The sequence below is a fragment of the Acidovorax sp. genome (assembly GCF_027492855.1).
Lineage (GTDB): Bacteria > Pseudomonadota > Gammaproteobacteria > Burkholderiales > Burkholderiaceae_C > Acidovorax.
On sequence record NZ_JAPUDY010000050.1, the window covers coordinates 1 to 57,671 of the forward strand.

The following is a 57,671-nucleotide window of genomic DNA, read 5'->3' on the forward strand; positions in this document are numbered from 1 at the left end:
TGCGCGGCGCCGACCCGGCCGCCTTCCCGGACCGCCAGAATTTCGCCAACCTCAAGACGGGTGGCCAGCTCACATCGCCTGCCGAAGCCGCCACCCGCGTGCTCGACTGGCTGGAGCGGGCGGACTTCGGCACCAACCCGGTGGCCGATGTGCGGGACGCCTGAACCCGAGTTACTCCTATTTTCATAGCTATTAGCGCTTGATGGATAAGCGCTAGCAGCCAATTTTATTCAAACCTCTTCCGAAAGGACCTCCCCATGACCCGTGAAGTCGTCGTCGTCAGCGCAGTGCGCACCGCCATTGGCACCTTTGGCGGCAGCCTGAAGGATGTTCCGCCCACCGAGCTGGGCGCGCTTGTGGTGCGCGAATCGCTCGCGCGTGCCAACGTGGAAGGCAAGGACGTGGGCCACGTGGTGTTCGGCCACGTGGTGAACACCGAGCCCAAGGATATGTACCTCTCGCGCGTGGCCGCCATCAACGGCGGCTGCGCCGAAGGCACGCCTGCGTTCAATGTGAACCGCCTGTGCGGCTCGGGCCTGCAAGCCATCGTGTCGGCGGCGCAGGCCATCCAGCTGGGCGACACCGACGTGACCATCGGCGCGGGTGCTGAGGTGATGAGCCGCGCGCCTTTTGCCAGCCTGAACATGCGCTGGGGCGCCCGCATGGGTGACACCAAGATGGTGGACATGATGATCGGCGCGCTGCACGACCCCTTCCACAACATCCACATGGGTGTGACGGCCGAGAACATTGCCGCCAAGTGGGGCATCAGCCGCGAAGACCAGGACAAGCTGGCGGTAGAAAGCCACAACCGCGCCGAACGCGCCACGCAGACCGGTGTGTTCAAGGACCAGATCGTGCCCGTCACCTTGAAGAGCAAAAAGGGCGACGTCCTGTACGCCACTGACGAGCACTTCCGCCCCGGCGCCACGATGGCGGACATGGCCAAGCTCAAGCCTGTGTTCATCAAAGAAAATGGCACAGTGACCGCAGGCAACGCCTCGGGCATCAACGACGCAGCTGCCGCCGTGGTGCTGATGGAAGCCGGTGCCGCCAAGGCCCGTGGCGCCAAGCCCCTGGCGCGCCTGGTGGCCTACGCCCACGCAGGCGTGGACCCCAAATACATGGGCATCGGCCCCGTGCCCGCCACGCAACTGGCGCTGAAAAAAGCGGGTCTCACGGTCAACGACCTGGACGTGATCGAGGCCAACGAGGCCTTTGCCGCCCAGGCCTGCGCGGTGACCAAGGACCTGGGCCTGGACCCAGCCAAGGTCAACCCCAACGGCTCGGGCATTTCGTTGGGCCACCCCATCGGCGCCACGGGCGCGCTGATCACCGTGAAGGCGCTGCACGAGCTGCAACGCGTGCAGGGCCGCTATGCGCTGGTGACCATGTGCATCGGCGGTGGCCAGGGCATTGCAGCGATTTTCGAGCGCATCTGACCTGACGCGCTGCCAGCGGGTGTGCAGGCCGCCATCGCCACCCGCGATGCTGCCACCCGCTATTGGCAAGGCGGGTGCCGCAGGGGATCAGCGATCATTGGTGCCCGCTGACCCAGATCAGCCGAGCAGCGCCAGCCACCTGGCGGCTGCCCGCACCCCCCTGAACCGACGGAGACATCTCTCACCATGATTCGCACCCTGCTTTCGTTCACCGCCCTCGCCTTCGCTTTGGGCGCCACGGCCCATGCCCAAGCGCCCGCACCAGCGGCGGCCTACCCCAACAAGCCCATCCGCCTGATCGTGCCCTTCCCGCCCGGTGGCGGCACCGATATCCTCTCGCGCCTGGTGGCCGCCAAGCTCACCGACAGCGCCAAATGGACCGTGGTGGCCGACAACAAGGCCGGTGCCGGTGGCACCATCGGCATCGGCGAGGCCGCAAAGGCCGCGCCCACGGGCTACGACATCGTGATGGGCCAGAAGGACAACCTGGTGATCGGCCCCTGGCTCTACAAGAACCTGCCCTGGGACCCCACCAAAGACCTGACCGCCGTGGCCCACGTGGCCTGGACGCCCGTGGTCATCGCCACCAGCGCCAATTCCAAGTTCAAGACCCTGGCCGACGTGGTAACCGCCGCCAAGGCCGCGCCCGGCACCATCACCTATGGCTCGCCCGGCAACGGCACGTCCATCCACCTGGCAGGCCATCTGTTCGAGCAAGCTGCGGGCGTCAAGCTCAGCCACATCCCCTACAAAGGATCGAACCCCGCGCTGATGGATGCGTTGGCTGGCAATGTGGACCTGGTGGTGTCGTCCCTGCCCTCGGCCATGGGCCAGATCAAGTCGGGCAAACTGCGCCCGCTGGCCGTCACCTCGGCCAAGCGCAGCTCGTCCGTGCCCGACGTGCCCACCGTGGCCGAGTCGGGCTTCAAGGACTTTGACGTGAGCACCTGGTATGGCGTGTTCGCCCCCGCTGGTACCCCCGCCAACGTGGTGGCCACGCTGAACACCGAGATCAACAAGCTGCTGGCCACGGCCGACATGAAGGCCGCCATCAACGCCCAGGGCGCCGAGCCCGAGGCCATGTCGTCCGCGCAACTGGGCGCCCTGCTCAAGAAGGAATACACGCAGTGGAAGGGTATCGTCGAGGCATCTGGCGCAAAGATTGAGTGACCCCCTGCTGAGTCGCCTGCGGCGTCATCGAGAACTGAAATAAAAAACGGCTCCTTTCGGAGCCGTTCTTCATGGGGGATGGATGACGCTCAGTCGCGCACCACCAACACGGGAATGTGCACCACACCCAGCACGCGCTGCGTGACGCTGCCCAGCACCAGCTTTTCAAGACCTCGGCGGCCGTGCGAGCCCATCACGATGAGATCGGCGCCCGAGCTTTCGAGCGCGCGCAGGATGCCGTCGTGCACCGCGTGGCCTTCGCCTATCAGGGCGTTCGCCTGCACGCCCGCTTCCGCCATGGCCTTTTTGGTGGCGTCCAGGGCGGCATTGGCTTCTGCGGTGGCGGCGCTGATGTACTGCGCCTGGCCGTAGGCAAAATCGGCGCCCACGCCGGTGAAGGGATAGGGGTCGATCACATACACCGCCGTCACGGCGCTGCCGAAGGTTTTGGCCAGGGCTGCGGCCTTGGATACGGCCAGCATCGAGGTCTTGGAGCCATCGACGGGAACCAGAATGTGCTTGAACATGGTGCTTCTCCTTAAGTGAGGGGTGAGGCCAGGCTTGTGGCCCGGCCATGGGCATCAGTGTGAACTGCCACCATACCGCGCATCTTGATTCGCATCAAATCCCAAGCGCTCAAGCAGCGGATGGCACCTGCCCCACCACGTCGGCGCCCTGGAAGTTGCCACGCCGGCAAGTCACCACCAAAGTATCGCGGTGGCCGTTCTCGGCCAGGGGCTGGATGGGGGTGGATTCGTGGATCATGCGCGCATCGTCCAGCAGCAGCAGTGACCAGGGCTCGGTGAGCGTGAATCGCTGGCCGCTCGGGCCGGTGGCTTCAAACACGCGCGTCTCGCCGCCCTTCACGCCTTCGCGCCCCACCAGAAACACCGCCACCAGGTCCACGCCATCGCGGTGCGCGCCCTCGGGTGTGGGGCGGCCGATGCCGTCGGTGGTGTCAATGCGGAACTGGTGCGCCTCCACAAACCAGGGCGCGGGCGCATCCGGCCCGGCAAACACGGCGTCAGACACACCCGCCAGCGCGGCCAGCAACTGCCGCCACACGGGCTTGGCCACGATGGCGGGCTCCATGGGTGCAAACCAGCGCTCCATGCCGCCGTGCAGCGCGTTGTATTCCACGGGCTGCCAGTGCGCGCGGTGGGGGGCCTGCTGCACCTGCCCGCTTTGCACCACAAAACAGGCATGGCGGCGGCGGCGGTAGCGGCCACCGTCTTTCAAAAAATCATCGGGTGGCAGCGCAGCCCAGTCGCCATTGAGGTCCATCAATGCCGATGCATCGCAGCCCACCCACTCGGCCACCGCCGCCGGGGACAGCACGGCATAACCGCCCTGGCGCAGTTGGCTGGCGACTTCGGAAGGGGTAGTGAACGGAGGGGAAAAGGTGACTTGTGCCATAGAAACCCAAGCTTAACCGCTGGGCCCCCGCCGCGCATGGCGCTACATCAGTCCTTGTGCTTGTGGCCCTTGCCGCGGTCATCGCCTCGGCCATGCCCTCGGTCATGTTTGCCGCCGCCATGGCGGTGGTCGTCGTCCCAGCGGTGGTCGTCACGCCCGCGCGGGGCCTGGTAGGCGTAGCCCCGGCGTGGTGGCGGCTCTTGCAAAAAATACACCGGCTGGTTGCAGGCGTTGTAGCGCACGCAGTGCTTGCCCCAGTGTTTGGCATGGCCCGGAGGCACGTACATGTATATCGGCGAGCGCGGCAGCACCACCGCCGGGCGGTGGATGATGACGGGCTCGCCGTAGATCAGCGGCGGCGGTGGCGCATTGCCGATGTTGATGCGGCCATACACACCGGGGGCCAGCTCGCCCCCCACGGTGGCATTGACGTAGGCCTGCGCGTGGGCGCCGCCTGCGGCTGCCAGCAACAGCGCGGCTGCGGCCCCGGCAGCCAGATGGCGAATGGTGGTGATGGTGTTGTTTTTCATGGGGGACTCCTGAAGACAGGCCTGCGGGGAGCACGCGAGGCGCACAAAACGGTGCGGACGGCGGGTGGCCTGGGTTTGTTACAAGGCTTGGCGTACCTTATCGCGCAGGGCCTGCGGGCCATGTCAGCCAATGGCGATAGATGCGACAGACAAATGCCTACCCAGGCATGAGATGCCGCGAAATTTTACAAGCAAAAATGGCAGCTAGCGCTTATATATCAAGCGCAAACAGCTATCAAAACAGGAGTAATCTGGATACTTTTTGTACCACCCTGCTCACGCGCCAGGCACCGGCACCGCCATGGTCTGCAGGGCCGCCACCGGGCCAGGGCGCCCGAACAAATAGCCTTGCCAGGTGTCGCAGCCCAGGTTGGCCAGCATGTCCCGCTGCTCCTGGGTTTCCACGCCTTCGGCGATCACCCCCAGGTCCATGCTGCGGGCCAGGGTCACGATGGTGCGGGCGATGCTGGCGTCGTCGGGGTCGGTCAGCAAGTCACGCACAAAGCCCTGGTCGATCTTGAGCTGGTCCAGCGGCAGCCGCTTGAGGTAGCTCAGGCTGGAATAGCCCGTGCCGAAGTCGTCGAGCGAAAAACCCACGCCGTGGCGGCGCAGTTGTTCCATGCGCTCGATGGTGTCTTCCACATCGTCGAGCAACACGGTTTCGGTCAGCTCCAGCTTCAGGCGCTGGGGGTTGGCGCCGGTTTCCTCCAGCACGCCCAACACCTCGTCCACGAAATGGCTGTGGCGAAACTGCCGCGCACTCACATTGACGGCCAGCGTCCAGTGCGCGGTGGCCGGGGCGCCCGCCCATTGCACCAGTTGCAGGCAGGCGGTGCGCAAAATCCACGCCCCCAGCGGCACGATGAGGCCCGAGGTCTCGGCCACGGGGATGAACTCGGCCGGTGCAACCAGCCCGCGCACGGGGTGCTGCCAACGTACCAGGGCTTCTGCCCCCAGCACGCCATGTTGCGCACTGATTTGCGCCTGGTAGTACAGCAAGAACTGGCCTTCGCGCAGCGCCTCGCGCAGCCCCGCCTCCAGCAGCGTGCGCGCGGTCACATCGGCCTGGGTGCGCGGATCAAAAAACCGCAGGGTGTTGCGCCCTGCTCCCTTGGCCTGGTACATCGCCATGTCGCCATGCTTGAGCAACTCGTCCACCGAGCCCTCGGCATCGGCATACAGGGCGATGCCGATGCTGCAGGAGCTGTGGTGCTCCATGACGTCAAGCTCATAGCTCTGGCTCAAGGCCTGCAGCACCGTGCGCCCTACCGTTTCGGCTTGTGCAGCGGCTTCGTGTGTGTTCAGGCTGAGCCCCTCCAGCAGCACGATGAATTCGTCGCCCCCCAGGCGCGCCACCGTGTCGCACTGGCGCACACAGCCCGCCAGGCGGTCGGCCGCCTGGCGCAGCAACTGATCACCCAGTCCATGGCCCTGGGTGTCGTTCAAGTCCTTGAAATTGTCCAGATCGACAAACAGCAGCGCCCCCCCGGTGCCCGAGCGGGCACTGGCCTGCATGCTGTGCTGCAGCCGGTCGGTCATGAGGCGGCGGTTGGGCAGCCCCGTGAGCGGGTCGTAAAAGGCCAGTAGGCGGATCTCCTCCTCGGCCGCCTTGCGGCTGGAGATGTCGGTTTGGGTGCCCACGTAGTGCGTGATGTCGCCGCCGGGCGAGCGCACGGTGGTGATGGTGATCCAGGCCGGGTACTCCGTGCCGTCCTTGCGCCGGTTCCACAGCTCTCCCTGCCAGATGCCGGTGGACTGCAGCACGCCGTCCATATTGGCGTAGAACGCGGCATCCTGTCGCCCGGACTGCAACATCCGGGGCGTCTGGCCCACCAGCTCCTCCACCGTGTAGCCGGTCAGGCGCGCGTAGGCCTGGTTGGCTTTGAGGATGCGCTTGTCAGGGCCCGTGACGATCATCCCCTCGAACGACTCGAACACCGTAGCCGAAAGCTGCAGCGACTCCTCAGCCTTGCGGCGCTCGGTGATGTCGGTAGAAATGCCGCACAGCGCATGGATGGCGCCGTCGGCATCGCGCAGCGGGAGCTTGACGGACAAATACACCCGGGTCTCCCCGTTACCCAGTTGGGTGTTGACCTCCACCGCCTCCAACGTCTCGCCGTCCTCCAGCACGCGCCGGTCGTTGGCGTGCAGTTGTGCAGCCGTGGCGGCATCAAACAGGTTGCTGTCGCCAAACCCGACGACCTCGCCGGCCGGTTTGTCAAAAAGCTTGAGCGTATGAAGGTTGGCGTACTGGTAGCGGTAGTCCCGGCCCTTGATGTAGATGAAGGCGCCCACGCTGTCCAATATGGTGGCCAGCTTCTGCTCGCTGTCTTGCAGGTGGCGGGTGCGGTCTTTCACCTGGCGGCGCAGCAGCATCACCACAAGCACCGCCAGCAGACTGAAAATCAACAACCCCGCCAGCCCCCACCACAGCATCAGCGATGCCCCACCATCACCCGGCGCCAAATTATCTGGGCGGCACAACACCACGGCACGGGGCAAATCTGCACCGGCCCGGCCAGCAACGGCCACCCCCACGGCCTGTATCGGCCCAGTGAGCACTGCCGCAGACGCGCCAGCACCGATCCACAGCATGGGCAACAGCACCACACTCCATCGCAGCCAACCGACACATCGGCGCCCCACCCGGTACACGCGTGGACTCACAGTCTGACTCCATCAACGGTAGAAACGTCATGTTACAGAATGCTTGACAAAAGCACCAAAGGGATTCCTCTGATGTGCGGGTGGAGTAGCATGTGCCAACACCACGCTTCGCCCAGGAGACTGCGATGCCCCATGAACGCCGCCACTTCGTTCGCGTCAGTTTTGATGCGCCAGCCCTGCTCACCACCGCCCGTGATGCTTTCAGCGTGCATGTGCTGGACCTGTCCCTCAAAGGCGCGCTGATCACGATACCCGCGCAGGCCGAGCTGGAGCCCGGCATGCTCTGCCAGATCACCATTCCCCTGGCCGAAACCGGCAACCACATCGCCATGTCCACCGAAGTGGCCCACATGCAAGGCCTGCACACCGGCCTGCTGTGCCACGCCATCGACCTGGACAGCGTGACCCATCTGCGCCGCCTGATCGAGCTGCAACTGGGCGACCCCGCCCTGCTGGAGCGAGACCTGGGCGAGCTGACCTCGGCATCGCCCTGAGCCCAGCTGCAAAAAAAGAGGCTGCCGATGGCGACACCGGCAGCCCTTGTTGGCCTCTGGAGATCCTGCGGCCAGCTACGCGGACTGCTCTTGCTCCTGCAGCGCGCGCCACATCACCTTGCCGCTGCCGCTCTTGGGCAATGCATCGACAAACTGCACGATGCGCGGCGCCTTGTACACCGCCATGTTCTCGCGGCACCAGTCGAGGATCTGCTGCTCTGAGACGCTGCCCTTGTGGGCCGCACGCAGCACCACCACGGCCTTCACCGTCTCGCCCCGGTAGCTGTCCTTGGCGGCGATGATGCAGGCCTCCTGGATGGCGGGGTGGCGGAACATCAGCGCCTCGACCTCGGCGGGCCACACCTTGAAGCCACTCGCGTTGATCATGCGCTTCAAGCGGTCGGTGAGGAAGAAGTAGCCGTCCTCGTCCATGCGGCCCAAATCACCCGAACGGAAAAAGCGCTTGCCTTCGAATTCGATGAAGGCTGCGGCTGTGGCATCGGGCCGCTTCCAATAGCCATCGAACACCTCGGGGCCGTGGATGATGATCTCGCCCTGCTCGCCCACGGGCACCTCTTGCAGCGTGTCGGGGTCGACCACGCGCGCATCGGTGCTCATGAACGGAATACCCAGGCACTGCTGCTTGGGGTGATCGGGCGGATTGGAATGCGATGGCGCGGCCGTCTCGGTCAAACCGTAACCTTCGGAGTAGCGCAGGCCGTACTGCTCCAGCAGGCGCTGTGCCACCGCCTGGGGCATGGCCGCGCCGCCACCACCGATGTAGACAAGGCTCGACAGGTCATAGTCTGCAAAGTTCGGACTGCCCAGCAGGTCGATGACCATGGTGGGGATGTTGGTCCAGGTGGTGACCCGATAGCGCGATATGAGGCGCCCGGCCAGGCCGCGGTCCCACCGGGGCATGATGACCAATGTGGCGCCACCATAGATCGCCGTGTGCATCACGCTCACCATGCCGGTAATGTGGAACATTGGCACCACGGCCAGCGTCACATTGTCGACCGAGCCATTGCCCCACAGGCTGCTGGCCGCTGCGTTGTGCATGATACTTTTGTGCAAGTGCATGCAGCCCTTGGGCAGCCCCGTGGTGCCGCTGGTATAGGGCAGCAGCGCCAGGTCCTCCGGCCCCACCGCCAGCGCCGGGGGGGTATCAGTGCAGGCCATCGCATCCACCCAGGCATGGGCCTGGCCACCGTCCAGCACGGGCAGCGGATGCCGGGTGCCCAGCCATTGCGTCCATGCCTCGGGCGGTGCATCGGGGCCCGCCACATCCACATCGAACGCGTCGGTGAACTGCGTCACCACCAGGTGCTCCAGCCGCTCGGACGGGTGCAGCGCATTGCTGGCCTTGGCCAACTCGGGGGCCAGGTCGCCCGTGGTGAAAGCCACCTTGGTGTCAGGGTCGGTGATGTAGTGCTTGAGCTCCTCGGCCCGGTTCATGGGGTTCACCGGCACCACCACCGCATTGGCACGCAGAATGGCAAAGTGCGCCATCACCAGCTGCGGGCAGTTCTGCATGCACAGCACCACCCGGTCGCCCCGCTGCACCCCCAGGGCCACCAGCCGGGCAGCCATGCGCTCGGCGCCGTCCACCAACTGCCGGTAGCTCAGTGAGCGGCCAAAAAAGACCAGCGCCGCCTTGTCCGGGTAGCGGCGGGCGCTGATGGCCAGGTTGTCCCACAGCGAGGTGGATGGCAGGGTGATGGAATGCGGCAGGCGGCGGGGCCAGAACTTGAAATGCGGGCGCATAAGGGTGCAACTCTCCTTGAGCCCGCAAGCCTAGATGCCGAGCGGGGGACGAGCAATGGGAGTGGCCCGGTTCAGCGTCGCCAAAGTGACCATGCCGCCGCACGGAATGGCGCGGAATGGGCGAACGTACGGGCCGCGACGACGCATAGGGTTGTGGAGGGGTTGGATGTCGGATTCAGGCTGATTGCAGACGTCCCTGGTTAAGCTGCTGACTGACCGCACATGAAAAAACCTGTCTACGCAGGAGATACTCGATGGAGAATCCAGACGTATGGGGGCGAGCGAAGCCTTATCTTCGCTGTATCTTCTTTTCTTGATCATCAACCCTGGTTTAGAGCATGGCCCAGCTGGATTCATTGCTTACTCTTCGGCAGCTGCGCTATTTCGTCAGTGTGGTTGAGCACCGTAGCATCAGTGGCGCTGCGCGCGCATTGCATGTAGCGCAGCCCTCGCTCAGCCGCCAGATCACGCTCCTTGAAGAGGCGCTTAATGAACACTTGGTGGTACGGCATGCCGACGGGGTGTCCACGACAGAGTCCGGTGATCGTCTCTATACCCTTGCCCACATGGTTCTCGATCGCATTAATGGTGCGCGCGCAGATATTCGCGGCGAAGCCAGAGCGCCAGAGGGCAAGGTTTCGATGGCCGTGCCTTCAATGGCGGGCAACGACCTGGTGACTGCCGTGGTGCAGACCTGTAAGAGGGATATCCCGCTGGTTGATTTGCAGGTGGTAGACGGCTTCAGCTTTCAAAACTCAAACATGCTGACGACTGGTCTGGTGGATTTCGGTGTTATCTACGACGCTGAACGGATTTCTGGCCTTCACCACGAGGCGCTTTTCATCGAGAACCTGTACCTGGTACGCGCAAGCAAACTGGCGGCCAAAGACAAGCGCAAAACCATTTCCTTTGAAGAGGCTTGTGGCTTTCCCTTGGTGGTTGGTCCCAAGGAAACACATTTGCGCCAATACCTGGACCACATGGCCAGCACACTGGGACATGGCCTGAACCCAACCTACGAGCAGCGCTCCATGGGCGTCATTGCAGCCTTTGTGCGCTCAGGCATGGCCGCCACGATTTCGAACTGGCCCTCCATCAAGGACAACGGAGGTTTGCGCGGTGCCACGGTCCAGGAAATTGTCCAGCCTTCGTTGGGGCGCATGGTCTCGATGGGCTATCCCGAATCGCGGCCACTGAGTCATGCTGGACAAGCAACCTATGACATAGTCAAACGCTTGGTCACGGCGCGTTGGACCAAGGGCCTTTGGCACGGTCGCAAGGTCTGAGCCTTCTGGCGCAAAAAAACCTATTCTGCGCAGCGTCACTTTTCCCGTCACACCTTCTCAGCCCGGCCTGAAACCCGCCCCATGTTTTTCAGGCATAGGGGGGACAGGATTTTGATATTGGTGCTATTTGATCCATCGCCAGATACTTCCTCGCAATTTACAAAGCGTAGGAGACAACGATGGATACACGCAGCAATGCCTACATGGGTTCGCCCGTTGAACTGGGCACCGGTTCACGTGGCGAAGTGGCAAATGCCCGTCTGATAGCGCACGGCAAGACACTCGAGCGCGCACTGCACAAGGTCACTGACCGCATCTACTGCCAGATGGGGTCCAGCCTGGGCAACTCGGCCATGATCCTGGGTGACAGCGGCATGATCGTGGTCGACACTGGCGACTGTGTTGAACAGTCCCAGGAACAGCTGGCTGATTTCCGCACCGTCACCGATCGCCCTGTCAGCGCCCTGGTCTACACCCACGGCCACTATGCGCTGGGTTCCCGCACTTATGTGCCGGCCGGCCAGGATGACCAAGTTCCGATATACGGCCACAAGGACATGCTTCAGGTCATGTCGCGCACCGTGGGTGATTTGGCACCTTTCCTCACCCGGCGCGTGGCCATGCAATTTGGCTTCTTCCTGCCCGCCGACGGGCCCGATGCCATGCCCAACCAGGGCCTGGGTAAGGTGTTCTTTGAGCTGGACCGCTACAAGCCCACCTCCGGCTTCGTGCGCCCCAACCGGCTCATGGCGGACGGCGAAGAAGCGGTCATCGACGGCGTGCGCTTCCAGTTCTGGGATGCGCCTGCCGACAGCGAAGACACCGTGCTGATCTGGCTGCCCGAGCACAAGACTGTCATCAACAACATCGCCTGGCCGGTAATGTTCAACATCTACACCCTGCGTGGCGAGATGTTCCGCAACCCCCTGCGCCTGTTGCCGGGTCTGGACCGCATCCTGGCGCTGGAGCCCGAGCACCTGGTGGGCGTGCATGGTGTACCGATCTCCGGCAAGGAGGCCATTCGTCAGGCTGTGACCGAATACCGCGACTGCATCCAGTTCACCTATGACCAGGTCTGCCGCGGCATCAACATGGGGCTTTCTCCCGATGAGCTGGTGGCCTTTGTGCAATTGCCCGATGCCCTGGCCAATGGACGCCTGACCGGTCAGTTCTATGGCGAGTTGCCCTTTTATGTGCGCCAGATCTACACCGGTCTGGTCGGCTGGTTTGGCACCGACACAGTCGAGCTTCACGCGCTGCCGCGGACCCAGGCCCACGCGCGTTGGACTGAATTGGCTGGCGGCGTAGCCTCGGTGGTGACTCAAGCCCAGGCCGCCATGGCTCGGCGCGAATTTGCCTGGGCCGCCGAGCTGGCCACCGCAGCACTGCACACCGAGCCTGGCTCGACCCTGGCCAGTCAGCTGAAGGCCGATGCCTTGCGCGCTATGGGTCAGGTCACGACGGCGGCCAACACCCGTTCGTGGTTCCTGACGCAGGCCCGCGAACTTGAAGGGGCGGTGGACACCCACAAGCTGCCGGTGCGCTTTGTCAACGCCACCATGGTGGCGCAAATGCCGCCCGGCACCTATGTCAACGCCTTGCGTTTTCGCCTCGACCCGGGTCTGAGCGCTGGTGGCGAGCGTCAACTGGCGCTGCGCATCGGTGCCACCGACTTCGGACTACGACTACGCAATGGCGTAGTCGTGGTGCAGACCGGCGCACCTGCTCAGGCTGACGTCAGTGTGGTGCTGACCTCGCAAGTCTGGGGCGCCCTGGTGGCCGGCGACATCGACGCCGACCAAGCCCTGGCCCAAGGGGTCACGCTGGAAGGCGACGCTGCTTTGGGACGCGCCGTGCTGCAAGCGTGGCGTTAAAGGCTTCCATCGCGTCTGCCATGTCTCACCCATGAACACCACTTTGAGCCGCTACCGCGGCATGGATATTCCGCTCATCGATGGCCCTCGCGGCGCGCGTGTCGCCACCTCCACCCTGAAGGCCATTGGAGCGACATTTTCAATGACACCTCGCATGATCGAGGTCGCCCCCAAGGTCTACAACTTGGTGGGCATCGGCATTTCAAGCCGCGTCATGATCGATGCGCCTGAAGGTTTGGTGATCTTCGACACCGGGGACGATCTGGAGGATGGCGAGCGCGCGCTGGCCGAATTCCGCAAGGTAAGCCAGCGCCCCATCAAGGCCATTGTCTACAGCCACAACCACTATGCGCATGGCACGCGGCCCTTTGTGGAGGACTCACCGGAGGCGATCATCATTGGGCACCATGACGTCAACCGGTATCTGACCGAGATTGCCACCGGCTTTGCCTCAGGAGGTGAATTCCCCGAAGCGGTTCCAGCCCTGACCGCGCGCTACGAGCGGCAGTTTGCTTTGCATCTTCCACCGCAAGGACCGGACACCGGACTGGCCGCCATCATCCCGCCCAACAAGCCCAAGGGCACGGTGCCAGCCACGCACCTGGTCCACGACGGCGAGGAAATGACCGTGGCCGGGCTGAAGATGCAATTCTTCACACGCCATTTCTCGGATTCGGAGGACACGCTGACCACCTGGGTGCCGCAGATGAAGCTGGTCTACAACAATTTCTTGTGGCCCAGTCTGTTCAACTTCTACACCTTGCGCGGTGATGTGTTCCGCGATCCCCGTTCATGGCGGGATGGCTTGCAGCAAATCCGGGATCTGGAGCCGGAGATCCTTGTCAACACGCATGCCTTGCCGGTGGTGGGGCGTGACAAGGTGCGCGACGATTTGAACCTCTACATGGATGCAATCAGCTACCTGATTGACCAGACCCTTCGAGGCATCAACAAAGGCCTGTCTCCCGACCAGCTGAAGGAGTACGTCAGGCTGCCTCGGCATCTGGCACAGTTTTCGAACAACGCAGAGATATACAGCGAGTTTTTCTACTTTCCTCTGCATCTTTACCACCACATCTTCGGGTGGTTTGACGGCGATGCAGCCAGCATCCACCGCATGCCGCAAGACGAAGAAGCACGCCGCATCGTCGCCGGTTTCGGCGGTGCCGAGGTCGTGATGCGGCAATTCCAAAATGCCAGAGACGAGGGCGACCTGGTCTGGGCCAATCGCCTGGCTGGCTGGCTCTGCGCCAGTGAGCCCGACAACCGGGCTTACGCCCAGGCACAGGCAGACATGCTACGGCAAATCGCTTACCGCGCTCCTGGCACCATTGCACGCCATTTCTGCCTCGCTCAGGCACTGGAGCAGGAAGGAAAAATCAAGCCTCCAGCATCGGTGCTGCCTCCGGTAGAAGCCATCCTAGCTTTGGATCCGGGACGTTACATCGACTTTATGCGCGTGCGCCTGGCTGCTGAGCGCGCACTGGACACACGTGCACGCCTGGTGATCGAGTTGAGCGACAAGGGCCAACGCCATGCGCTGGTGGTCCGCTGTGGTGTGTGCGAATTCCAGCGCAACGTGACACCGCAAGCAGGGGAAGCGGTGTTGAAGCTGTCCCTGTCAACCTGGGCACGGCTGTATGTCGGTCAAACCACGCTAGATGAAGCCCTTGAGCGCGGAGAAGCCGTCGCCAATGACACGACCGCCGTTCGCAACTTCATCCACCTGTTTGACACGCCGCAGCAGGCCAGCGGCACCAGTCCCTGAAAACCGCGTCCACGCCGGTCGCGCAAGAGAACCATCTGGAGACATCGAATGAATCAACCCACCCCACCATCCGCCCTGCTGGTGCCCAACCCACCGGGCGGCCCCAGTGCCAGCGGGCTGTTGCAGTCCCTTCAAGCCGTCGGCGTGACCCATGCCGTCACGGTGCCGGATTTTGTGCAGTTCGCCTTGCATGAGCGAATTTTTGAAAAAGCGTCAGGCATCCAGTCGGTGTTGGCGTGCGCCGAAGACCAGGCCCTGACCACCGCGACGGGGCTTTACATCGGGGGAGCCAAGCCTTTCCTCATGGTGCAGAACCAGGGCATGTTCAAAGTGGCCAACACCTTGCGCGCCACGTGCCTGGATGCCGGCATTCCGATGGTGTTCTTCGTCGGCCAGTTTGGCCGAGAGGCCAGCAATGTCGGTCACACCATGGCCGAGTCCGGTCGCAGCATGGTGCGCCTGATGGAGCCCATGCTGCACGGCATGGGCGTGAAGACCTGGGTGGTTGAAGATGACGCTGACCTGCCCCGCGTGGCCGAGGCCTTCGCGCATGCCCGCGATGCCGAGACCGCCGCCGTAGTGCTGATCGGCCGCCACGTCACCTGGAACTGAAGACAACACCGTCAAGAAAGAGTGAGCACCATGCACACTGAACTTCCTGCTTTCACCTTGGGCTCGGCCTGTGCCGCCCTGATCAATGCCCGCCTCGCGCACAGTCCCAAGGCGGTCTTCGTGTCCACCATGTCGGCCATGTTTGCGCTCGATGTGCTGGGCGAAACCACCCGCCGCATCGACTCCGTACCCTTGATGGGCGGTGCCGGCGGCCTGGGCCTGGGCATTGCCCTGGCGCAACCTGCTGTACCCGTGATCGTGCTCGATGGCGATGCCAGCCTGCTCATGGAGCTGGGCACGCTGGCCACCGTGGCGCACAACCACCCGCACCAATACCTGCATGTGGTCGTGAACAACGGCGTGCAGTTCAACGGCGCCACCAACTTCCCCGTGGCGGGCACCGAGCCTCAGGTCGACTTCGCGGCCATGGCCAAAGGCGCCGGCTACACGCGCGCGCGCCGCATCGACAACCACGCCGACTGGTGCGCCGCTCTGCCCGAACTGCTGGCAGCGCAAGGCAGCACCCTCATCGATCTGGAGGTTCAGCCTGACCGCCGCGTGTTTGGCGCCGAGCGCCCGCAGCCCATTCTGGCCGACCTGCAATTCATGCGTATGCGTCTGGGCGCCCGCAAACTCAAAGCCGAACTGGCCACCTGAACAAGTTGGAGTCCCTCATGAACACCGACACCTATGACTACATCGTGGTTGGATCCGGCTCCGGCGGCGCCGCGGCCGCTGCACGTCTGTCCGAATCGGGCCAGCACAGCGTGCTGCTGCTCGAAGCCGGGCCGCGTGACACCAACATATGGACCAAGATTCCGCTTGGGGTGGCCGAGGTGCTGAGCCGCGGCATCTACCTGCGCGACTTCTTCACCGAGCCTGACGCCCAACTGCACAACCGCAAGATCTACTGGCCGCGCGGCTGGGTCACCGGCGGTTCGAGCACCGTCAATGGCATGGTCTGGGTACACGGCACACCCCACCTGTTCGACGAATGGGCGGCCGACGGTTGCCCGGGCTGGTCCTACGATGCGCTGCGCCCTTGGTTCCGCAGGATCGAGAGCTTCAAAGGCGGCGACTCGGCCTACCGCGGCGCCTCGGGCCCGATGACCATCACCGAATTCCAGTCCAACAACCCGCTGGCCGACGACTTCCTCGACGCCATTGTCGAATCCAAGGTCGGCACCCGCGTCAAGGACTACAACGCCGGTGGCTTCGGTGGCTCCAGGATGCAGATGAACACGCGCAACGGCGTGCGCTGCAACACCCGCATGGCGTACCTGGACCCGGCCGAGGGCCGATCCAACCTCACGGTGCTGACCGAGACCCTGGCCACGCGCATCCGTTTTGAAGGCAAGCGCGCAGTGGGCATCGAAGCCCGCTCGGCCGGCCGCGATGTGACGCTGAATGCGCGCAAGGAGATCATCCTGTGCGGTGGCGCATTCAACACCCCGCAGCTGCTTGAGCTCTCGGGTGTGGGCCAGCGCCGCGTGCTCGAAGCCGCTGGCGTGCCGCTGGTGCACGAGCTGTCTATGGTCGGCGAAAACCTCTCCGAGCACGTCTACAGCCCCATGGCCTACCGGACCAAGCCGGGCGTGAGCTGGAACGGTGTTCTGCGCAGCCCGCTGGGCAAGATCGGCTCAGGTCTGCGCTACATCACGCGGCGCGATGGCCCGCTGACCAGCAACTCCCTGACCGCACAGGCTTTCGTGCCCGAGCAAAGTGGCGGCACCCAGGCCGACGTCAAGCTGCAGATCCAGCAGGTCTCCACCTCCAACAATCGCTCCAAGGGCAAGCTGGAAATCGACAGCCATGACGGCGTGACCATCGCCTCTTTCCAGATCCGTCCGCACTCGCGTGGCTCCAGCCACATCACCGGGCGCGATCCGGCCGCCAACCCGCGCATGCTGTCCAACCACTTCACCGACCCGCGCGACATCGATGCTTGCCTGACCGCGCTCAAGCTCTCGCGCCGCATCGCCCAGGCCGGCCCCATGGCCAAGTGGCTGATCGACGAGCAACGGCCTGGCCCCGCCTGCGCCAGTGACGAAGCCCTGGTGGACTACCTGCGCAGCACCGGCGCCACTGCCTGGCACCCGGTGGGCACCTGCCGCATCGGCAGCGACCCCGCCCAATCGGTGGTCGACCCCCAGTTGCGCGTGCATGGCCTCGAAGGGCTGCGCGTTGCCGATGGCTCAGCCATGCCCACCATTGCCTCCACCAACACCAATGCCATCTGCATCGTCATGGGCGAGCGTGTGGCCGACTTCATCCAGCAAGGCGCCTGACACGCAGCGCAGCATCAGAACAAGGAGACCCGACATGTCCAAACCCTGGAACAAGAGCTATCCCGCCCACGTCGCCACCGACATCGATGTGGCACCATTCGCCTCGCTGACGCACATGCTCGACGAAGCGCTGCAACGCCACGCCGCGCGCCCAGCCATCACCAGCCTGGGGCGCACCACCAGCTATGCTGAGCTGGATCTGATGAGCCGTCGCTTTGCGGCCTGGCTGCAAAGCCAGGGCGTGACCAAGGGCGACCGTGTAGCGCTGATGCTGCCCAATGTGCTGCCTTTTGCCGTGGTGGCGCTGGGCACACTGCGTGCCGGTGCCGTAATGGTCACCGTTAACCCGCTCTATACCGCACGCGAGTTGGCCCACCAGCTGCGTGACAGCGGTGCCGAGACGCTGGTCGTGTTCGAGGCCTTCACGCCCACCGTGGCCAAAGCGCTCGAAGAGGTGTCCGTCAAGCGTCTGGTGGTTGCGGGGACGGGCTTGGCGGGCATGCAGCCCGTGTCGTTGCCGGGGCAAATCCCGTTTGGTCAGACTCTTGTGGCAGGAGCCCTGACACCTTTCAAACCGGTGGACATCCATAACGACGATCTGGCGTTTTTGCAGTACACCGGTGGTACCACCGGCGTGAGCAAGGGCGCCATGCTGCGCCACGCCAATGTGCAGGCCAACGTGCTACAGATGAGTGAGTGGCTCAAACCCCGCCTGCCGTTGGAGTGGCTGCCGGGCAAGAGCTTCGCCACCTTCCTGCCGCTGTACCACATCTTCGCGCTGACCTTCTGCCTCTTCTATGGCCTGCGCAACGGCATGCACAACATCTTTGTGGCCAACCCGCGCGACCTGCCCGGCGCAGCGCGCGAGCTCGGTGGTCGGCCGATTCACGTGCTGCCAGGTGTCAACACCCTGTTCGGTGGCCTGGCACAGCACAAGGCCGTGCTGGATGCCATCAACCTCAAGGAATTGCGCATGTGCGTGGGCGGCGGCACCGCCGTGCAGCAGGGCGTGGCCGAGCGCTGGTTGGCCGCCACCGGTGTGCCGATCGCCGAAGGCTACGGCTTGTCGGAAACATCGCCTTGTGCCAGCGTCACCGACCCCACGGCCCAGCAATGGAGCGGCACTATCGGTTTTCCCGTGCCCAACACCGACATGGCCATCCTCGACGACGATGGACAGGAGGTAGCGGTCGGCGAGCGCGGTGAGATCGGCATTCGCGGGCCGCAGGTCATGGCGGGTTACTGGCAGCGGCCCGAGGAGACGGCCAAGGTCATGACCGTCGACGGTTACTTCAAGACCGGCGACGTGGGCGTCATGGACTCCAGCGGTGCATTCAAGATCGTCGACCGCAAGAAGGACATGATCCTGGTCAGCGGCTTCAACGTGTTCCCCAATGAGATCGAGGATGTGGTCTCCACGTTACCCGGCGTTCTGGAAAGTGCTGCGATTGGCGTGCCCGACCAGAAGAGCGGCGAATCGGTCAAGCTTTTCGTGGTCAAGTCCGATCCCGCTCTGACGGTGGAGCGCGTCCTTGAGCATTGCAAGCAGAACCTCACCGCCTACAAGAACCCTCGTCACATCGAGTTCATCGACGCGCTGCCCAAGTCCACTGTGGGCAAGGTGCTGCGCCGCGAACTGCGCGCCTGAGTTCCTTTAATTCAAATCACACTAGGAGACAAGCATGAACAAAACCCAACTTCAGATTTCTCGCCGCCAACTGCTGCAGACCAGCACAGCGCTGCTAGGGCTTTCCGCCACTGGCATGGTCCTGGCGCAGGAGAAATTCCCGTCCCATCCCGTGAGGATCATCGTGCCGTTGCCAGCAGGCGGCGTTGCGGATGCAGCCACCCGCTGGCTCACGCAAACCATGCAGCCTACTTTTGGCCAGCCGCTTATCGTCGACAACAAACCCGGTGGCAGTTTTGTGGTGGGTATGGGTGCACTTTCAAGCGCGCCGGCAGATGGTTACACCGTCATCCATGTCAACTCAGCCTTTCTCTCGGCGCAGGCCCTGTTCAGCAAGTTTGATGTGTTCAAGCAACTCGTGCCGATTGCAGGCCTGGGCGAGACGGACGAGACCATGTGCATGAGTCAGAATCCGAATTTCAAGAATGCCAAAGAGCTGATTGCCTATGGCCGCGCCAACCCCGGCAAGCTGTCTTATGTAACGCCTGGCTATGGCACCCTCGAACATCTGGCCGCCTACAATTTTTGCAAGCTCAATGGCATCAACGCCGTGGCCATTCCCATGAAAGGTGGCCCTGATGCAGCCCGAGCACTGATCCAGGGCGAGGGCGACTTTGGTGTGGTGCCCCTGCCGCTGATCAGTCAATTCGCAAACACCGGTAAGCTCATTCCTTTGTTTGTATTGAACACCAAGCGCAACCCCACCTTGCCTGATCTGCCAACGTATGACGAAGCCGGTGTAAAAGCCACGCGCTGCACCATCTGGGGCGGCCTGTGCGCACCGGCGGGCACCCCTGCTGTAGCTCTGGCCTATCTGCAGAAAACGGTGCTAGAGGCGGCCGGCAACCCGGTCCTGCAACGCAAGATGGTCGGTGCGGGCATGGTGCCTGCAGCCATGGCGCCCGAAGTCTTTGCCAAGATGATGCACGACGACTACGAGTGGATCGCCAAGGCCATCAAAGACGCTGACATTAAGATTTCTTGAGCGTTGGCTGAACACCCTCCCTTTGTGCGAGGAAGGGTGTTCTTGCAATTTAAGAACCATGACAGCCACGGTTCATAAAAATTCATGGCTGCAATCTAGTCGAACCCGTACGTTCAACCGGAAGTTGCTCATGGCTACTCCCGCTGCAAAGCCGCTTGCCACGCCCGCAACCCGGCCCACCCTCCACCCCCCGTCGCATCAGCTATTCACCTGCGCCCACAGCTTATCCAGCCGCTTCACACTCACCGGCTGCGGCGTGCGCAGTTCTTGCGCGAAGAAGCTCACGCGCAGTTCTTCCAGCAGCCAGCGCAGCTCCTGCATGCGTGCGTCCACAGCGCCCTTGCGTTCGGCCACCAGGCGCCAGTAGCGCTGCTCTTGCGGGCGCAGCTCGGCCAGTTTGGCGGCGTCGCGGGCGGGATCGGCGCGGTATTTGTCCAGCCGCAGGGTGATGGCCTTGAGGTAGCGGGCGTAGTGGGCCAGTTGCGTCCACGGGGCGGCAGCAATGAAGTTCTTGGACACCAGGCGTTGCAGTTGCTGTTGCGCATCTTGCGTGGCTTCGGGCGCGTTTTTGGTGTCCTTGATCTTGCGGGCGGCCGCCGCGTATTCGATGAGGATGGTGCCCGCCAGGCGCGCGACCTCGTTGGCGATGAGCGTGAGTCGGCCCCTGCCCTCTTCCACGCGGCGCTTGAAGGCGAACTCGTCGGTGGGCAGCGGGTCGAGCAAAAAGGCACGGTCCAGCGCCACGTCGATGATCTGGGTGCGCAGCTCTTCTTGTGTACCCAGGGGCATGTAGGCCACGGCCATCTTCTGCAGGTCGGGGATGTTCTTTTCGAGGTACCTGAGTGCGTCTTTGATCTGCAACGCAAACAGGCGGCGCAAGCCCGCGCGGTGTTTGGCGACGGCTACCTCGGGCTCGTCGAAAACTTCGATGGTCACGGCGTCGCCGCCGTCGATGAGTGCAGGGAAGCCGATCAGCGTCTGCCCGGCCTTCCTGATTTCCATCAGCTCGGGCAGCTCGCCAAACGTCCAGGTGGTGTAGCGCTGGCCTGCGGGGGCCTGTGGCGTGGTGCTGACCGGTTTAACGGGCTGTGCTGCACCATTTACTCCTGATTTGATAGCTGCTTGCGCTTTACCATCAAGCGCTGGATGCACTTTTGATTCAGATTTTTCACCTTCTGCCGCCGCACCACTGAGTTTGAGGCCCGCCAGCGCCTGGAATGCCCCGCGCGCCTTGGCGCCCCATTCGGCCTTGAGCGCGCCCAGGTTGCGGCCGTGGCCCAGTTGGCGGCCATGTTCATCGACCACGCGGAAGTTCATGAACAGGTGGGGGCTGAGCATGTCGAGCTTGAAGTCAGCGCGTTTCACGTCGAGCGAGGTCTCGTCGCGCACCTGCTTGAGCAACACATCCGTCAGGCTGCCCGTGCCAAAACGCTCGGGTGCGCCCAGCAGCCCCGCCAGGCGCGTGGCCGACTCGGGCAGTGGCACAAAACGGCTGCGCGGGCGCTGGTGCAGGCTTTTGAGCAGGGCCTGGATCTTGTCCTTGAGCATACCGGGCACCAGCCATTCGCAGCGTTCGTCGCTCACCTGATTGAGCACGAAGAGCGGAATGGTCACGGTGATGCCGTCGCGCGCGTCGCCAGGCTCGTGCAGGTAGCTGGCGGCGCAATCCACCCCGCCCAGGCGCACCGTGCGCGGAAACGCGTTGGTGGTGATGCCTGCGGCCTCGTGGCGCATCAGCTCGTCGCGGGTGAGCTTGAGCAGGTCGGGCTGCTTTTTACTTTCATCCCGATACCAGGCCTCAAAGCTGTGGCCGCTGCACACCTCGGGCGGCAGTTGCTGGTCATAAAAAGCATAGATGAGTTCGTCGTCCACCAGCACGTCTTGCCTGCGCGACTTGTGCTCCAGCTCTTCGACCTTGGCAATGAGCTTTTGGTTGGCGGCCAGAAACGGCAGCTTGGTCTCCCAGTTGCCGCCCACCAGCGCTTCGCGGATGAAAATTTCGCGCGCTGAGTGCGGGTCTACCTTGCCGAAGTTCACGCGGCGGTTGTTGTAGACCACGATGCCGTAGAGCGTGGCACGCTCCAGCGCCACCACTTCGGCGGACTTTTTCTCCCAATGCGGGTCCAGCAGTTGCTTCTTGAGCAGGTGCCCGCCCATCTGCTCCAGCCACTGCGGCTCGATGGCCGCAATGCCCCGGCCGAACAGGCGCGTGGTTTCCACGAGTTCCGACGCGATGATCCAGCGCCCGGGCTTTTTGTTCAGGTGGGCGCCGGGGTGTTTGTAGAACTTGATGCCGCGTGCGCCCAGGTACCAGTCTTCTTCATCGCCCTTGGCACCCACATTGCCCAGCAGTCCCGCCAGCATGGCCAGGTGCAACTGTTCGTAGCTGGCGGGCTGGGTGTTGATCTGCCACTTGTGCTCGGTCACCACCGTGAGCAGTTGGGTGTGGATGTCGCGCCACTCGCGCAGGCGGCGGATGCTGATGAAGTTCTGGCGCAGCAATTGCTCGTACTGGCGGTTGCTGAGCTTGTGGGTAGCGGCGGGCACGGCTGCGGGTGCCGATGCAGCCACGGGCGCACCGCCGCGCCGCTCCACCGGCAGATAGGCCTGCGAAGGCGCCTTCTGCGCGGCCATGGCCTTTTGCGCGCGGGCCGACGGCAGGCTGGGCGCGCCACCCCGGGCCTCGTTGATCCACTTCCACAGCTTGAGGTAGCCGCTGAACTCGCTCTTGTCGTCGTCGAACTTGGCGTGGGCCTGGTCGGCCTGCTGCTGGGCCTCCATAGGCCGGTCGCGCACGTCCTGCACACTCAAAGCGCTGGCAATCACCAGCACTTCGTCGAGCGCCTTGCGGTCGCGCGCTTCCAGAATCATGCGGCCCACGCGGGGGTCGAGTGGCAGGCGCGACAGCTCCACGCCCATGGGGGTCAGCTCGTTGGCGTCGTCCACCGCACCCAGCTCGGCCAGCAGTTGGTAGCCATCGGCAATGGCGCGACCCGAGGGCGCTTCGATGAAGGGGAACTGCACCACATCGCCCAGGTGCAGCGACTTCATGCGCAGGATGACGCCTGCGAGCGAGCTGCGCAGAATTTCGGGGTCGGTAAAACGCGAGCGGCTGTTGAAGTCGGCCTCGTCATACAGGCGAATGCAGATGCCATTGGCCACGCGCCCGCAACGGCCCGCGCGCTGGTTGGCGGCGGCCTGGCTGATGGGCTCCACCAGCAGCTGCTCCACCTTGCTACGAAAACTGTAGCGCTTGACGCGCGCCGTACCAGCGTCAACCACATAGCGGATGCCAGGCACGGTGAGCGAGGTTTCGGCCACATTGGTGGCCAGCACAATGCGCCGGCCCGTGTGGCCGTCAAAGATGCGGTCCTGCTCGGCTTGCGACAGGCGCGCAAACAGCGGCAGCACCTCTGCGTTGCGCATCACGGGTTGGTGCGACAGGTGCTTGCGCAGGTGGTCGGCGGCCTCGCGGATCTCGCGCTCGCCGGGCAGAAAGACGAGGATGTCGCCCGCCGCATTGCCTTGCCAGAGTTCATCCACGCCATCGGCAATGGCTTCGTTCAGGCCATAGTCGCGGCTTTCTTCAAACGGGCGGTAGCGCTGCTCCACCGGAAAGGTGCGCCCCGACACCATGATGACGGGCGCTGGGCCTTTGACGCTCTCGAAGTGCTTGGCAAACCGGTCTGCATCGATGGTGGCCGAGGTGACGATGACCTTGAGGTCGGGCCTGCGCGGCAGGATCTGGCGGATGTAGCCCAGCAGAAAATCGATGTTCAGGCTGCGCTCGTGTGCCTCGTCGATGATGATGGTGTCGTAATTCTTGAGCAGCGGGTCGGTCTGCGTCTCGGCCAGCAAGATGCCGTCGGTCATCAGCTTGACGGACGCATCGCGCGAGAGGCGGTCCTGGAACCGTACCTTGAAGCCCACCACATCACCCAGCGGGGTTTTCAGCTCCTCGGCAATGCGCTTGGCCACGCTGCTGGCCGCGATGCGGCGCGGCTGGGTGTGTCCGATCAGTTGCCCTTTTTGGCCGGGCTTGGCATTGCACTTGCCACGGCCCAGTGCCAGCGCAATCTTGGGCAACTGCGTGGTCTTGCCCGACCCCGTTTCACCACACACGATGATGACCTGGTGCTTCTCGATCGCGGCCATGATCTCGTCGCGCTTGCCCGACACAGGCAGGGATTCGGGGAACTCGATGGTGAAAGCGCGGCGGGACGACGGGGAAGGAGAAGGCTCTGGCGGCCGCTGATCGGGAGAAGACATGGGGCGCAATTATCGGGCCGCGCTGTGCGTTTGGCGCGACAGATGGGCGCTTTAACCCTTGTGCGCGCTTGCCATGCGCTGCACACATCGCCAAAATTGCGCCTTCTTCCTTTCGGCACCTAAGCACTGGCCACATTGGCCGCCCCGAAAGAAAGCACTGGAGGTCCATCCCATGTCGGTTTCGTATTTCACACCCGCCTGACCACAGTCCACCGCCCCGGCTGGACTGTGCATTCGCAGCAAGTCCAGCCACGGCAAAAAGCACCCGCGCACCTAACTGACGCGCGCTCCGCAAGCCCTGGCTCCTTCGCCGGGGTTTTTTGTTTGTGGAGTGCACATGAGTGCCAAAAAACTGTCTCGGGCCTACGCCCAGGGTGAAATCAAAAAGCTGCGCCGCATGAAGCAGCCCCTGGTGCTACGGCTCGAAGCCTCGGGCCCGCCCCGAAACCCTGTGGCCGCCGCGCTGGCCCAGCGCAGCCTGTCGAGTGCGGCAGGCAAGCACATCCGAACCCGTGGGGCCCAGCGCCGCGCGGACAACGTCGCCCTGCGCAAGGCGATACAGACATCCCGCTTCACCGAAAACGACTGAAGCCAACGAGTAAAAACCATGGACCTTTCAACCCTTCAAGACAACACGCCGCACGAGCGGCACACGCTGACCATGGCGCACCGCGAGCTGCTGGCCCAGCGCCAGCAGGCACTGGCGCTGGCCGCCACGCAGCTCAAGGCCGAGCTGTTTGGCATTGACGACGTGATCGACCGCGTGATCGATGCCATCCGCGCCTGGTATGTGCTGCCAGAGCTCATTACCCGGCCCGTCATCGTCTGCCTGTGGGGTCTCACCGGCACCGGCAAGACGCAGCTTACGCGGCGCCTGGCGCAGTTGCTGGGCTTTTACGACCGCTTTGTGGAAGTGCAGATGGACGGTTTCAGCCACGGCGCAAGCTACCGCAGCTCGTCCATCTCGGGCATGCTGGGCGACTCCGGCATCCACGAGGGCGCACCGGGCATGCTGGTGCTGGACGAGTTCCAGCGCTTTCGCACCATCGACCGCAAGGGCGAGGACGTGAAAGTCGAGCGCTACCAGGACGTGTGGACGCTGCTCTCCGACGGGCGCTTGCCGCCCGCTTTGAGCGCCCTCACCAACATCGAGCGCAAGCTGGCCGACGCACATTACGAAGCCGAACGGGCCGACGACAACGAGGACGAGCGCGCAGGCAAGAAGCCCTATCGCTTTCAGCTCGACGCCTGGGACGCGCTGGAGCTCAAGCGCATGCTCAAGCTCTCGGAGCCCCTGGCCGAGATCATGCAGTGGCCGCCCGCACAGGTGCAGACGCTGTTCACGCGGTTCCAGCAGTCGCTGTCGTCGTGGGAGACCGACTACAGCAAGCTGCTGGTGTTTGTCTGCGGCAACCTTGACGAGATGTACCACGAGACCGCCCAGCGCGTGGAAGACTGCGACACCGATGCCGACATCTTCCACCGCCTCACACGCAAGCTCTCGCTCATCGATGTGAAGAAGGCACTGGGCGAGCGTTTCAAACCCGAGCAGATCGCCCGCCTGGGCAACGAGCATGTGATCTATCCCTCGTTCAACAAGGCCACGTACGAACAGCTCATCCGCAACTTGTGTGCGCGGTATTGCAACGACATTGCCGCCCAGTGCGGCGTGCAGTTCGCCATCGGGCAGGACGTGCACGATGAGCTGTATGCCAACGCAGTGTTCCCCGCACAGGGCACGCGGCCGCTGTTTTCGTCGGTGCACGCCATCCTGAGCGCCAACCTGGTCAACGCAGCGCTGTGGGTGCTGGAGCAACAGTTGCCGCTGGCGCAGAGCTTTGGCATCACGCTGGCAGCAGACAAGCGCCACCTGCTGGTGCGCGGCACCAACGCCCAGGGCGAGGTACAGCAGGCACAGTTTGCCGTCACGCTGGAGCTCAACCGCATCAAACAGCGCGCCAATGCCGACTTTCGCGCGCTGCTGGCGGTGCACGAAGCGGGCCACGGGCTCGTTTATTGCCTGCTGTTCGGCCAAGCCCCGCAAGAGGTGAAGATCAACATCGCCTCGTTCGAAGGCGGCTACAACAGCTTTGCAGGGCTCAAGGTCACCACCCGGCAGAACGCGCTGGACATGATGTGCGTAGGCCTGGCGGGCCGCGTGGCCGAAGAGCTGGTGTTTGGCGAAATGGCCTGCACCACCGGGGCCGAGCAGGACTACAAGCAGGTCACGGCCGAAGCTGCGCGCTACATCCGCCACCATGGCTTTGGCACACGCCTGTCCCGCACGGACGTGACGGTGGAGCTGGACAACCACCTCAACACCGACGTGGAACCCAGCAACGCTGCCATCGAGCAACTGCTGCAGTCCCAATACCAGCGCGCCAGCGCCCTGCTGCGCCAGCACCGTGGCGCCCTCACCCGCTTGGTGGAGGCTTTGACGGACCACGGCATGATCGCCCAGCCCGAGATGCAGGCGCTGATGGCCCAAAGTGGTGTGGCCATTGCGGTGGCAACCCATGCGGGGCCTGATGAAACCCTGATCCTGGAGCCTTTTGCGGCCCGGCTGGCGGCGTTTCAGCAACAAACCGGGGGCGAACCTGCGCAAGCCCCAGACAGCGAAAGCCCTGCATGCTTATGATGCGCGACTTGGCGGCCCCGCGTAGCCGCCTGCTGTTGACCGTTTTTCCCACGCTCCAAGGCCACTCCACCGCTCTCCACCGCCCATGTCCGCCGTTTTCAATTTCACCTTCGTCCCCTGGTTCCGCTCGGTGGCGCCCTATATCCACAAGTTCCGCAACCAGACCTTTGTGATCGGGCTCACGGGTGAGGGCATTGCGGCGGGCAAGCTGCACCACATTGCGCAGGACTTGGCCATGATCCAGGCCATGGGCGTGAAGATCGTGCTGGTGCACGGCTTTCGCCCACAAGTGAACGAGCAGTTGGCGGCCAAAGGGCATGCAGCAAAGTATTCGCACGGCATCCGCATCACCGACTCGGTAGCGCTTGACTGCGCGCAAGAGGCCGCCGGGCAGTTGCGCTACGAGATCGAGGCCGCCTTCAGCCAGGGCCTGCCCAACACGCCCATGGCGGGCGCCACGGTGCGCGTGATCTCGGGCAACTTCCTCACGGCCCGGCCCGTGGGCATTGTGGATGGCGTGGATTTTCAGCACTCGGGCCTGGTGCGCAAGGTGGACGTGGCGGGTATCCGCCAGACGCTGGACATGGGCGCGCTGGTGCTGCTGTCTCCGTTCGGCTTCTCGCCCACGGGCGAGGCCTTCAACCTCGCCATGGAAGAGGTGGCCACCAGCGTGGCCATTGAGCTGCGCGCCGACAAGCTGATCTTCTTGACCGAGGTGCCCGGCATCCGCATGCAGCCGGGCGAGCCCGATGGTGAGGACAACCCCATCGACACCGAGCTGCCGCTGGCCGCAGCCCAGGCCCTGCTGGCCACGCTGCCCACCGCGCAGCACCCCACCGACACGGGCTTTTACCTGCAGCACTGCGTGAAGGCCTGCAAGGCGGGCGTGGAGCGCAGCCACATCCTGCCGTTTGCGGTGGATGGCTCGCTGCTGCTGGAGGTGTACGTGCACGACGGCATCGGCACCATGGTGATCGACGAAAAGCTCGAAGAGCTGCGCGAGGCCACCATCGACGACGTGGGCGGCATCCTGCAGCTGATTGAGCCGTTCGAGAAGGACGGCACGCTGGTCAAGCGCGACCGCACCGAGATCGAGCGCGACATCGCCACCTACACCATCATCGAACATGACGGCGTGATCTTCGGCTGCGCGGCGCTCTACCCCTACCCCGAGGCCAAGACGGCCGAGATGGCCGCCGTGACCGTGTCGCCGCAAAGCCAGGGCACGGGCGACGGCGAAAAACTGCTCAAGCGCATCGAACAGCGCGCGCGGATTCTGGGGCTCACCAGCATCTTCGTGCTGACCACGCGCACCATGCACTGGTTCATCAAGCGCGGTTTTCAGCCGGTGGACCCGGACTGGCTGCCCGATGCGCGCAAACGCAAGTACAACTGGGACCGGCGCAGCCAGGTGCTGGTCAAGAAGCTCTGAAGAACCGGACTCTGAGACCACACAGCCGTTCGGGCTGAGCCTGTCGAAGCCAGGGCTTGCCGCGTGCGTGCAAGGCTTCGACAGGCTCAGCCCGAACGGTTTGGGGGCGGCCACCAACCAAGGCCCGCACCAGGTCAACACCCCCGCAGGCAGGCTACCCCTGGCGCGCCGCAGCCACAGCCCGCGCCACCTGCGCAATGGCCGCATCGCGCTGCTCCGGCTTGGCAGCAGACCGCGTGAGGTAGCAAGTCACCAGCACCGGGGCGCCACCGGTCGGAGGCCACAGCACCGCCACATCATTGGCCGTGCCGCTGTCGCTGGCCGTGCCTGTCTTGTCCCCCACCTTCCAGCCCGGCACGCCCGCGCGCAGGCGCTTGTCGCCGGTGCTGGTCTCCACCAACCAGCGCTGCAGCCACGCGCGCGAGGTGGCGGTGAGCACATCGCCCAGCACCAGCTTTCGCAGGGTCAACAGCATGGCCAGCGGCGTGGTGGTGTCGCGCGGGTCGCCCACCTTGGCTTGGTTGAGCGCGGGTTCGTTGCGGTCCAGCCGCGTGATGCCGTCGCCCAGTGATCGCACAAAGGCCGTGAACCCGGCCGGGCCGCCGTGGCGCGCCAGCAGCAGGTTGGCGGCGGTGTTGTCGCTCAGGCTCACGGTGGCGGCACACAGCTCGCCCACCGTCAGGCCGCCCCCATCGCCTGCGCGGGGGCCGCTCACGGGCGAATACGCCACCACGTCTGCCGCCGCGTAGTGCACGCGGGCGTCCAGTCGCTCTTTGCCCTGGTCCACCAGCGCCAGCATCCAACCGGCCAACACGGCCTTGAAGGTGCTGGCCATGGCAAAACGCTCGTCCTGGCGCCAGCCCAGCGCCAGGCCCGAGCCGGTGTCCAGCATGGCCACGCCCAGGCGGCCCTGGGCGGTGCGTTCGATACCAGCCAGGGTGTCATTCCACTGGCGAGCCGTTGCGTCCTGGTTTGCTGCCTTGCTGGCAGCCGCACAACCCCAAAGAGGCATGGCGGTGACGGCCATCAAACCCAAGGAAAACTGTCGTCTTTGCATAAGAGATGAAGAGATGAAGGGACAAGTAGAACCAAGGCCCGAACGATACGGAGATCAAGCCCCAAGCACCATCGACAATAATTGCCGCCAGCCCCCAGAAAAACTTATGCATCTACCGCTCAATGCCCTGCGCGCATTCGAAGCCTCGGCACGCCACCTGAACCTCACGCGTGCGGCCGAGGAGTTGCACGTGACCCAGACCGCCGTGAGCCAGCACATCCGCAAGCTTGAAGACCGCCTGGGCAAGCCGCTGTTCCGCCGCCTGCCGCGCGGCCTGGCGTTGACGGACGAGGGGCAAGCGCTGCTGCCGGTGGTGGCGGAGTCGTTCGCCAGCCTGGCACGCGCCCTGGAAAAACTGGGCGACACCCGCCCGCGCGAGGTGCTCACCATAGGCGCCGTGGGCACTTTTACCGTGGGCTGGCTGCTGCCCCGGCTGCGCGGCTTTCAAGAGGCCTGCCCTTTTGTGGACCTGCGCCTCTTCACGCACAACAATCGGGTGGACATGGCGGGCGAAGGGCTGGACTTCGCGATCCGTTTTGGCGATGGCGCCTGGCATGGCACCCATGCCGAGCACGTCATGGACGCACCCATGTCGGTGATGTGCACCCCGGCCTTGGCCCACGGCCTGCACACGGCGGCCGATTTGGCGCGGCAACCGCTGCTGCGCAGCTACCGCACCGATGAATGGGCCGCATGGTTCGAGGCCGCAGGCGCCGCCTGCCCTGTGGTGCGCGGTGCGGTGTTCGACTCATCCCTTACCTTGGCCGAGGCGGCAGCCCAGGGCGCAGGCGTGGCGCTGCTGCCGGTGCGCATGTTCACGCGCGAACTGCGCCAGGGCCGGCTGGTACAGCCTTTCGCGCAAGAGCTGCACCGGGGCGCCTACTGGCTCACGCGGCTGCAGTCGCGGCCCGCCACCGGGGCCATGGCCGCCTTCCGAGACTGGCTCATGGTGCAAGCCAGGGCGGAGGAGAGCACTGGCGGTATTTGATAGAAACTGGGCTCCAGCGCTTATCCATCAAGCGCTAAAAACTATCAAATTAATAGCAAACAAAGATTGCCACTGGTGCCAGCACAAGTCTCTACGCCGTGGGGACGGCCAGCGCTGGATGTTCGGCCTGCGGCTGGTCCAGGTGGTAGCCCTGCACCATGTCCACGCCCAGCGTTTTGAGCATGTCCCAGATCTCCTGGCTCTCGACGAACTCGGCCACCGTGCGCTTGCCCAGGCCACGGGCCACGTCGATGATGGCGCGGACAAACACCTGGTTGTCTTGCTCGCGCGTGAGATTGCGGATGAACATCCCGTCGATCTTCAGCACGTCCACCTTCAAGTGCTTGAGGTAGGCAAAGGACGCGAATCCCGTGCCGAAGTCATCCAGGCACACCTGGCACCCGGTGCGGTGCAGCGCGTCGATGAAGCGCTCCGCATCGCGCAGGTCGGACACGGCCGAGGTTTCTGTCAGCTCCACCAGCAGGCGCTGGGGGTCCACGCCCGCCTCTTGCAATTGCTCGGCGATGTAGGCGGGAAGGCTGGGGTCGTCAAACGAGCGCGCCGAAAGATTGATCGCCAGCGCCGGAAGATGGGGCAGCGCGCCCAGCATGCCAATGCTCTTGCGCACCACCCAGCGGTCGATCTCCAAAATCTTGCCGCTTTTCTCGGCGTAGCCGATGAACTGCCGGGGCGCGATCAACTGGGTCGTATCGGCCTCGTCCAGCATGCGTATCAGCACCTCCAGATGGGCCAGTTTGCCTGATGCTGCGTCATACACACCTTGGCAGTGCAGGCGAAAGAGATCCCGTTCGATGGCCCTGGAGATGCGGTCGTTCCACGTCAGGCGCGTGATCATTTCCTGCGACGCATTGTGATCGGACCGATAAACGGACCAGCAGTTTTTGCCCAGGTGCTTGGCCTGGTACATCGCCGCATCCGCATGGGCCACGAGGTCTTCGGCATTGTCGGCATGCAGCGGCGCCATGGCGATGCCCAGGCTCGTGGTCAGCCTCAGGCTCTGGCCTTCGATGCAGAACGGCTCCTGTGAAATGGCGCGCACGATGCGCTCGGCCAGGTGCTGCGCGTCCTCCACAGAGGCCTCGGGCATGAGCACCGCGAACTCGTCGCCGCCCAACCGGCTCAGGGTTTCCGTCTGGCGCACAAGTGCCTGGACGTTGTCGGCAACACGCACGAGCACCGAGTCGCCCGCACGGTGGCCGAACGTGTCGTTGATGGCCTTGAACTCGTCCAAATCAAAGAACAGCAAGGCACCCGTGCGGGCATGCCGCGCCTGGCCCCTGAAGAAGCGCAGCAGCTCGTCCTCGAACCGTCGCCGGTTGTACAGACCCGTGAGGGAGTCGCGCTCGGCCAGATAGATCAACTGAGCGGCCGTCTGGCGCTCGCGCGTCACGTCCTCGTGAATCCAGAGCCTTCCGATGCAGCGCCTGTCGCTGTCGTGCACGGGATGCGAGGCGAGCAACAGGGTCCGCCCGTCGCTCACCTCCATCTCAAGCCGACTGAACAAATCTGGCTTCAACTGCACCTCGCGCGCATGGCTCGCGATGGCCTTGGAAGACGCGGTCCCATGGCCCACCGCGTCAAAGATTTCGTTGGCCGGGCGACCGACAAACAATGCCCCATCGCCTTGTATGCGCCAGATCTTCAGAAACGCGGGATTGCAGTACGTCACCAGGTTCTCAGCAGTGACGAAGAGGATGCCCATGTTCATGGCGCCAAGCAGCGCAAAAAGGCGGGCGCGCTCTTCTTCCAGGCTCACCATGGTGTGGCGCCGCTCGTCCACCTCAGCCTGCAGGGCCTGTGCATGCGCGGCCGCCATGGCGCGCTTTTGGACAAGCTCGGACACCATCTCGTCAAAAGCCTTGGCCAGGCGGCCCAGTTCGTCCGCAGTGCCCAGGGCCACGGGCTTAGGCGTCTTGCCCTGGCCCAGGGTATCGACGGCCTCCGTCAGGCGCAGCAGCGGGCGGGCCACCAGCCTGTTCACCAGCCGGCGCATCGACCACAACACGGGCACCAAGCCCAGCACGCCGATGGCGCACAGGCCCAACAGCCCCCACATCACCATGCCATGCACCCGCGACTGCGGCAGCAGATAGACGTGGTACCAGCCCGGCCCCCGGATGCGCGACCACGCCACCCACTGCATGCCGTCCGGGCTCAGGCCCGCGCCATGGTCGGTGCCCGCGTCCGTCACCATGCGGTGCACCTGTGCAAGCAAAGGGTCCTTGAGGCTCGCCACCTGAAGCTGGCCGTCCGCAGCAGCAATGCGGTCTCGCAGATCGGGGTGGGAGATCAGGTCGCCGTTGGCGCTCAGAATCAGTTGCACGCCCTCCTTGTCACGGCTGGCCGCCACGGCTTCGATCAGGGTTTCGACGGACAGGTCGTGCCCTATCGTCCCAACCCAGCGCCCCTGCCAGTCCAGCGGCTTGATGACCGACACCATCCAGGCCTTGGCCTGCTGGTCGAAATACACCGGCGTCCAGAACAGGCGCCGCACGGGGTTGCGCAAGGGGTCCGATCCGCGCATGGTGGGGTAGTCGGCATTGCTGGCGTCTGCGGTGGCCCCGCCGCCCCAGTCGATGCCGCGCGCATAAACCATCAGCCCGTCTTCCAGAAAATCCATGTAGGCCGAGAAGAACGGTGGCGCCAGTGCGGGGCCCCGCTCCTTCAGAAGGTCGTAGCTGACGACTGCGCGCAACCGGGTGGATTCATCCGGCCCGTCGGGGCCGTGGTGCAGATACAGCGTAGGCGCATTGACCGGGTCCGTTTTGTCCGGCCGCAGCCGCCACAGCCCGTCCTGACCGCGCGCAAAAAGTACATCAAAGCGCCGCAATGCCGCCTGGGTATCAACGCTGCGCAGCCGCACCAACAGATCCTGCTGCACCTGCCGGACGCTCTGCTCCGCCTGCACGAACAGCCCCTCCACAGCCTGTGCGCGCAGCGCCACCGTTTGGCCCATGACGAGCGGCACGACCCGATCGGCGACCCCCCTCATTGCCACGTAGCCGAGCAGCGAGAGGAGGATCACCAACGCAAGAAACAACCCCCATATGGACAGGGAGAGTCTGTGGATCACTGAAGTGCGAAACCGGGAGGTCAGCAAGCGGGTCCTTCGAGAACGGTCGTGGCACGGGTTTGGCAAATACCCAAAACGTTTCTATATGTTAATTGAGCCAGACAGAGAACGCGCGTCGCCCATGCATCATTCTGTGGTGGCCGGTCTGCAGACCCTCTGGAGCATGCCACCCGCAGCACGTTTACACGAAGCCGAGCGCCCCGATGTCCACCGTATCCACCTGTTCCGCCTCCAGAAACTCCAGCCCGTAGCGCATGTACACCCCTTCACGCACAAACACCTCGAACAGGTCGGGGTCGATGTGCCCGTTGTCCCGCATCCGGCACATGATGGCCAACGCCTGCGACAAAGCCATTCCGCTTTTGTAGGGCCGGTCTGCCGCCGTCAGCGCCTCGAAGATATCGGCAATGCCCATCATGCGCGCCTGCACCGACATCTGTTCGCGCGTGAGGCCACGCGGGTAGCCCTTGCCATCCATGCGCTCATGGTGGCCGCCCGCGTATTCGGGCACGTTCTTCAGGTGCCGGGGCCAGGGCAGTGTCTCCAGCATCTTGATGGTGGCGACGATGTGGTAGTTGATGGTGTCGCGCTCGGCCTGGGTCAGCGTGCCTGCGCGGATGGTGAGGTTCTCCACCTCCTCGGCCGTCAGAAAACTGGTCTGCACGCCTTGGGGGTTGCGCCAGCGCCGCATGGTGGCGATGTCACGCACGCGCTGCTGGTCTTCGGCCCGCATCGCCTCGGTGCCCCCGTTGCAGCGGCGCAGAAAGTCGCGGTCGTCCTCCAGGCCCTGAATCTCTTGCTGCAGGCCCTGCAGCTCTTGCCCCTCAGCGCGCGGACTGACCACCGGGCGCAGCGCCAACTGGCGGCGCAGCGCGGCCAGTTCGGCGTCGCGCTTGAGCACCTCAAAGCGCGTGTCCAGCAAACCGATGCGATCGAAAATCGTCTGCAGCTTGGTGGCCTTGTCCACCACATGCACGGGCGTGGTGATCTTGCCGCAGTCGTGCAGCAGCCCCGCCATTTTCAGCTCATAGTGGTCGCGGTCGCTCATGCTGAACGACGCCAGCGGGCCCTCTGTGGTGGCGTTCACCGCCTCCGCCAACATCATGGTGAGGGCTGGAACGCGCTGGCAGTGGCCACCGGTGTAGGGCGATTTTTCGTCGATGGCCAGGTTGATGAGGTTCACGAACGACTCGAACAGACGCTCCAGTTGCGTAATGAGCAGCCGGTTGGTCAGCGCAATCGCTGCCTGCGAGGCCAGCGACTCCGCCAGGCTCTGGTCCGCCTGCGAGAACGTGGTCACCTCGCCCGTCTCAGGGTCGCGCGCATTGATGAGCTGCAGCACACCGATCAGTTCGCGGTCATGGTTCTTCATCGGCACCGTGAGGAACGACTGCGACCGGTAGCCCGTGCGTGCATCAAAATCGCGCGTGCCCGAAAAATCAAACCCCGCAGCGCCATACGCATCAGCAATGTTCACCGTGCAGTCGTGAATGGCCGCGTGCGCAGCCACCAGCGAGTCGTTGGGCGCGCCATCGGCTGTGCGCAAGGGCAGCAGCGGCAGGTCGATAGGCTTGCCCGTGGTACCCCCCAGGCGAATGCTCAACGAGTCGGTGCGCAGGATCTCGAACTTGAGGGCGGACTGGTCCTCCGTCACGCTGTAGAGCGTGCCGCCATCCGCGCAAGTGATGGTCTTGGCGGCCTCCAGGATGTTCTCCAGCAGTCGGTCGATGTCGCGTTCGCGCGAGAGCGCCGCACCGATGCCATTGAGCTGTTCGAGCCTGCGGAACAGATGGAGAGTGGATTCCTTGCTCATGCGACCACCTTGGATACAGCGTTGGCGACCCCGCATCGTAACGAAAGGCGACGCTTATCATCACTCTTTTCCTTTCAACTCGCCCATTTCGTGGACCCGGTCACCCCCCGCTTTCTCACCGCAGCCCTCTACCAGTTCGTGGATCTGCCAGACTTTGCCGCGTTACAAGGGCCTTTGCAGTCACTGTGCGATGCCCACGGCGTGCGCGGCATGCTGCTGCTGGCGCCCGAAGGCATCAACGGCACCATCGCAGGCGAGCCCAGTGGCGTGTACGCGGTGCTGGCCTGGCTGCGCAGCGATGCCCGTTTTGCTGCCCTGCAGCACAAAGAGGCGCACGCAGAGCGCATGCCGTTTTACCGCATGCGCGTGCGGCTCAAGCGCGAGATCGTCACCCTGGGCGTACCGGGCCTGAACCCCGCGCGCAATGCGGGCACCTATGTGAAGCCCGAAGACTGGAACGCGCTGATTGACGACCCCGGCGTGGTGGTGGTGGACACACGCAACGACTATGAGGTGGGCATCGGTACTTTCGAGCGCGCCATCAACCCGCACACCCAAAGCTTTGCGGAGTTTCCCGCCTGGGTGGCGCAGCAATCGCAACCGGGCGGCGCGCTGGCAGGCAAGCCGCGCGTGGCCATGTTCTGCACCGGCGGCATCCGCTGCGAAAAATCCACCGCCTTCCTCAAGTCACAGGGGTTCGATGAGGTGTACCACCTCGAAGGCGGCATCCTCAAATACCTGGAAACCGTGCCCGAGCAGAACAGCCGCTGGCATGGCGACTGTTTTGTGTTCGACGAGCGCGTGTCTGTCGGCCACGGCCTGGCGCCGGGCCACCACCAACTCTGCCGATCCTGCCGCATGCCGCTGGGCGAGGCGGAACTGGCGTCGCCCCATTACGTGCGGGGTGTGAGCTGCTCGTTTTGCCACGGCACCCGCACGCCTGAGCAGGAGCGCGCCCTGGCGGAGCGTGAACGGCAGATGCAGCTGGCAGCACAGCGTGGCGAAGAACATATCGGGGCACGCCAACCCGGCGCACCGCGCAAGCCATGACCGCCCTGCCCGTTCTCTATTCCTTCCGCCGCTGCCCCTACGCCATGCGCGCCCGACTGGCCCTGGCAGTGAGCGGCCAGGCCTGCGAACTGCGCGAAGTGGTGCTCAAAAACAAGCCGCAGGGGCTCCTGCAGGCCTCGCCCAAGGCCGCAGTGCCCGTGCTGGTGCTGCCAGGCGGTCAGGTGCTGGAGCAAAGCCTGGAGATCATGCTGTGGGCGCTGGCGCAGCGCGACCCGGAAGGCTGGCTCACGCCGAGCCAGGGCAACTTGGAAGAGATGCTGGCATGGATCGCAGAATGCGATGGCCCCTTCAAGCAAGCGCTGGACCGGTGCAAGTACCCGAATCGTTATCCCGATGCAGACATCGACGCAGAACGCGCAAAGGCAGTGGCCTGGCTGAGCGCGTTGGACGAACGGCTATCCATCCAGCCCTATTTGTTCGGCACCCACGCAACGCTGGCCGACATGGCGATTGCGCCCTTTGTGCGCCAGTTTGCGGGCATTGATGCGGGTTGGTGGGCGGCACAGCCGTGGCCTCGTTTGCAGGCCTGGCTGGCGCAATGGGTGGCTGCACCACTGTTTGCCGACGTGATGCACAAGCTGCCTGCGTGGGTTGATGGAACACAAGGGGTGGTATTTCCGTTGCGCGCAGACAATTAGAGCTGCCAACAAAACCCGTCTGACGTCGTGTCCGCGTCTTGCCGTGGCACTCGCACTGCTTGCGGCGTGGCGACCAGGGCGTGACGCGGTGAGAGGCTCATCGCGCCTTTACGCGCTGGCGGCCCGGCTTCCGAATTTGCGCGCCTTGAAAGCCAGCATCACGAGGAGAATGCCGAAGAAGATGGCGTAGGCAGCAATCAACCAAAGCACGGCAAGGGCACCCGCTCCCGGCTGCGCCACGAGGAGAATGCCGAACACGACAGAAGCGAGCCCGCCAAGGATGAGCCACCACTCACCCTCGATCTCTTTGCGCAGGCGTATTGCGGCCACGATCTGGAGCACACCCGTGGCAATCGCCCAGATCGCTATGTAGAACAAAAGCACCAGTGCGGTAACCCCGGGGGCGGCGAAAGTCAGCCCCCCGGCACCGATACCCAGCAGCCCCCACAGAAGCAGCACCCACCAGGACTCATGCTCCTTGCGCCCTGCAATGGCGGCCCAGACACCGAGAATGCCATCCGCCAAGGCATAGACCCCGAAAAGTATCACCAGCGCGCCGAGCGAGATTCCCGGCAGAACCCAGGTAAGAACACCGAATGCGATCGCGGCCAAGCCGCGCAGCAGAAGCACCCACCAGGTGTTATGGAGAATGGCGGCCATTTTGTTCTCGACGAGATTCATGGTTATTCCCTCCTTACGGGTCTATGGTTAACAGTTGATTAACTTCGATGCCATCGGCAATTTACCGGACATGCCATTCTGCCTATTGGGTGGCAAGGCTCATTCACGAAAAAGAAACTATTTGCAATCACCATTGGCTGCAAAGAGCGGTTTTAATGAACTAATCAATATCACACAGTCATCACTGTCCGCCCAAAAACAAAAGGCGCTCCGAAGAGCGCCTTGTATCAGTCCGGGCCAAAAGCATCAAGCCATCGAGTAGCCCGATCCCCCCCGGTTACCACCTTTCAACGCTCGCACCAGCAGCGCCAGCAGCACTACCGCAAACCCCACAAAACAAACAAACGACCAGTTGGCAATCGAGCCGCCCAGAAACGTCCAGTCGATCGCCGTGCAGTCGCCCGAGCCCCGGAAAATCATGGGAATGGCGCGGCTTAGGGAATAGTTTTCGATCATTCCGTAGAAGTCACGGCCACAGGTAGCGATTTCAGGGGGATACCACTGCAGCCAGCTTTGGCGGGCAGCCACGAAGGCGCCGAAGCCCGAGGCGGCCAGGGCCAGCACAGCCCAGCTCATCCACCAACCTTTTTTGGCCCTGACGCTTGCCAGGCCTGTAAAGATCGCTACACCAATGAGAGCATAGCGCTGCACGATGCACATGGGGCATGGCTCCAAGCCCACCGCGTACTGCAGGTACATGCCAAACGCCAGCATGGCCACGCAGGCTGCGCTGATGAGCGCGAGGGTGCGGCGGGGCGCCGCAGTCAACCAATTCATTCCTTCTTCCTCATTCTCAATAGCCATGGCCCACAAAACCGCCACGCCCTATGCCAGTCCACCGAGTATGTCCCCCTCAGTGGGGAAGACGCACAGCGGCTCAGGGGGAGTCAAATTCCAGCGGCGTGATCCAGAAAAACGCGAGCGCGGCGTGGTGTGACCACCAGCGTTTCGCCCTCTTTGAAGCCCATTTCCTTGAACTGCTGCGCAGGGATCTGCGCTTCGATCAAGGGGTCTGGGGACGCATTGTCCGCTGGTTTGTGATCCTGGGTCGGAATAAGTTCCAGGCGCGCAATCGGCCCCACCACGATGGCACGGCTCAGTTGGGCAACGATGCCACGGGGGCGGCCTTCGGCGTCCAGGCCCGCACCGGGGGAGTAGCGCTCCACGTCCAGGTCGTGCGGGCGCACGTAGGCAAAGGCCTTGGCGTTTTGCGCCTGGCTGTGCTCGGGCGAGTCAAGCTGCATGCCCTCCAAATGCACCAGGCCTTCGTGGGCGCGGCCGTGGAACAGGTTCACGTCGCCCAAAAAGCCATAGACAAACGGGCTGGCGGGCTGGTCCCACACCTGCTGGGGCGAGCCGCTTTGCTCGATGCGGCCCTGGTTGATCACCACCACGCGGTCGGCCACTTCCAGCGCTTCTTCCTGGTCGTGGGTCACGAAGATGCTGGTCACATGCAGCTCGTCGTGCAGGCGGCGCAGCCAGCGGCGCAGTTCCTTGCGCACCTTGGCATCGAGCGCGCCGAAGGGCTCGTCCAGCAGCAGCACCTTGGGCTCCACCGCCAGGGCGCGGGCCAGGGCAATGCGCTGGCGCTGGCCCCCCGAAAGCTGCGAGGGGTAGCGGTCGGCCAGCCAATCGAGCTGCACGAGCTTGAGCAGGTCCATCACCTTCTGTTTGATCTGCGCCTCGCTCGGGCGCTCGCTACGAGGCTTCACGCGCAGGCCGAAGGCGACGTTCTCGAACACCGTCATGTGGCGAAACAGCGCGTAGTGCTGGAACACAAAGCCCACGTTGCGCTCGCGCACGTGCACGTCGGTGGTGTCTTCGCCGCTGAAGTGGATGGTGCCCACGTCGGCGGTTTCCAGCCCCGCGATGATGCGCAAGAGCGTGGTCTTGCCGCAGCCCGAGGGGCCGAGCAGCGCGATGAGTTCACCCGATGCGATGTCCAGGCTCACGTCGCGCAGGGCCTGGAAGTCGCCGAACTGCTTGCTGACGTTACGGATTTCAATGCTCATGTTCTTTTTTCCTTCACACGCCAGCGGGCGCGGGGCGTTCTGGCGGCAATTCGGCGGCAGCCTTCTGCGCCTGCTCGTTGCGGTGTTCGGCTATGGTCTTGATGACCAGCGTGACCAAGGCCAACAAGGCCAGCAGCGATGCCGCCGCGAACGCCGCCACCGACTGGTATTCGTTGTAGAGAATCTCGACGTGCAGCGGGATGGTGTTGGTCTGGCCCCGGATGTGGCCCGACACCACCGACACCGCGCCGAACTCACCCATGGCCCGCGCGTTGCACAGGATCACGCCGTACAGCAAACCCCACTTGATGTTGGGCAAGGTCACATACCAAAAGGTCTGCCAGCCGGTAGCGCCCAGCACGATGGCGGCCTGCTCCTCGTCATTGCCCTGGGCTTGCATCAGCGGGATCAGTTCGCGGGCGATGAAGGGGAAGGTCACGAACACCGTGGCCAGCACGATGCCGGGGATGGCAAAGATGATCTTGATGTCGTGCTCGGCCAGCCAGGGGCCGAACCAGCCCTGCGCGCCAAACATCAACACATAAATCAGGCCCGCCACCACGGGCGATACCGAGAACGGCAGGTCCACCAGCGTGGTCAAAAACGCCTTGCCCCTGAACTCGTATTTGGCGATGCACCAGGCGGCCGCTACGCCGAACACCAGGTTCAGCGGCACGGCGATGAGTGCGGTGATCAGCGTGAGCTTGATGGCCGACCAGGCATCGGGCTCGCGCAGGCCTTCCAGATACGCGCCAAAGCCCTTGCGCAGCGCCTCTGCAAACACAGCGGCCAGCGGCAGCACCAAAAACAGCAGCATGAAGGCCAGCGCAACGCCGATAAGCGTGTAGCGCACCCAGGGTGCCTCGGTGGTGCCTGCTCGCGCGCGGCGCACGGTGCGGGAATTGGCGCCGCTCATGCTGGCGCCCCCGCGTGGCGTCGCTGCCAGGCCTGCAGCGCGTTGATGATGAGCAGCAGGATGAAGGAGATGATCAGCATCACCACCGCCACGGCCGTGGCGCCCGCGTAGTCGTATTGCTCGAGCTTGCCAATGATGATGAGCGGCGTGATTTCAGAAACCATGGGCATGTTGCCAGCGATGAAGATGACCGAACCGTATTCACCCACCGCACGCGCGAACGCCATGGCAAAGCCGGTGAGCAGCGCGGGGGTGATGGAGGGCAGGATGACCTTGGTAAAGGTTTGCAGGCGCGTGGCGCCCAGGCAGGTGGCGGCTTCTTCGAGCTCTTTTTCGGCGTCTTCCAGCACGGGCTGCACAGTGCGCACCACAAACGGCAGGCCGATGAAGATGAGCGCAATCACAATGCCCGCAGGCTTGAACGCCAACTGGATGCCCATGGGCTCCAGGATGCTGCCGACCCAGCCATTGCCGGCCAGCAGCGCAGTGAGCGAGATGCCCGCCACCGCGGTAGGCAGTGCAAATGGCAGGTCCACCAGCGCATCGACGATCTTCTTGCCGGGGAACTTGTAGCGCACCAGCACCCAGGCGATCAGCAGGCCAAACACCAGGTTGACCAGCGCCGCCAGAAACGAGGCCCCAAAGGTAAGCCGGTACGAGGCCAACACACGTGGTGCGCTGATGGCGGCCCAGAACTGCTCCCAGGTGAGAGTAAAGGTTTTGAAGATCAGTGCCGACAACGGGATCAGCACGATGATGCTCAGGTAGAACAGCGTGTAGCCCAGCGTGAGGCCAAAGCCGGGCAGCACCCGTTTAGGGCCCCGGCGGGCACCTTGGTTGTTATTCATAGGAAGCTATTTATTGCACACCGCCGACAGAAACTGGCGCGCCCCAAGCAAAGACCGCCGCGCTGGCGGTGTCCCCCTTCCCGAATTGCGCAGTCATTCGAGAGAAGGGGGAAGGCGCGCAGCGCCTCAGGGGGTTGTTCACTTCGCGTAGAGCTTGTCGAACTGGCCACCGTCATTGAAGTGCACCTTCTGCGCTTCGGTCAGCGAACCGAAATACTTGGCCACCGTGAACTGCTTGAGTGGCTTGAAGGTGTCGGCATGCTTCTTGAGCACGGCCTCCGAGCGGGGGCGGATGGCGTGCTTGGCGGCGATCTCCTGCGCTTCGTCCGAGTACAGGTAGTCCAGATAGGCCTTGGCCAACTGGGCCGTGCCCTTCTTGGCTACAGTGCGCTCAACCACGGCCACGGGGTTCTCGGCCACCACGCTCACCGACGGATAGATCGGATCGACCTTGCCCGCGCCGAACTCGCGGTCGATGGAGACCACTTCGGACTCGAAGGTGATCAGCACGTCGCCCTGGTTGCGCTGCAAGAAGGTAGCAGTGGCGTCGCGCCCGCCCTTGGCCAGGATAGGCACGTTCTTGTAGAGCTTGCCCACGAACTCGGCAGCCTGGGCGTCGGTGCCACCCTTTTCACGCACGGCGCCCCAGGCGGCCAGGTAGGCATAGCGGCCGTTGCCGCCCGTCTTGGGGTTGACCACGATCACCTGCACGCCGGGCTTGATGAGGTCGTCCCAGTCCTTGATGTTCTTGGGGTTGCCATTGCGCACCAAAAACAGCATGGTCGATGCGGTGGGCGATGCGTCGTGGGGGAACTTCTGCCGCCAGTCCTTGGCCACCACGCCGTTGTCGGCCAAAAACTGCACGTCGGTGGTGGTATTCATGGTCACCACGTCCGCCGCCAGGCCGTCGTTCACGGCGCGTGCCTGGGCGCTGGAGCCCGCGTGCGACTGGTCGATCTTCACGTCCTGGCCGGTGGTCTTCTTGTAGTGCGCGGCGAAGGCTGCGTTGTAGTCCTTGTAGAACTCGCGGGCCACGTCATACGACACGTTGAGCAGCGAGTTCTGGGCGGTGGCCATGCCGCTGGCGGCCAGGGCCACGGAGGCCAGAAGGGTCTTGATTTTCAAAGAAGTCATGGTGTTGTCGCCCAAAAAAATGCTGGAGATAGCGCATTGTGCGCAGCCTCTCTTAAAACTCAAAAGAATATATTTTTGTTAAATAATCAGTTTTTGGAATATAGAACAAAATAGGCCGTAGCGCTTGATGAATAAGCGCAAGCAGCTATAAAAAATATAGCGATCAGGGAATCGCGAGGGCGGAGGACGTTTGCACAGCGGCTTGTGGCCGCGCCCCAGGTTCGCCCTGCAGCGACTGCAGCAGCGCCCAGCCCAGGGGCCACTCGCCATGGCCCGAGTCGATGTTGATGTGCCCTGCGTTCTGCATGCGCACAAACTCGCTGCCCCAGGCCCGCGCATAGGCACCCGCCAGGCGGATGGGGCAAAAGGGGTCGTTGCTGCTGGCCACCACGATGCTGCGGTAGGGCAGCGCCGCGTAGGGCACGGGCGCAAAGTCGCTGAGCACGGCGCGGCGCTCCGGATCAGCCGGGGCCACCAGCAGCGCACCGCACACCCGGCCCGCTGCCTCAGCGCCCATGTGTGTGGTGGCAATGCAGCCCAGGCTGTGGGCCACGATCACCACCGGGTGCGGGGCTGCCAGCACCGTTTTTTCAAGCTGCCCGACCCAGGCTGAGCGGATGGGCGTGATCCAGTCGTCTTGCACCACGCGGCGGGCATGCGGCAAGCGCTCGGCCCACAGGCTTTGCCAGTGTCCGGGGCCCGAGTCGCGCCAGCCGGGGACGATGATGATGGAGGGGGTGGAAGTCACAGTGCTGGCATTCTGCGAGCCCCGCTTTAAAACCCAAACGACTTAATTCTTGTTATTTAATCGCCAAATCATCTAAAAACCACCAATTTCCAGCCATTGGTGGGTCGCGGGCAAAAAATTTCGCCCGATTTAACCCCATCCGCCCGCCCCGTTCGTTTCACCCAGCACCACCACTTTTTTTGATGGAGCTGCCATGAAACCCCGTTTTCCCCTCACCCTCCCCGCCCTGACTGCGCTGGCTGCATTGCTGGGCCTGGCCTGCCTACCCGCCCAGGCCATTGGCAACCTGGCCGATGTCACCATCGTGGACCGCGACACCGGCGCCGCGCTGCAGGTTCACTATGCCAAGGGCGAATACTGGGTGGCTGGCCGGCCTGGCGCGCGTTATGCCATCACCGTGCGCAACCGCATGGGGGAGCGGGTGCTGGCCGTGCCCTCCGTGGACGGCGTGAACGTGCTCAGCGGCGAAACCGCCGCCTGGGACCAGCGCGGCTATGTGTTCTCGGCCTACGAGCGCTATCAGATCACCGGCTGGCGCAAAAGCCAAAGTGAAGTCGCGGCTTTCGAGTTCGCGAGCATTGCCAACTCTTACGCAAGCCGCACCGGTCGGCCCGCGAACGTGGGGGTGATTGGGGTGGCGCTGTTCCGCGAGCAACAGCCCCTGCCAGCGCCCTCCGTCACGCTTGAGTCAGATCGCCAGCTCCGTGAGAGCAACAATGGCCTCGGGCGCCTGCGCGGAGAGCCCGCATCGCCCGCCGCAGCGGCACCCGCACCGTCTTCAGAGTCAGATGCGTCCGAACGGTCGGCGGCGGCGGACAGCGTGGCGAAGGCAGCCCCCATGCCGTCTGCCCGGCTGGGCACGGCGCACGGTCAGCGCGAAACCTCCGTTGTCTCGCACACCACCTTCACGCGCCTGCAAGACCGCCCCAACGAAGTGATCAGCATCCGCTACGACAGCCGCGTGAACCTGATCGCCGCCGGAGTGATCCGCGAGCCTGTGGCGCGACTGCCGGTGCCCCGCGCGTTTCCGCAGTCGGACAACCTGTCTTATGTGCCTGATCCAAGGTAGATGTTGCAGGCCCCGGTTCTTTGGGAACCGTTGGTGAGCAATGGGGGCCTCGCATAATGCCCAGGTGCCTGCCGCCCCCACCCCCGAAAACGCCGACGACACCGACGAAGCGCTGATGCAACGCTACGCCGGGGGCGACCTGGGCGCGTTCGATGTGCTGTACGGGCGGCACGAGCTGGCGGTGTGGCGGTTCGTGTTCCGCAGCGTGAAGGTGCAGGCCGTGGCGGACGATTTGCTGCAGGACGTGTGGTTTGCCGTGGCGCGCCATGCGGGCCGCTACGAGGCCAAAGCCAAATTCCGCACCTGGTTGTTCACCCTGGCGCACAACCGGCTGGTGGACCATTTGCGCACCGCCAAACACCACACCAGCCTGGACGCGAGCGACGATGACGCCCGCAGCCTGGCGGACACGCTGGTGGCTGACTCCGGGTTCGGGCCGGTGCGGCAGTTGCAGTCACGCGAACAGGCTGCAGCCCTGATCGCCGCCGTGGAACAGTTGCCCCAGGAGCAGCGCGATGCGTTTTTGCTGCAGGCCGAGGGCGACCTCAGCGTGCAGGACATTGCCGAAGCCACCGGCGTAAATTTTGAAACCGCCAAGAGCCGCCTGCGTTATGCGCGGGCCAGCCTTCGCCAACAGCTACAGGAGTTCGTACCATGAGCGCGCAGGACGACGAACTGGTCCGGCGATACCACGAAGCCAGCGAACTGGAAGGCGCCCGCCCCGGCGCACAGGTGAAGGACGCCGTGCGCGCGCATGCGCGGATGCTGGCGGCAGCGGCTGCAACCTCCGCCCCGGCACCACAGCCCGCCGGGCCCACTGCCCGCATCGCCGCCAACCAATCGCGCTGGAAGATCTCGGCCCTGGCCACCGTGGCCGTGGTGGGCCTGACCGGCTTGCTGATGCTGCAGTTCGAGCGCGGAACGCCCGAAGAGAGAGACACCGCGTTTGGCCAGCGCCACGCTGAGGCACCACCGGCACCACCGGCACCACCGGCACCACCGCCTGCCGCACCGCCCATCCCTGCGCACTCGGCGGCCCCCATCGAGGAAGCCACTTCGGCGGCGCCATCAGCCCCTTCGGCCGGCCTGTCAGACAGCGCTCGCAACACGGCCGCCCCAGCGGCCAGCCCCTTGGCCAAGACGGCCCCGGCACGGGTGTCGGTACCTACACCTGCACCAACTATCGCCGATGCAGAAACTCAGGCCGGAGCCCTCTCAGGCTCTCCCGCAACACCGCCGGATGCCCCCATGGCCGCTGCGCCTTCTGCACCACGCGCTGCCGCGCGCGAGCGCTCCGCCGTGCCCACAGAATCTGCCGCCGACAGGCTGGCATCACCGCCCCAGGCCGCTGTAGCCCCCCAAGTCCACAAAAACCTCGGCGCCTCGCTGCCGCACGATTTGCGGCAAGCCGCCCGTGCAGGCAACACCGTGCAGGTAGAAAACCTGATCGCCCAGGGCGCGCCCATTGACGCCCGCGACGGCACGGGCAAAACAGCGCTGATGCTCGCGGCCATGAACGGCCAGACAGCCACCACACAGAAGCTGCTGGCCCTGGGCGCCAGCCCTGCCCTGGTGGACCGCGACGGCCTGAACGCCGCCCAGCTTGCCAGACAGCAGGGCTACGCACGCATTGCAGATTTGATTGACGCAGCGCCTTAAAAACCGCTCAAAACCGCACCGCCTCAAAGGCAGGGTGCAGCTCGTCGATCCAGTGGTTCAACTCGTCCTGCGTCACATCCAGGTGCTGCATGCAGGCCTCGCCATGCTCCAGCCATTCGCGCGTGGGCGGCAGGTTGTCGTGCTGGTTGACCAGGTATTCGGCCAGCAAACCCAAGGCCACCAGATGGCGCGCCGTGGGGTCAAAACGCTCATCGTTCAGGCACGCAAAATCATGGTGCAGCCAGATCGCCTGCGCCACATCGCCCGGCAGGTGCCAGGTGCGCGCCACGATGGCGCCCATCACCGCGTGGTCGGTGCGGTGGTTGGCATTTTCGGTCTGGGTAAAGGTGCGGTCCTTGCGGGCCAAGGCCTCGGTTACGGTGCTGGCATAGCCACGCACGGCCTTCACCAGCACCGGCATGCCCACATGGCAAAACAAGCCAAAGCTGTAACCCAGGCCCGGGTCCAGGTTGTAGAGCTGGTGGCCGATGTGCTCGCAGGCAATGGCGCGGCGCTGTGAGCTTTCCCAAAAATGGTCGAGCAACGGCGAGCGCACCAGCAGCGCATTGCGGGTGATAAAGGCCGACATCAGCTCCACCGATGGCCGCAGCCCCAGCACCGTGAGCGCCATGCCCACGGTCTGCACAGGCTGGGCCAGGCCATAGAGCGGGCTGTTGGCCAGCCGCATCACGGCGGCGGCCAGGGCCACGTCGGACGCGGCCAGTTGCTCCAGCGCCGCAGCGTCCAGCTCGGGCGCGGCCATGATCTGCTGAAGGCGCAGCAGCGACTCGGGGCACGGCGGGATCACGATGGCGCGCACGGCGGGGTGCACGCGGGCCTGCCGGATGTGTTGGTCGATGGGGTGTGGAGCGGTCACAAAAAATCACCGGGCCGCCGCGTGAGCCGTACACACAGAAAGAAATGGCAGCCGCGCAGTTGCAATTCGTTGCATTGTGGCGCCAAAAAGCGCTCGTTTGCGCGAATCGGCGTTGGCGCGCGGTTTTTACCCCTGGCAGCTGGGCATCAGATGCCCGCCCCGTCCCCCTCTTGCAGGCCCTGGCGCGAGTTCAGATGGCTGCGCCCCGGCATGGCCTCGCCCAGGTAGTCCAGAAAGCGCCGCACGGCGGGCGACAGCCCCCGGCGCGAGGGAAACACCGCGTGCACGATGGCGGGCGCGGGCGCCCAGTCGGGCAACACGCGCACCAGTTTGCGCTCGCGCATTTCATCCTGGCACATGTAGTCGGGCATCCAGCACACGCCGGTGCCCGCCACGGCGGCGTATTTGAGCGTGAGCAGGTCATCGGCCACGTAGCGCGGGGTGTGCTGCACCACCTGGTGCGCGCCGCCGGGGCCGATGAGGTTCCAGGTCGATCGCCCGTCGGGTGCCGACATGGCGATGCTGTCGAGCCGGGCCAGGTCTTCCAGCGTCTGGGGCGTGCCCTGGCGGATGAGCAGCTCGGGGCTGGCCACCAAGATTTGTGTGGTGTGGTCGAGCCGCTTGACGACCATGCTGCCGCTGTCGTCCACCGAGGGGCGCACACGCAGAGCCACGTCGATGCCCTCCTCCACCAGGTTCACCACGCGGTTGCTCACCAGCATGTCGATGCGCACTTCGGGGTAGGTGGTCAAAAACCGAGGAATCAGCTCGGCCACCACGGTCTGCGCCAGCGTCACGGGGCAGCTCACGCGGATGGTGCCGCGCGGGGTGGTCTGCACCTGGGCCACGGTGTCGGCAGCGGCCTGGGCCGACTCGCGCATGGCCTGGCAGTGGCGCAAATAGGCCTCGCCCACCTCGGTCAGCGAGAGCTTGCGGGTGGTGCGCTGCAGCAGGCGCACGCCCAGGTGCGTCTCCAGGTCAGACACGCGCCGGGACAGGCGCGACTTGGGAATGCCGAGCGCACGGCCCGCGGCGGCAAAGCCGCCCCGCTCCACCACTTCGGCGAAATACAGCATGTCGTTGAGGTCTTGCATGGGGTGAGCGCCTGTTCAAAGACGGATCCGTCAATCGTCCTACGAATGGAACAATCTATCGCAAGTTCCCTGCCTTATCAACAATTGAGAGAACAACCACAATTGACTCCATGGCCACACGCGGTGCGCGGTGGCTTCCATCGACAAAACCCAGGAGAACCTCATGCAACTGCTTCACATCGACTCTGCCATCACCGGTGAACAATCCGTGTCGCGCCAACTGACCGCCCGCATCGTGGCCGCATGGCAGGCCAGCCACCCTGGCACCACGGTGGACTACCTGGATCTGGCCGCGCAGGCACCATCGCACCTGTCGGCGCAGTCGCTGGGTTTTCGTACCGGCCAGGCAGCAGCCACCGAGGTGGAACGCAATGAAAACGCGCTGTCCGAAGCGCTGGTGAGCCAGTTCCTGGCTGCCGACGTGATCGTGATCGGCGCACCGCTGTACAACTTCTCGATTCCCAGTCAGCTCAAGGCCTGGATCGACCGCATCTCGCAGGCAGGCCGCACCTTCAAATACACCGAAAAAGGCCCCGTGGGCCTGGCCGGTGGCAAGACGGTGATCGTGGCATCGAGCCGTGGCGGTGTGTATTCGAGCAGCGAAGGCGGCCAGGCCATGGAGCACCAGGAGAGCTACCTGAAGGTGGTGTTCGGCTTCTTCGGCATCACCGACGTGCGTTTTGTGCGCGCCGAAGGTGTCGCCATGGGCCCAGACGCCAAGGTGGCCGCCCTGGCCTCCGCCGAGCGTGAAATCGCCACCCACGTCAGCGAGGCCGCCAACCAGGCCCGCGTGGCGCAGGCCGTACAAGCTGCATAAGCAGCAGCCCTGCTCTGCCACCCACCCTGAAACCCGGCCCTGCGCCGGGTTTCTTCTTTTTTCACGCCAAATCAGCCTCTAGCGCATGCAGAATAAGCGCTAGCAGCTATCATTTTTGAATGGTTGACGACACGAACCACAGGGCCACAGGGCCCCGTTCGCCCTGAGCCAGTCGAAGGGCTGCCAGAGAAAGGCGCCCTGGTTTCGACAAGCTCAACCCGAACGGATGGGCGGTGAGCCGCCTCAGAGCCCGTTCAAAGTGCCACGGATGCCCGCTGCTGCACCCTGCGCGCAACACACGGCACAGCGGCGCGGCCCGCCCAGGCTCAGAAGCCGGGCAACACCGAGCCCTTGAACTCGGTCTGGATGAACTTCTTCACTTCGTCCGAGTGGTAGGCCTTGACCAGCTTGGCCACCCAGGGCTTGTCCTTGTCGGCCTCGCGCACGGCGATCAGGTTGACGTAGGGGCTCTTGGCGTTTTCTTGCGCAATCGCGTCCTTGCCGGGGTTCAGGCCCGCCGACAGCGCGAAGTTGGTGTTGATGGCCGAAGCGTCCAGGTCATCGAGCGAGCGGGCCAGTTGGGCGGCATCCAGCTCCACGAACTTGAGCTTCTTGGGGTTGCTCACCACGTCGAGCGGCGTGGCTTTGAGGCCCGCGCCATCGCGCAGCTTGATCAAACCCTTGTCTTGCAGCACCAGCAGCACGCGGCCGCCGTTGGTGGGGTCGTTGGGGATGCCGAACTTGGCGCCTTCCTTCAGGTCTTCCAGCTTCTTGACCTTCTTGGAATACAGGCCAATGGGGAAGTTGACGGTGTAGCCCACCGACACCAGCTTGTAGCCCCGGTCGGCCACCTGGGCGTCGAGGTAAGGCTTGTGCTGGTAGCTGTTGGCGTCCAGGTCGCCAGCAGACAGCGCGGCGTTGGGCTGCACGTAGTCGCTGAACTCGACGATCTGGATCTTGAGGCCGTCCTTCTCGGCGACCTTTTTCACCTGTTCGAAGATTTGCGCGTGGGGGCCGCCCGTCACGCCCACTTTCAGGGGCTTGTCTTGCGCCATGGCGCCGGTGGAAAAAGCCGCAGCAGCGGCCAGGGCCAGGGCGGATTGCAGGAGGAGGCGCTTGTTGTTCACAGGGAAACCCTTTCGTTGAGAGATGCATGCATCCTAGGGTTTTCCCGATAAAACAGAAACGAATAAGTTCTTATTTCGTTCCAACCCAATCGCATAACAAACTATTCATACGCTGCCTTCAGCCTCGCAGGGCGACGTTGTTCAATTTATCCAGCCGCTCCGGCCAGGTGCCCTCCACCGTTGCGCCCTGCAGCAGGATGCGTGTCCAGGCCACCCAGGCATCCCACTGCACACGCTTGTCCCACGAATTGCCCCAGGCGCTGAGCAGATGCAGCGCGCTCTGGGCGGCGGCCTTGGCCTCGTCCTTGCGCCCGGCCGTCAGATACAACTGCGCCAGCACCATCTGCGGCTCGCCCACCCAGGGGTTGTGGCGCACGGCACTCTCCAGCACACTGGTGGCCACGTCCAGGTCCACCAGGGGCTGGTCTTGCTGGATGACGGACCAATACAGCGAGGTGGCCGCCGCCTCATCGGCCGCAGACAGATGCTGCGAGCAATGCGCAAACACCGGCGGCATGGGCAGCACATCCTTCAGGCCCGGATGCTGCAGCGCTTTGCCCAGCGCATTGATCTGGTGCACCATGCGCCCCGACGGCCGCATCGGCCCCGGCCACAGCGATGCCGCCCAATGGACCTTCTGGTCGCGGTGCTGCACCTCAGGGAAGCGCGAAAAAACCTCGTCCTGCCAACTGAACCATTGCTCAATGGTGTCGGCCATGCTCACGATGATGAAGGCCGCCACCTCGTAGGGCGTGAGCACATGGTCCTTGCCGTCCTTGCCTTGCAGCACCAGGCTGCCATCGGCCTCCAGCGCATGGGCCAGCACCTTCTGCACGAACTGCGTGCGCGACAGCGTGCAAAACAGATACACCAGGTGCTCGGCCGACTCGCCTGCGATCTCGCGCACACGGGCGCGCTCCTTGGCGGGGTCGAACTTCACCAGGTCCACAAACGCATTGCCATACACGCTGTGCAGCAGGCCCAAAAGGCGCACATCGCGCGGCTGCTGCCACACGGTCAGGGTGCGCGTCACGCCCACCAGGTGGTGGCGAAACGTGCCCGCCTTGTGCCAGTCCTGCCCCACATTGCGCGCCAACACGGTGGGCAGCACGGGCGCCAGGTCTGGGTCGCGGGCCAGCCACTCGTCGTCCAGCAACGGCAATGCGCGGGCAAACAGGTCGGCGTCCAGAGGGTGCAGCGGCAGGGTCATGGTGGGGTGTCTCCAAATTCTTGTGCGATCAAGCGCATCGGCGAGCGGAAAAAATGCAACGTATACACACAGTATCGGCGCTGCAGGGGGTTGTACCGTCGTAACTACCCTCTTGAAATTTCAATAAAAATAAGGCCCAGCGCTTTACTACATTGCGCAAATAGCTATTAAAAATATAGCAAAATTATCCAAATCTAGGTATACACAAACGCAGGTGTGCCGCTGCGCCGGTGGCGTTGCGCTTTGCCTGCAATCCCCAAAAAAGGCTTGCGTTTTGGATCAGTACAACCGCCAGGGGTGCGACAGGTACATTCCTGTTTGCGACCATTTGTGAAGTCTTCCGTCTATACAAGGGCATCGAATGCGATGTGTCTTTCCACCTTGATAGGAGCACCCCATGAAACGCTTTCACGTACACGTCGCTGTCGACGGCCTCCCCGCCAACATCGTCTTCTATAGCAAGCTTTTTGGACAGCCGCCGTCCAAGCAACGGCCAGACTACGCCAAGTGGATGCTCGAAGACCCGCGATTGAACTTTGCCATTTCCTCCCGCGGACATGCATCTGGCGTGAATCACTTCGGCATGCAGGCCGAGACCCCTGAAGAACTGGCTGATCTCAAAGCGTTGGCAGACGATGCGTCTGAAGGCGCCACGATAGACCAAGGCGAAGCCGCCTGCTGCTATGCCAAGAGTGAAAAACACTGGACCATCGACCCGCAGGGCATGGCATGGGAGCACTTCCTCACAATGTCCGATGCATTGGCCTTTGGGGAAGACACCGCCATGCAGTCCGGGGCCTGCTGCGCGCCCCTGCGTGTATCCAATAGTGACTCGGCAGAGCCTGGAGCCTGTTGCGTTCCCCAGGATGCGGCACAAGGCCAGGCTGCGTGCTGTGGCTGAAGGCGAACAGCAGTCCGCCGAAGACTTGGGTGCGGTCTTTTCCCGACTGCAGCGCAGCCTGCGCAGTTATCTGCGCAGGCGCGTTTCCGATGCAGCGCAAGTGGAAGATCTGCTTCAAGAAGTCTTCGTCAAGGCATTGGCTTCAAAGCGCGCGGGGCGCCAGATCAACAACATGACTGGCTGGATATTCGCCGCTGCGCGAACCACGCTGGTTGATTACTTTCGCGCCACCGGCCATCCCACCCAAGAGATCGACGAAAACACCCCGGACATCAACGACTCCGAAGACCTGCAGCTTCATGCTGAAGTCGCAAGTTGCCTGAGGGTATTGCTCGCCGAGCTTCCTGCCATCTACCAGGACACGCTTGCAGCGACCGATTTCGAAGGCGAGACGATGCGCTCCGTCGCGGCAAGGCAGGCGGTATCGGTGTCTGCGATCAAAAGCAGGGCCGCACGAGGCCGCGCCCTGCTCAAGGAGAAACTGATCGCATGCTGCCACGTAGAAATGACCCATGGTTTGGTCAGTGACTACCGCCGCAATTCACCGTCGCACTGCTCAGGAACGTGCGCACAACCCCCATCATTCCCGCGCACCGGCGTCTCGGATCGCTGATTTTCAGACAGAAACCCAAGACAAAGCCACACGGGATACCATGTCTTTGTTCGCCATAAGAACGAATCCGAAGAGGCCCACATGACCGCTATCTTGTTTGTCCACCTCATCACCATCGGCATGTGGGCTGGCTGTGTCGCCACCGAAGCCGTGCTTGAGATTGCGTTGGAAAAACGACCGCCCCTTGAAAGCAGCCTTGCGGCTATCCACGCTTATATAGACCGTTTCGTAGAAATCCCGGCAATCATCGTGACGCTGATCACGGGCGGCTTGTTGTTGAGCCACGCGACCTGGGACCCTTTGCTTTACCTCAAGGTCAGCTTGGGCCTGACTGCGGTCGTGGTGAACTCTGTGGCTGCCTACACGGTTCACCGCCGCCTTCAATGCCTCAACGCCGGGGACATGGTTGGCTATACAAAGTTCGATCGCTTGCATGCACGCATTGGCGTCGGCTGCATCTTGAGCATCACGGGAGCCATCCTCGTTGGAGGCTACCGCATCACGGGGGGCTGACCCGCACCGTGTTTTGCGAAGACATCACGCGCTGGAAGAACGGGGCTTGCTTTGCAAAACCTCGCGGCCTATTCAGCACACAAGCCCCTCTTCATCCCCTCGAAGCCGCCACCACAAAATCAAGAAACGTCTTGACCCGCAGTGAAGTGCGGTGCTGCTGCGCATAGACCGCGTAGATATCGGCATCCGGGCTGTTGTACTGCGCCAATAGCTGCACCAGGCGGCCGGACTGCAGGTACTTTTGCACATCCCACTCGGCGCGCAGCAGGATGCCGTGGCCGTCCAGCGCCCAGTTCACGGCGATGCCGCCATCGTTGGTGGTGAGGTTGCCGCGAATCTTCACGCTCTCGGTGGATTCCGTCTTGCCTCGGCCCTTGCCCCTGGTGCTGGCAAAACGCCACAGCCCGTAAGCCTCGTCCCCCTGGCGGATGCCGATGCAGTTGTGCCGGGCCAAGTCTGCGGGCGTCTGGGGCTCGCCGTGTTTCTTCAGATAGGCGGGGGATGCCACCACGATGCGGCGGTTGGCGGCGATCAGGCGGGCGATCGATCGGCTGTCTGGCGGGTTGCCGAACCGAAAGCAGATGTCGTAGGCGTCATCGCCACTGGGCGGTGGGTTGACGGAGAGCTGGAGCTGAATGTCCACCTGCGGGTATTGGCGCACAAATTCAGAGACCAGCGGGGCAATGTGACTGCGGCCAAAGCCCAGGGTGGCGTTCACGCGCAGCAGCCCTTGTGGCGACGTATTGGCGCCCAGCAGTTGGTCCTCCATCTCGCCAATGCTGCCCAGAATTTTGCGCGCATGGCCCAGGTACACCTCGCCCTCGGGGGTCAGGCCCATGCTGCGGGTGGTGCGGTTGAACAGCGGCACACCCAGGCGCGCCTCCATCTGCGACAGGTGTTTGCTGACGGCGGCGGGCGTGATGCCCAGCTCGCGAGCGGTTTTGCTCACCGAGCAAGCGGTGGCCAGGGCGAGAAAAAAATCCAGATCGGCAGGGCTGATGAGTCGGGCCATAGCCGATTATTGTCAATTTCAAGTTAATAGAAAACAAGTCGCGCAACCGGCGACCAACAAGCGCCTACCGGGCCATGCTGCCATCCGTCGCCTGTGGCCGCACCAGCCGCACAGGCAGCTTGCTGGCCCGCGCGGCGTCGCCTCGCGCCTCGCCGGTGGAAAGATTTACGGCCCAGCCGTTGATCAGGGCGGCCTGGCGGGCACCATCGCGCCTGCTGTTTTGCGCGATGTTGCCGTAGTTGTATTGGTTGACGCTGGGCGCGCTCACGTTGGCCGTGGCAGACCAGTGCCACTGGCCGGGGGCCGCCGGAAAGAGCCGGGGATCAAGCCCCGGCGGCGAGAGGGATTTGTCCACCAGCCGCTGCAGTTCGGCAGCGCGCGGAAGCCGCCAGCCGATGCCCTCGGCCTGCCAGCGGCTGGTGGCCAGCGCGGTGGCCTCGGCGCGGTCCAGTAGCAGGGGCTCGCCGGTGCAGGTTTTTCCCGTCCAGCGCATGCCCTCCACGCAGCGCGGCCAGGCCAGCTTGGCGCGCAGGTCCAGCACATAGGCGCCGTCGGCCGACAACGACCATTCGGCCGGTGCCGATGGCTCCGCAGCCAGCGCGCACCCCCCCGGCACCGCCAGCGCAGTGGCCATGCACAACAAGAGGTCAAAGCGCGAGGATGGTTTCAGTGTCATGGGCAAGGCAAATAGCGCGATGGGCAGATGGTGGCAAGCACCGCACCATAACCATAACCGGGCGCTGCACAAGCACCCCAACCCAGATCAAGAAATCACAAATACCACTTTTGAGCGGCACTGTTAACCGATAGTTAATAACAAATTCACTCCCACGCCGCGCCAAAGGGCCGCCCAGGGCTTAACTTTCGGTCATCCATCGCCCGACTTTTCTACCAAGAGAGCATCCACATGACCACCTACCACATCGCCACCATTCCCGGAGACGGCATCGGCAAGGAAGTGATTCCCGCCGGCCAGAAAGTGCTGGAGGCGCTCCGCGCGCAAAACCCCGGCCTGCAGTTCCAGTTCGAGAATTTCGGCTGGGGCGGCGACTGGTACCGTGCCCACGGCGTGATGATGCCCGCCGACGGCCTCGATGCCCTGCGCGGCAAGGATGCCATCCTGTTCGGCTCAGCGGGCGACCCCGACATCCCCGACCACATCACGCTGTGGGGCCTGCGCCTGAAGATCTGCCAGGGGTTCGACCAGTACGCCAACGTGCGGCCCACGCGCATCCTGCCAGGCATTGACGCCCCCCTGAAACGCTGCACAGCCAAGGACCTGGACTGGGTCATCGTGCGCGAGAACTCCGAAGGCGAATACTCGGGCGTGGGCGGCCGCGTGCACCAGGGCCACCCCATCGAGGCGGCCACCGACGTGTCCATCATGACCCGCGTGGGGGTGGAGCGCATCCTGCGTTTTGCCTTCCGTCTGGCGCAATCGCGCCCCCGCAAACAACTCACCGTCATCACCAAAAGCAACGCCCAGCGCCATGCGATGGTGATGTGGGACGAGATCGCCGCGCAGGTCAGCCAGGAGTTCCCCGACGTGCAGTGGGACAAGGAACTGGTGGACGCCGCCACGGCGCGCATGGTCAACCGCCCCGCCACGCTCGACACCATCGTCGCCACCAACCTGCATGCCGACATCTTGAGCGACCTGGCCGCCGCGCTGGCGGGCAGCCTGGGCATTGCGCCCACCGGCAACATCGACCCCGAGCGCCGCTACCCCAGCATGTTCGAGCCCATCCACGGCTCGGCCTTCGACATCATGGGCAAGGGTCTGGCCAACCCCGTCGGCACCTTCTGGTCGGTGGTGATGCTGCTGGAGCACCTGGGCGAGGCGGCTGCGGCACAGCAGGTGATGCACGCCATCGAACAGGTCACGGCCAACCCTGCCCTGCACACCCGCGACCTGGGCGGCACCGCCACCACGGCCCAGGTGACCGATGCGGTGTGCGCACTGCTCAGCAGCGCCCCCGCGCTCAAAGCGGCCTGAACCCGGCCGACTCATACCAGTTTGCGTTCAATAGGCAAGAACCGTTCGGACTGAGCCTGTCGAAGTCTCGCGCGGCGCTGCGACAGGCTCAGAGTGAACGGATCTGTATTTTTGAACGCATATCAGTATCACAACAAATACCCCAGCGAACAGAACACAACCCTATCGGAGACACACCATGAACCGCCCTACCCCCTTCCCCTCCACCCTTCCCCGCCGCCCGCTGATGGCCCTCGCGCTTGCAGCAGCCGCCGCCTGCCTGCTGCCCGGCACGGCCACCCACGCGCAGCAGGCCTGGCCCGCCAAGCCGGTCACCATCGTCGTGCCCTTTGCAGCGGGCGGCACCACCGACGTGCTGGCGCGTTCGCTGGGCGAGAAGCTGAGCACGGCCTTGGGCCAGCCAGTGATCGTGGAGAACCGGGGCGGCGCAGGCGCCACCATTGGCGCCGACTACGTGGCCAAGGCCCCGGCCGACGGCTACACGCTGCTGATGGGCGCGGTACACCACACCATTGCCACCAGCGTGTACAAAAAACTTGGCTACGACTTTCAAAAGAGCTTCGCCCCCATCACCACCGTCGCCCTGGTACCCAATGTGCTCACGGTGAGCGCAGCCAACCCGGCCAAGAACGTGAAAGAGCTGGTGGCCCTGGTGAAGGCCGCGCCCGACAAATACTCCTACGGCTCCAACGGCGCGGGCACGGCGCAGCACCTGATCGGCACGCAGTTCTCCACCGCCATCGGCGCGCCCGTGCTGCATGTGCCCTACAAAGGCAGCGGCCCGCTCACTACCGACCTGTTGGGTGGACAGGTGTCGATGTCGTTCGACACCATCACCCCCGTGCTACCCCACATCAAGGCTGGCAAGCTGCGCGCGCTGGCGGTGACCACGGCCAAGCGCTCCTCGTCGCTGCCAGACGTGCCCACCCTGCAAGAGAGCGGCTTTGCGGGCTTTGACATCGGCACCTGGTTTGGCGTGCTCGCACCCGCCCGCACGCCGCCTGAGGTGGTGGAACGGCTGAATGCCGAGATGGTCAAGGTGATCCAGTCGCCCGACTTCAAGAAGCGCATGCACGACATCGGCGCCGAGCCCATCGGCAACACCCCAGCGCAGATGGCCGAGCAGATTGCCAGCGACACCGCGCGCTTTGCCAAGCTGGTAGTGGACAACAAGATTTCCACCGACTGAACAGACCGTCCAGCAGTTGGCGAGTTGGTATAACCCGGTGATGACCGACCCCGCCTTCGCCCCTGTATCTGCATCCACCCCCATCGCGCTCATCCGCGCCCTGGAAGAGCGCGCCTTCAACGCCTGGCCCGCGCACCAGACGGTGTTCCACCGGGGCTGGGTGTTCCGAATGTCGGGCGGCTACACCAAGCGCGCCAACTCAGTCAACGCGCTGGTGCCCGGCGCGCCGTTCGACGGCGTGCGCGAGGCGGCGGCAGCCTTGTATGCTC

At 63.9% G+C, this 57,671-nt stretch carries 49 protein-coding genes and 1 pseudogene (1 of these 50 running past the window's edge); 28 read left to right on the forward strand and 22 right to left on the reverse strand.

The features are described from left to right. The 3 genes and pseudogenes from Q0105_RS09310 to Q0105_RS09320 form a co-directional block, all read left to right on the forward strand. A pseudogene (locus Q0105_RS09310) lies at positions 1-164 on the forward strand (short-chain dehydrogenase); the annotation flags it as partial. Positions 165-257: 93 nt separating this feature from the next. Then, positions 258-1,442 carry a beta-ketothiolase BktB gene (gene bktB / locus Q0105_RS09315; protein ID WP_298211044.1) on the forward strand — a complete coding sequence of 395 codons (1,185 nt, stop codon included), beginning with the start codon at positions 258-260 and terminating at the stop codon, positions 1,440-1,442. A gap of 186 nt (positions 1,443-1,628) precedes the next feature. After that, positions 1,629-2,612 (forward strand): tripartite tricarboxylate transporter substrate binding protein, encoded by a 984-nt coding sequence (locus Q0105_RS09320; protein WP_298211045.1) that lies wholly within the window; start codon positions 1,629-1,631, stop codon positions 2,610-2,612. A gap of 89 nt (positions 2,613-2,701) precedes the next feature. On the opposite strand, the gene Q0105_RS09325 is transcribed toward Q0105_RS09320, so the two are convergent. The 4 genes from Q0105_RS09325 to Q0105_RS09340 form a co-directional block, all read right to left on the reverse strand. Continuing rightward, positions 2,702-3,139: a universal stress protein gene (locus Q0105_RS09325; RefSeq protein WP_298211046.1), complete on the reverse strand. Its 438-nt coding sequence runs from the start codon at positions 3,137-3,139 to the stop codon at positions 2,702-2,704. Between the two features lie 109 nt (positions 3,140-3,248). Beyond that, a complete protein-coding gene (locus Q0105_RS09330) occupies positions 3,249-4,028 on the reverse strand; it encodes a 2OG-Fe dioxygenase family protein (protein ID WP_298211047.1) in 780 nt (259 codons plus the stop codon). A 47-nt stretch (positions 4,029-4,075) separates the two neighbouring features. Next, complete coding sequence (locus Q0105_RS09335) at positions 4,076-4,558, reverse strand: hypothetical protein (RefSeq protein WP_298211048.1); 483 nt, start codon at positions 4,556-4,558, stop codon at positions 4,076-4,078. A gap of 276 nt (positions 4,559-4,834) precedes the next feature. Next, positions 4,835-7,225: a GGDEF and EAL domain-containing protein gene (locus Q0105_RS09340; RefSeq protein WP_298211049.1), complete on the reverse strand. Its 2,391-nt coding sequence runs from the start codon at positions 7,223-7,225 to the stop codon at positions 4,835-4,837. A 125-nt stretch (positions 7,226-7,350) separates the two neighbouring features. On the opposite strand from Q0105_RS09340, the gene Q0105_RS09345 reads away from it, so the two are divergent. After that, a complete protein-coding gene (locus Q0105_RS09345; protein ID WP_298211051.1) occupies positions 7,351-7,719 on the forward strand; it encodes a PilZ domain-containing protein in 369 nt (122 codons plus the stop codon). A gap of 75 nt (positions 7,720-7,794) precedes the next feature. Here the strand turns inward: Q0105_RS09345 and Q0105_RS09350 are convergent, their stop codons facing one another. After that, complete coding sequence (locus Q0105_RS09350) at positions 7,795-9,486, reverse strand: long-chain fatty acid--CoA ligase (protein WP_298211053.1); 1,692 nt, start codon at positions 9,484-9,486, stop codon at positions 7,795-7,797. 338 nt (positions 9,487-9,824) lie between these two features. On the opposite strand from Q0105_RS09350, the gene Q0105_RS09355 reads away from it, so the two are divergent. From Q0105_RS09355 to Q0105_RS09390, 8 genes are all read left to right on the forward strand, one after another. Further along, a complete protein-coding gene (locus Q0105_RS09355) occupies positions 9,825-10,772 on the forward strand; it encodes a LysR family transcriptional regulator (protein ID WP_298211055.1) in 948 nt (315 codons plus the stop codon). Positions 10,773-10,951: 179 nt separating this feature from the next. After that, positions 10,952-12,646 carry an alkyl sulfatase dimerization domain-containing protein gene (locus Q0105_RS09360; RefSeq protein WP_298211057.1) on the forward strand — a complete coding sequence of 565 codons (1,695 nt, stop codon included), beginning with the start codon at positions 10,952-10,954 and terminating at the stop codon, positions 12,644-12,646. Positions 12,647-12,677: 31 nt separating this feature from the next. Further along, a complete protein-coding gene (locus tag Q0105_RS09365) occupies positions 12,678-14,414 on the forward strand; it encodes an alkyl sulfatase dimerization domain-containing protein (protein ID WP_298211059.1) in 1,737 nt (578 codons plus the stop codon). Between the two features lie 48 nt (positions 14,415-14,462). Further along, complete coding sequence (locus Q0105_RS09370) at positions 14,463-15,026, forward strand: thiamine pyrophosphate-binding protein (RefSeq protein WP_298211061.1); 564 nt, start codon at positions 14,463-14,465, stop codon at positions 15,024-15,026. Positions 15,027-15,056: 30 nt separating this feature from the next. Further along, complete coding sequence (locus tag Q0105_RS09375; RefSeq protein WP_298211064.1) at positions 15,057-15,683, forward strand: thiamine pyrophosphate-dependent enzyme; 627 nt, start codon at positions 15,057-15,059, stop codon at positions 15,681-15,683. Positions 15,684-15,700: 17 nt separating this feature from the next. Further along, entirely contained in the window at positions 15,701-17,314 is a 1,614-nt protein-coding gene (locus Q0105_RS09380) for a GMC family oxidoreductase N-terminal domain-containing protein (RefSeq protein WP_298211066.1), read from the forward strand. Positions 17,315-17,348: 34 nt separating this feature from the next. Continuing rightward, positions 17,349-18,962: an AMP-binding protein gene (locus Q0105_RS09385; RefSeq protein ID WP_298211068.1), complete on the forward strand. Its 1,614-nt coding sequence runs from the start codon at positions 17,349-17,351 to the stop codon at positions 18,960-18,962. A gap of 115 nt (positions 18,963-19,077) precedes the next feature. After that, positions 19,078-19,986: a tripartite tricarboxylate transporter substrate binding protein gene (locus Q0105_RS09390; protein WP_298211070.1), complete on the forward strand. Its 909-nt coding sequence runs from the start codon at positions 19,078-19,080 to the stop codon at positions 19,984-19,986. A gap of 198 nt (positions 19,987-20,184) precedes the next feature. Here the strand turns inward: Q0105_RS09390 and hrpA are convergent, their stop codons facing one another. Further along, a complete protein-coding gene (hrpA, locus tag Q0105_RS09395) occupies positions 20,185-24,141 on the reverse strand; it encodes an ATP-dependent RNA helicase HrpA (RefSeq protein WP_298211163.1) in 3,957 nt (1,318 codons plus the stop codon). Between the two features lie 451 nt (positions 24,142-24,592). Here hrpA and Q0105_RS09400 point away from each other — a divergent pair, with 451 nt between their 5' ends. From Q0105_RS09400 to argA, 3 genes are all read left to right on the forward strand, one after another. Continuing rightward, positions 24,593-24,844, forward strand: coding sequence for a hypothetical protein (locus tag Q0105_RS09400; protein WP_298211072.1), 252 nt, complete (start codon positions 24,593-24,595; stop codon positions 24,842-24,844). 72 nt (positions 24,845-24,916) lie between these two features. Next, positions 24,917-26,893 (forward strand): AAA family ATPase, encoded by a 1,977-nt coding sequence (locus Q0105_RS09405; protein WP_298211165.1) that lies wholly within the window; start codon positions 24,917-24,919, stop codon positions 26,891-26,893. An 85-nt stretch (positions 26,894-26,978) separates the two neighbouring features. Further along, positions 26,979-28,325 (forward strand): amino-acid N-acetyltransferase, encoded by a 1,347-nt coding sequence (gene argA / locus Q0105_RS09410; protein WP_298211073.1) that lies wholly within the window; start codon positions 26,979-26,981, stop codon positions 28,323-28,325. A gap of 154 nt (positions 28,326-28,479) precedes the next feature. Here argA and bla read toward each other — a convergent pair whose 3' ends face one another. Continuing rightward, a complete protein-coding gene (gene bla / locus Q0105_RS09415; RefSeq protein ID WP_366145922.1) occupies positions 28,480-29,337 on the reverse strand; it encodes a class A beta-lactamase in 858 nt (285 codons plus the stop codon). 151 nt (positions 29,338-29,488) lie between these two features. On the opposite strand from bla, the gene Q0105_RS09420 reads away from it, so the two are divergent. After that, positions 29,489-30,370 (forward strand): LysR family transcriptional regulator, encoded by an 882-nt coding sequence (locus Q0105_RS09420; RefSeq protein ID WP_298211077.1) that lies wholly within the window; start codon positions 29,489-29,491, stop codon positions 30,368-30,370. Positions 30,371-30,461: 91 nt separating this feature from the next. Here Q0105_RS09420 and Q0105_RS09425 read toward each other — a convergent pair whose 3' ends face one another. Then, a complete protein-coding gene (locus Q0105_RS09425) occupies positions 30,462-33,347 on the reverse strand; it encodes an EAL domain-containing protein (RefSeq protein ID WP_298211079.1) in 2,886 nt (961 codons plus the stop codon). 298 nt (positions 33,348-33,645) lie between these two features. After that, positions 33,646-35,277 carry an HD family phosphohydrolase gene (locus tag Q0105_RS09430; RefSeq protein WP_298211081.1) on the reverse strand — a complete coding sequence of 544 codons (1,632 nt, stop codon included), beginning with the start codon at positions 35,275-35,277 and terminating at the stop codon, positions 33,646-33,648. 90 nt (positions 35,278-35,367) lie between these two features. Here Q0105_RS09430 and Q0105_RS09435 point away from each other — a divergent pair, with 90 nt between their 5' ends. Further along, a complete protein-coding gene (locus Q0105_RS09435; protein ID WP_298211083.1) occupies positions 35,368-36,327 on the forward strand; it encodes a rhodanese-related sulfurtransferase in 960 nt (319 codons plus the stop codon). Further along, positions 36,324-36,986, forward strand: coding sequence for a glutathione S-transferase (locus tag Q0105_RS09440; RefSeq protein ID WP_298211085.1), 663 nt, complete (start codon positions 36,324-36,326; stop codon positions 36,984-36,986). Before Q0105_RS09435 ends, Q0105_RS09440 begins: the two co-directional genes overlap by 4 nt. 108 nt (positions 36,987-37,094) lie before the next feature. Here the strand turns inward: Q0105_RS09440 and Q0105_RS09445 are convergent, their stop codons facing one another. From Q0105_RS09445 to Q0105_RS09475, 7 genes are all read right to left on the reverse strand, one after another. Then, on the reverse strand, positions 37,095-37,667 hold the full coding sequence (locus Q0105_RS09445) for an HdeD family acid-resistance protein (protein WP_298211087.1): 573 nt from the start codon (positions 37,665-37,667) through the stop codon (positions 37,095-37,097). Positions 37,668-37,913: 246 nt separating this feature from the next. After that, positions 37,914-38,444, reverse strand: a complete 531-nt coding sequence (locus Q0105_RS09450; RefSeq protein ID WP_298211089.1) for a disulfide bond formation protein B — start codon at positions 38,442-38,444, stop codon at positions 37,914-37,916. 110 nt (positions 38,445-38,554) lie between these two features. After that, positions 38,555-39,679 (reverse strand): sulfate ABC transporter ATP-binding protein, encoded by a 1,125-nt coding sequence (locus tag Q0105_RS09455; protein ID WP_298211091.1) that lies wholly within the window; start codon positions 39,677-39,679, stop codon positions 38,555-38,557. 13 nt (positions 39,680-39,692) lie between these two features. Then, positions 39,693-40,595, reverse strand: coding sequence for a sulfate ABC transporter permease subunit CysW (gene cysW, locus Q0105_RS09460; RefSeq protein WP_298211093.1), 903 nt, complete (start codon positions 40,593-40,595; stop codon positions 39,693-39,695). Beyond that, positions 40,592-41,443: a sulfate ABC transporter permease subunit CysT gene (cysT, locus tag Q0105_RS09465; protein ID WP_298211095.1), complete on the reverse strand. Its 852-nt coding sequence runs from the start codon at positions 41,441-41,443 to the stop codon at positions 40,592-40,594. The genes cysW and cysT overlap by 4 nt, the downstream gene beginning before the upstream one ends. A 138-nt stretch (positions 41,444-41,581) precedes the next feature. Next, positions 41,582-42,577, reverse strand: a complete 996-nt coding sequence (locus Q0105_RS09470) for a sulfate ABC transporter substrate-binding protein (protein ID WP_298211097.1) — start codon at positions 42,575-42,577, stop codon at positions 41,582-41,584. A gap of 163 nt (positions 42,578-42,740) precedes the next feature. Next, positions 42,741-43,325: an alpha/beta hydrolase gene (locus Q0105_RS09475; protein WP_298211099.1), complete on the reverse strand. Its 585-nt coding sequence runs from the start codon at positions 43,323-43,325 to the stop codon at positions 42,741-42,743. Between the two features lie 193 nt (positions 43,326-43,518). On the opposite strand from Q0105_RS09475, the gene Q0105_RS09480 reads away from it, so the two are divergent. The 3 genes from Q0105_RS09480 (at position 43,519) to Q0105_RS09490 (ending at position 46,053) form a co-directional block, all read left to right on the forward strand. After that, positions 43,519-44,394 carry a hypothetical protein gene (locus Q0105_RS09480; RefSeq protein WP_298211101.1) on the forward strand — a complete coding sequence of 292 codons (876 nt, stop codon included), beginning with the start codon at positions 43,519-43,521 and terminating at the stop codon, positions 44,392-44,394. 64 nt (positions 44,395-44,458) lie between these two features. Beyond that, a complete protein-coding gene (locus tag Q0105_RS09485; protein ID WP_298211103.1) occupies positions 44,459-45,052 on the forward strand; it encodes an RNA polymerase sigma factor in 594 nt (197 codons plus the stop codon). Beyond that, entirely contained in the window at positions 45,049-46,053 is a 1,005-nt protein-coding gene (locus Q0105_RS09490) for an ankyrin repeat domain-containing protein (protein WP_298211105.1), read from the forward strand. The genes Q0105_RS09485 and Q0105_RS09490 overlap by 4 nt, the downstream gene beginning before the upstream one ends. A gap of 7 nt (positions 46,054-46,060) precedes the next feature. Here the strand turns inward: Q0105_RS09490 and Q0105_RS09495 are convergent, their stop codons facing one another. Further along, positions 46,061-46,930: an HDOD domain-containing protein gene (locus Q0105_RS09495; protein WP_298211107.1), complete on the reverse strand. Its 870-nt coding sequence runs from the start codon at positions 46,928-46,930 to the stop codon at positions 46,061-46,063. Between the two features lie 146 nt (positions 46,931-47,076). Continuing rightward, complete coding sequence (locus Q0105_RS09500) at positions 47,077-48,024, reverse strand: LysR family transcriptional regulator (RefSeq protein ID WP_298211109.1); 948 nt, start codon at positions 48,022-48,024, stop codon at positions 47,077-47,079. 163 nt (positions 48,025-48,187) lie between these two features. Here Q0105_RS09500 and Q0105_RS09505 point away from each other — a divergent pair, with 163 nt between their 5' ends. Continuing rightward, positions 48,188-48,841, forward strand: a complete 654-nt coding sequence (locus Q0105_RS09505; RefSeq protein WP_298211111.1) for an FMN-dependent NADH-azoreductase — start codon at positions 48,188-48,190, stop codon at positions 48,839-48,841. A 326-nt stretch (positions 48,842-49,167) separates the two neighbouring features. Here the strand turns inward: Q0105_RS09505 and Q0105_RS09510 are convergent, their stop codons facing one another. Continuing rightward, positions 49,168-49,968, reverse strand: a complete 801-nt coding sequence (locus Q0105_RS09510; RefSeq protein WP_298211113.1) for a MetQ/NlpA family ABC transporter substrate-binding protein — start codon at positions 49,966-49,968, stop codon at positions 49,168-49,170. Between the two features lie 118 nt (positions 49,969-50,086). Further along, on the reverse strand, positions 50,087-51,178 hold the full coding sequence (locus tag Q0105_RS09515; protein ID WP_298211115.1) for a DUF6817 domain-containing protein: 1,092 nt from the start codon (positions 51,176-51,178) through the stop codon (positions 50,087-50,089). Positions 51,179-51,575: 397 nt separating this feature from the next. Here Q0105_RS09515 and Q0105_RS09520 point away from each other — a divergent pair, with 397 nt between their 5' ends. The 3 genes from Q0105_RS09520 to Q0105_RS09530 all read left to right on the forward strand — a co-directional run bounded on the left by Q0105_RS09520 (position 51,576) and on the right by Q0105_RS09530 (position 53,205). Further along, positions 51,576-52,079, forward strand: a complete 504-nt coding sequence (locus tag Q0105_RS09520; RefSeq protein WP_298211117.1) for a glyoxalase/bleomycin resistance/dioxygenase family protein — start codon at positions 51,576-51,578, stop codon at positions 52,077-52,079. After that, positions 52,072-52,692: a sigma-70 family RNA polymerase sigma factor gene (locus tag Q0105_RS09525; protein ID WP_298211119.1), complete on the forward strand. Its 621-nt coding sequence runs from the start codon at positions 52,072-52,074 to the stop codon at positions 52,690-52,692. Before Q0105_RS09520 ends, Q0105_RS09525 begins: the two co-directional genes overlap by 8 nt. A gap of 81 nt (positions 52,693-52,773) precedes the next feature. Continuing rightward, positions 52,774-53,205, forward strand: coding sequence for a hypothetical protein (locus tag Q0105_RS09530; protein WP_298211120.1), 432 nt, complete (start codon positions 52,774-52,776; stop codon positions 53,203-53,205). Between the two features lie 91 nt (positions 53,206-53,296). Here the strand turns inward: Q0105_RS09530 and Q0105_RS09535 are convergent, their stop codons facing one another. Both Q0105_RS09535 and Q0105_RS09540 read right to left on the reverse strand, forming a co-directional pair. Continuing rightward, positions 53,297-54,217 (reverse strand): LysR family transcriptional regulator, encoded by a 921-nt coding sequence (locus Q0105_RS09535; RefSeq protein ID WP_298211122.1) that lies wholly within the window; start codon positions 54,215-54,217, stop codon positions 53,297-53,299. Positions 54,218-54,281: 64 nt separating this feature from the next. Continuing rightward, on the reverse strand, positions 54,282-54,893 hold the full coding sequence (locus Q0105_RS09540) for a DUF1566 domain-containing protein (RefSeq protein ID WP_366145923.1): 612 nt from the start codon (positions 54,891-54,893) through the stop codon (positions 54,282-54,284). 231 nt (positions 54,894-55,124) lie between these two features. Here Q0105_RS09540 and Q0105_RS09545 point away from each other — a divergent pair, with 231 nt between their 5' ends. The 3 genes from Q0105_RS09545 to Q0105_RS09555 form a co-directional block, all read left to right on the forward strand. Further along, positions 55,125-56,213: a tartrate dehydrogenase gene (locus Q0105_RS09545; RefSeq protein ID WP_298211124.1), complete on the forward strand. Its 1,089-nt coding sequence runs from the start codon at positions 55,125-55,127 to the stop codon at positions 56,211-56,213. 178 nt (positions 56,214-56,391) lie between these two features. Then, positions 56,392-57,402, forward strand: a complete 1,011-nt coding sequence (locus tag Q0105_RS09550; RefSeq protein ID WP_298211126.1) for a tripartite tricarboxylate transporter substrate binding protein — start codon at positions 56,392-56,394, stop codon at positions 57,400-57,402. A gap of 40 nt (positions 57,403-57,442) precedes the next feature. Then, positions 57,443-57,671: the start of a GNAT family N-acetyltransferase gene (locus Q0105_RS09555; protein WP_298211128.1), read on the forward strand. 554 nt of this gene lie beyond the right edge of the window; 229 of the gene's 783 nt are visible here — the first part of the coding sequence; the start codon lies at positions 57,443-57,445; its stop codon lies beyond the right edge, outside the window.

Coding starts and splice junctions, on each gene's coding strand:
- bktB (WP_298211044.1), top strand. CDS start 258: ATGACCCGTGAAGTCGTCGTCGTCAGCGCAGTGCGCACCGCCATTGGC.
- Q0105_RS09320 (WP_298211045.1), top strand. CDS start 1,629: ATGATTCGCACCCTGCTTTCGTTCACCGCCCTCGCCTTCGCTTTGGGC.
- Q0105_RS09325 (WP_298211046.1), bottom strand. CDS start 3,139: ATGTTCAAGCACATTCTGGTTCCCGTCGATGGCTCCAAGACCTCGATG.
- Q0105_RS09330 (WP_298211047.1), bottom strand. CDS start 4,028: ATGGCACAAGTCACCTTTTCCCCTCCGTTCACTACCCCTTCCGAAGTC.
- Q0105_RS09335 (WP_298211048.1), bottom strand. CDS start 4,558: ATGAAAAACAACACCATCACCACCATTCGCCATCTGGCTGCCGGGGCC.
- Q0105_RS09345 (WP_298211051.1), top strand. CDS start 7,351: ATGCCCCATGAACGCCGCCACTTCGTTCGCGTCAGTTTTGATGCGCCA.
- Q0105_RS09350 (WP_298211053.1), bottom strand. CDS start 9,486: ATGCGCCCGCATTTCAAGTTCTGGCCCCGCCGCCTGCCGCATTCCATC.
- Q0105_RS09355 (WP_298211055.1), top strand. CDS start 9,825: ATGGCCCAGCTGGATTCATTGCTTACTCTTCGGCAGCTGCGCTATTTC.
- Q0105_RS09360 (WP_298211057.1), top strand. CDS start 10,952: ATGGATACACGCAGCAATGCCTACATGGGTTCGCCCGTTGAACTGGGC.
- Q0105_RS09365 (WP_298211059.1), top strand. CDS start 12,678: ATGAACACCACTTTGAGCCGCTACCGCGGCATGGATATTCCGCTCATC.
- Q0105_RS09370 (WP_298211061.1), top strand. CDS start 14,463: ATGAATCAACCCACCCCACCATCCGCCCTGCTGGTGCCCAACCCACCG.
- Q0105_RS09375 (WP_298211064.1), top strand. CDS start 15,057: ATGCACACTGAACTTCCTGCTTTCACCTTGGGCTCGGCCTGTGCCGCC.
- Q0105_RS09380 (WP_298211066.1), top strand. CDS start 15,701: ATGAACACCGACACCTATGACTACATCGTGGTTGGATCCGGCTCCGGC.
- Q0105_RS09385 (WP_298211068.1), top strand. CDS start 17,349: ATGTCCAAACCCTGGAACAAGAGCTATCCCGCCCACGTCGCCACCGAC.
- Q0105_RS09390 (WP_298211070.1), top strand. CDS start 19,078: ATGGTCCTGGCGCAGGAGAAATTCCCGTCCCATCCCGTGAGGATCATC.
- hrpA (WP_298211163.1), bottom strand. CDS start 24,141: ATGGCCGCGATCGAGAAGCACCAGGTCATCATCGTGTGTGGTGAAACG.
- Q0105_RS09400 (WP_298211072.1), top strand. CDS start 24,593: ATGAGTGCCAAAAAACTGTCTCGGGCCTACGCCCAGGGTGAAATCAAA.
- Q0105_RS09405 (WP_298211165.1), top strand. CDS start 24,917: ATGGCGCACCGCGAGCTGCTGGCCCAGCGCCAGCAGGCACTGGCGCTG.
- argA (WP_298211073.1), top strand. CDS start 26,979: ATGTCCGCCGTTTTCAATTTCACCTTCGTCCCCTGGTTCCGCTCGGTG.
- bla (WP_366145922.1), bottom strand. CDS start 29,337: ATGCCTCTTTGGGGTTGTGCGGCTGCCAGCAAGGCAGCAAACCAGGAC.
- Q0105_RS09420 (WP_298211077.1), top strand. CDS start 29,489: ATGCATCTACCGCTCAATGCCCTGCGCGCATTCGAAGCCTCGGCACGC.
- Q0105_RS09425 (WP_298211079.1), bottom strand. CDS start 33,347: ATGGGCCAAACGGTGGCGCTGCGCGCACAGGCTGTGGAGGGGCTGTTC.
- Q0105_RS09430 (WP_298211081.1), bottom strand. CDS start 35,277: ATGAGCAAGGAATCCACTCTCCATCTGTTCCGCAGGCTCGAACAGCTC.
- Q0105_RS09440 (WP_298211085.1), top strand. CDS start 36,324: ATGACCGCCCTGCCCGTTCTCTATTCCTTCCGCCGCTGCCCCTACGCC.
- Q0105_RS09445 (WP_298211087.1), bottom strand. CDS start 37,667: ATGAATCTCGTCGAGAACAAAATGGCCGCCATTCTCCATAACACCTGG.
- Q0105_RS09450 (WP_298211089.1), bottom strand. CDS start 38,444: ATGAATTGGTTGACTGCGGCGCCCCGCCGCACCCTCGCGCTCATCAGC.
- Q0105_RS09455 (WP_298211091.1), bottom strand. CDS start 39,679: ATGAGCATTGAAATCCGTAACGTCAGCAAGCAGTTCGGCGACTTCCAG.
- cysW (WP_298211093.1), bottom strand. CDS start 40,595: ATGAGCGGCGCCAATTCCCGCACCGTGCGCCGCGCGCGAGCAGGCACC.
- cysT (WP_298211095.1), bottom strand. CDS start 41,443: ATGAATAACAACCAAGGTGCCCGCCGGGGCCCTAAACGGGTGCTGCCC.
- Q0105_RS09470 (WP_298211097.1), bottom strand. CDS start 42,577: ATGACTTCTTTGAAAATCAAGACCCTTCTGGCCTCCGTGGCCCTGGCC.
- Q0105_RS09480 (WP_298211101.1), top strand. CDS start 43,519: ATGAAACCCCGTTTTCCCCTCACCCTCCCCGCCCTGACTGCGCTGGCT.
- Q0105_RS09490 (WP_298211105.1), top strand. CDS start 45,049: ATGAGCGCGCAGGACGACGAACTGGTCCGGCGATACCACGAAGCCAGC.
- Q0105_RS09500 (WP_298211109.1), bottom strand. CDS start 48,024: ATGCAAGACCTCAACGACATGCTGTATTTCGCCGAAGTGGTGGAGCGG.
- Q0105_RS09505 (WP_298211111.1), top strand. CDS start 48,188: ATGCAACTGCTTCACATCGACTCTGCCATCACCGGTGAACAATCCGTG.
- Q0105_RS09515 (WP_298211115.1), bottom strand. CDS start 51,178: ATGACCCTGCCGCTGCACCCTCTGGACGCCGACCTGTTTGCCCGCGCA.
- Q0105_RS09520 (WP_298211117.1), top strand. CDS start 51,576: ATGAAACGCTTTCACGTACACGTCGCTGTCGACGGCCTCCCCGCCAAC.
- Q0105_RS09530 (WP_298211120.1), top strand. CDS start 52,774: ATGACCGCTATCTTGTTTGTCCACCTCATCACCATCGGCATGTGGGCT.
- Q0105_RS09535 (WP_298211122.1), bottom strand. CDS start 54,217: ATGGCCCGACTCATCAGCCCTGCCGATCTGGATTTTTTTCTCGCCCTG.
- Q0105_RS09540 (WP_366145923.1), bottom strand. CDS start 54,893: ATGACACTGAAACCATCCTCGCGCTTTGACCTCTTGTTGTGCATGGCC.
- Q0105_RS09545 (WP_298211124.1), top strand. CDS start 55,125: ATGACCACCTACCACATCGCCACCATTCCCGGAGACGGCATCGGCAAG.
- Q0105_RS09550 (WP_298211126.1), top strand. CDS start 56,392: ATGAACCGCCCTACCCCCTTCCCCTCCACCCTTCCCCGCCGCCCGCTG.